The sequence below is a fragment of the Mesorhizobium sp. M0715 genome, assembly GCF_040320355.1.
Lineage (GTDB): Bacteria > Pseudomonadota > Alphaproteobacteria > Rhizobiales > Rhizobiaceae > Mesorhizobium.
This window is the reverse complement of the sequence record NZ_JAMYPL010000028.1, coordinates 1-57,064: the sequence shown is the minus strand read 5'-3', so window position 1 is coordinate 57,064 and position 57,064 is coordinate 1. Positions and strand designations below refer to the sequence as shown.

General features: G+C 63.3%; 50 protein-coding genes, 1 tRNA gene and 1 pseudogene (1 of these 52 cut by a window edge). 28 read left to right on the top strand and 24 right to left on the bottom strand.

From position 1 onward, the window contains the following. From NKI21_RS26975 to NKI21_RS26955, 5 genes are all read left to right on the top strand, one after another. Nucleotides 1–2,503 carry the 3' portion of a sarcosine oxidase subunit alpha gene (locus tag NKI21_RS26975; RefSeq protein ID WP_352774436.1) on the top strand. It extends 491 nt beyond the left edge of the window, so 2,503 of the gene's 2,994 nt are visible here — the last part of the coding sequence; its start codon lies beyond the left edge, outside the window; it ends in the stop codon at nucleotides 2,501–2,503. Continuing rightward, nucleotides 2,496–3,080 (top strand): sarcosine oxidase subunit gamma, encoded by a 585-nt coding sequence (locus NKI21_RS26970; RefSeq protein WP_352440905.1) that lies wholly within the window; start codon nucleotides 2,496–2,498, stop codon nucleotides 3,078–3,080. The genes NKI21_RS26975 and NKI21_RS26970 overlap by 8 nt, the downstream gene beginning before the upstream one ends. Nucleotides 3,081–3,139: 59 nt before the next feature. Beyond that, nucleotides 3,140–3,370 carry a hypothetical protein gene (locus tag NKI21_RS26965; protein WP_023810121.1) on the top strand — a complete coding sequence of 77 codons (231 nt, stop codon included), beginning with the start codon at nucleotides 3,140–3,142 and terminating at the stop codon, nucleotides 3,368–3,370. A gap of 76 nt (nucleotides 3,371–3,446) precedes the next feature. Beyond that, nucleotides 3,447–4,232 (top strand): ThuA domain-containing protein, encoded by a 786-nt coding sequence (locus NKI21_RS26960; RefSeq protein WP_352868287.1) that lies wholly within the window; start codon nucleotides 3,447–3,449, stop codon nucleotides 4,230–4,232. 64 nt (nucleotides 4,233–4,296) lie between these two features. Continuing rightward, entirely contained in the window at nucleotides 4,297–5,346 is a 1,050-nt protein-coding gene (locus NKI21_RS26955) for a Gfo/Idh/MocA family protein (RefSeq protein ID WP_352868284.1), read from the top strand. A 42-nt stretch (nucleotides 5,347–5,388) separates the two neighbouring features. Here NKI21_RS26955 and NKI21_RS26950 read toward each other — a convergent pair whose 3' ends face one another. The 5 genes from NKI21_RS26950 to NKI21_RS26930 form a co-directional block, all read right to left on the bottom strand. Continuing rightward, nucleotides 5,389–5,637: a DUF680 domain-containing protein gene (locus tag NKI21_RS26950; protein ID WP_127290616.1), complete on the bottom strand. Its 249-nt coding sequence runs from the start codon at nucleotides 5,635–5,637 to the stop codon at nucleotides 5,389–5,391. A 171-nt stretch (nucleotides 5,638–5,808) separates the two neighbouring features. After that, entirely contained in the window at nucleotides 5,809–6,447 is a 639-nt protein-coding gene (locus NKI21_RS26945) for a TetR/AcrR family transcriptional regulator (protein ID WP_352774439.1), read from the bottom strand. A gap of 163 nt (nucleotides 6,448–6,610) precedes the next feature. Beyond that, complete coding sequence (locus NKI21_RS26940; RefSeq protein ID WP_352868279.1) at nucleotides 6,611–7,642, bottom strand: phosphotransferase family protein; 1,032 nt, start codon at nucleotides 7,640–7,642, stop codon at nucleotides 6,611–6,613. Further along, entirely contained in the window at nucleotides 7,639–8,124 is a 486-nt protein-coding gene (locus tag NKI21_RS26935; RefSeq protein ID WP_023810115.1) for a MaoC family dehydratase, read from the bottom strand. Before NKI21_RS26935 ends, NKI21_RS26940 begins: the two co-directional genes overlap by 4 nt. 39 nt (nucleotides 8,125–8,163) lie before the next feature. Beyond that, entirely contained in the window at nucleotides 8,164–8,979 is an 816-nt protein-coding gene (locus tag NKI21_RS26930; protein ID WP_023810114.1) for an SDR family oxidoreductase, read from the bottom strand. 115 nt (nucleotides 8,980–9,094) lie between these two features. Here NKI21_RS26930 and NKI21_RS26925 point away from each other — a divergent pair, with 115 nt between their 5' ends. The 6 genes from NKI21_RS26925 (at nucleotide 9,095) to NKI21_RS26900 (ending at nucleotide 15,002) form a co-directional block, all read left to right on the top strand. Continuing rightward, nucleotides 9,095–10,336: an acyl-CoA dehydrogenase family protein gene (locus NKI21_RS26925; RefSeq protein WP_352629500.1), complete on the top strand. Its 1,242-nt coding sequence runs from the start codon at nucleotides 9,095–9,097 to the stop codon at nucleotides 10,334–10,336. 52 nt (nucleotides 10,337–10,388) lie between these two features. Beyond that, a complete protein-coding gene (locus NKI21_RS26920; RefSeq protein WP_352774443.1) occupies nucleotides 10,389–11,426 on the top strand; it encodes a zinc-binding dehydrogenase in 1,038 nt (345 codons plus the stop codon). Between the two features lie 217 nt (nucleotides 11,427–11,643). Then, entirely contained in the window at nucleotides 11,644–12,807 is a 1,164-nt protein-coding gene (locus NKI21_RS26915) for a glycosyltransferase 87 family protein (RefSeq protein WP_128303155.1), read from the top strand. Then, entirely contained in the window at nucleotides 12,800–13,789 is a 990-nt protein-coding gene (locus tag NKI21_RS26910) for a glycosyltransferase (protein WP_128303154.1), read from the top strand. Before NKI21_RS26915 ends, NKI21_RS26910 begins: the two co-directional genes overlap by 8 nt. Next, nucleotides 13,786–14,595 carry a ChbG/HpnK family deacetylase gene (locus tag NKI21_RS26905; RefSeq protein WP_128303153.1) on the top strand — a complete coding sequence of 270 codons (810 nt, stop codon included), beginning with the start codon at nucleotides 13,786–13,788 and terminating at the stop codon, nucleotides 14,593–14,595. The genes NKI21_RS26910 and NKI21_RS26905 overlap by 4 nt, the downstream gene beginning before the upstream one ends. Then, nucleotides 14,592–15,002, top strand: coding sequence for a GtrA family protein (locus NKI21_RS26900; protein WP_127269060.1), 411 nt, complete (start codon nucleotides 14,592–14,594; stop codon nucleotides 15,000–15,002). The genes NKI21_RS26905 and NKI21_RS26900 overlap by 4 nt, the downstream gene beginning before the upstream one ends. 59 nt (nucleotides 15,003–15,061) lie before the next feature. On the opposite strand, the gene NKI21_RS26895 is transcribed toward NKI21_RS26900, so the two are convergent. The 3 genes from NKI21_RS26895 to NKI21_RS26885 all read right to left on the bottom strand — a co-directional run bounded on the left by NKI21_RS26895 (nucleotide 15,062) and on the right by NKI21_RS26885 (nucleotide 20,371). After that, a complete protein-coding gene (locus tag NKI21_RS26895) occupies nucleotides 15,062–18,193 on the bottom strand; it encodes an efflux RND transporter permease subunit (protein WP_352868272.1) in 3,132 nt (1,043 codons plus the stop codon). Then, a complete protein-coding gene (locus tag NKI21_RS26890) occupies nucleotides 18,190–19,350 on the bottom strand; it encodes an efflux RND transporter periplasmic adaptor subunit (RefSeq protein WP_352868269.1) in 1,161 nt (386 codons plus the stop codon). The genes NKI21_RS26895 and NKI21_RS26890 overlap by 4 nt, the downstream gene beginning before the upstream one ends. Nucleotides 19,351–19,543: 193 nt before the next feature. Further along, nucleotides 19,544–20,371, bottom strand: coding sequence for a MurR/RpiR family transcriptional regulator (locus NKI21_RS26885; RefSeq protein WP_023810105.1), 828 nt, complete (start codon nucleotides 20,369–20,371; stop codon nucleotides 19,544–19,546). Between the two features lie 144 nt (nucleotides 20,372–20,515). On the opposite strand from NKI21_RS26885, the gene NKI21_RS26880 reads away from it, so the two are divergent. From NKI21_RS26880 to NKI21_RS26825, 12 genes are all read left to right on the top strand, one after another. Continuing rightward, complete coding sequence (locus NKI21_RS26880) at nucleotides 20,516–21,334, top strand: N-formylglutamate amidohydrolase (RefSeq protein ID WP_352868266.1); 819 nt, start codon at nucleotides 20,516–20,518, stop codon at nucleotides 21,332–21,334. Nucleotides 21,335–21,352: 18 nt separating this feature from the next. Next, nucleotides 21,353–22,915 (top strand): amino acid permease, encoded by a 1,563-nt coding sequence (locus tag NKI21_RS26875; RefSeq protein ID WP_023810103.1) that lies wholly within the window; start codon nucleotides 21,353–21,355, stop codon nucleotides 22,913–22,915. 87 nt (nucleotides 22,916–23,002) lie between these two features. Beyond that, complete coding sequence (locus NKI21_RS26870; RefSeq protein WP_352554228.1) at nucleotides 23,003–24,373, top strand: glutamine synthetase family protein; 1,371 nt, start codon at nucleotides 23,003–23,005, stop codon at nucleotides 24,371–24,373. Nucleotides 24,374–24,564: 191 nt separating this feature from the next. Then, nucleotides 24,565–25,953, top strand: coding sequence for an aldehyde dehydrogenase family protein (locus NKI21_RS26865; RefSeq protein WP_023810101.1), 1,389 nt, complete (start codon nucleotides 24,565–24,567; stop codon nucleotides 25,951–25,953). A gap of 17 nt (nucleotides 25,954–25,970) precedes the next feature. Continuing rightward, nucleotides 25,971–27,143 (top strand): iron-containing alcohol dehydrogenase, encoded by a 1,173-nt coding sequence (locus tag NKI21_RS26860; RefSeq protein ID WP_352440920.1) that lies wholly within the window; start codon nucleotides 25,971–25,973, stop codon nucleotides 27,141–27,143. A gap of 242 nt (nucleotides 27,144–27,385) precedes the next feature. Beyond that, a complete protein-coding gene (locus NKI21_RS26855) occupies nucleotides 27,386–28,492 on the top strand; it encodes an ABC transporter substrate-binding protein (protein ID WP_127290572.1) in 1,107 nt (368 codons plus the stop codon). A 63-nt stretch (nucleotides 28,493–28,555) separates the two neighbouring features. Further along, nucleotides 28,556–29,470, top strand: a complete 915-nt coding sequence (locus NKI21_RS26850) for an ABC transporter permease (RefSeq protein ID WP_023810098.1) — start codon at nucleotides 28,556–28,558, stop codon at nucleotides 29,468–29,470. Then, nucleotides 29,467–30,258 carry an ABC transporter permease gene (locus tag NKI21_RS26845; protein ID WP_023759707.1) on the top strand — a complete coding sequence of 264 codons (792 nt, stop codon included), beginning with the start codon at nucleotides 29,467–29,469 and terminating at the stop codon, nucleotides 30,256–30,258. Before NKI21_RS26850 ends, NKI21_RS26845 begins: the two co-directional genes overlap by 4 nt. 30 nt (nucleotides 30,259–30,288) lie before the next feature. After that, nucleotides 30,289–31,353 carry an ABC transporter ATP-binding protein gene (locus NKI21_RS26840; RefSeq protein WP_023810097.1) on the top strand — a complete coding sequence of 355 codons (1,065 nt, stop codon included), beginning with the start codon at nucleotides 30,289–30,291 and terminating at the stop codon, nucleotides 31,351–31,353. 273 nt (nucleotides 31,354–31,626) lie between these two features. Beyond that, a complete protein-coding gene (locus NKI21_RS26835) occupies nucleotides 31,627–33,177 on the top strand; it encodes a cation:proton antiporter (protein WP_352440921.1) in 1,551 nt (516 codons plus the stop codon). A gap of 166 nt (nucleotides 33,178–33,343) precedes the next feature. Beyond that, nucleotides 33,344–34,246 (top strand): endonuclease/exonuclease/phosphatase family protein, encoded by a 903-nt coding sequence (locus NKI21_RS26830; RefSeq protein WP_352796418.1) that lies wholly within the window; start codon nucleotides 33,344–33,346, stop codon nucleotides 34,244–34,246. Next, nucleotides 34,243–35,088: an EamA family transporter gene (locus tag NKI21_RS26825; protein ID WP_013529691.1), complete on the top strand. Its 846-nt coding sequence runs from the start codon at nucleotides 34,243–34,245 to the stop codon at nucleotides 35,086–35,088. Before NKI21_RS26830 ends, NKI21_RS26825 begins: the two co-directional genes overlap by 4 nt. 7 nt (nucleotides 35,089–35,095) lie before the next feature. Here NKI21_RS26825 and NKI21_RS26820 read toward each other — a convergent pair whose 3' ends face one another. From NKI21_RS26820 to NKI21_RS26760, 13 genes and pseudogenes are all read right to left on the bottom strand, one after another. Further along, nucleotides 35,096–36,331 (bottom strand): MFS transporter, encoded by a 1,236-nt coding sequence (locus NKI21_RS26820; RefSeq protein WP_081738768.1) that lies wholly within the window; start codon nucleotides 36,329–36,331, stop codon nucleotides 35,096–35,098. 152 nt (nucleotides 36,332–36,483) lie between these two features. Next, entirely contained in the window at nucleotides 36,484–36,792 is a 309-nt protein-coding gene (locus tag NKI21_RS26815) for a Dabb family protein (protein WP_352774445.1), read from the bottom strand. 17 nt (nucleotides 36,793–36,809) lie between these two features. Further along, entirely contained in the window at nucleotides 36,810–38,438 is a 1,629-nt protein-coding gene (locus tag NKI21_RS26810) for a GMC family oxidoreductase (RefSeq protein WP_352796422.1), read from the bottom strand. Nucleotides 38,439–38,450: 12 nt separating this feature from the next. Then, complete coding sequence (locus tag NKI21_RS26805) at nucleotides 38,451–39,212, bottom strand: 3-ketoacyl-ACP reductase (RefSeq protein ID WP_128303139.1); 762 nt, start codon at nucleotides 39,210–39,212, stop codon at nucleotides 38,451–38,453. Next, nucleotides 39,209–40,726: a GMC oxidoreductase gene (locus NKI21_RS26800; protein WP_352796425.1), complete on the bottom strand. Its 1,518-nt coding sequence runs from the start codon at nucleotides 40,724–40,726 to the stop codon at nucleotides 39,209–39,211. Before NKI21_RS26800 ends, NKI21_RS26805 begins: the two co-directional genes overlap by 4 nt. Before the next feature lie 88 nt (nucleotides 40,727–40,814). Then, complete coding sequence (locus NKI21_RS26795; RefSeq protein WP_023810089.1) at nucleotides 40,815–41,930, bottom strand: ABC transporter ATP-binding protein; 1,116 nt, start codon at nucleotides 41,928–41,930, stop codon at nucleotides 40,815–40,817. Between the two features lie 4 nt (nucleotides 41,931–41,934). After that, a complete protein-coding gene (locus NKI21_RS26790; RefSeq protein ID WP_023810088.1) occupies nucleotides 41,935–42,879 on the bottom strand; it encodes a carbohydrate ABC transporter permease in 945 nt (314 codons plus the stop codon). After that, a complete protein-coding gene (locus NKI21_RS26785; RefSeq protein WP_352440927.1) occupies nucleotides 42,876–43,832 on the bottom strand; it encodes a carbohydrate ABC transporter permease in 957 nt (318 codons plus the stop codon). Before NKI21_RS26785 ends, NKI21_RS26790 begins: the two co-directional genes overlap by 4 nt. A gap of 104 nt (nucleotides 43,833–43,936) precedes the next feature. Continuing rightward, nucleotides 43,937–45,190 carry an ABC transporter substrate-binding protein gene (locus NKI21_RS26780; protein WP_352440928.1) on the bottom strand — a complete coding sequence of 418 codons (1,254 nt, stop codon included), beginning with the start codon at nucleotides 45,188–45,190 and terminating at the stop codon, nucleotides 43,937–43,939. A 57-nt stretch (nucleotides 45,191–45,247) separates the two neighbouring features. Beyond that, a pseudogene (locus NKI21_RS26775) lies at nucleotides 45,248–46,758 on the bottom strand (aldehyde dehydrogenase family protein). A gap of 10 nt (nucleotides 46,759–46,768) precedes the next feature. Then, nucleotides 46,769–47,545 (bottom strand): enoyl-CoA hydratase/isomerase family protein, encoded by a 777-nt coding sequence (locus tag NKI21_RS26770; protein WP_128303133.1) that lies wholly within the window; start codon nucleotides 47,543–47,545, stop codon nucleotides 46,769–46,771. Then, entirely contained in the window at nucleotides 47,538–49,139 is a 1,602-nt protein-coding gene (locus tag NKI21_RS26765; RefSeq protein ID WP_128303132.1) for an acyl CoA:acetate/3-ketoacid CoA transferase, read from the bottom strand. The genes NKI21_RS26770 and NKI21_RS26765 overlap by 8 nt, the downstream gene beginning before the upstream one ends. Then, nucleotides 49,136–50,194, bottom strand: coding sequence for a LacI family DNA-binding transcriptional regulator (locus tag NKI21_RS26760; RefSeq protein ID WP_023810081.1), 1,059 nt, complete (start codon nucleotides 50,192–50,194; stop codon nucleotides 49,136–49,138). The genes NKI21_RS26765 and NKI21_RS26760 overlap by 4 nt, the downstream gene beginning before the upstream one ends. A gap of 237 nt (nucleotides 50,195–50,431) precedes the next feature. Between NKI21_RS26760 and NKI21_RS26755 the strand changes: the two genes are divergently transcribed. Continuing rightward, nucleotides 50,432–51,586, top strand: coding sequence for a dihydrodipicolinate synthase family protein (locus NKI21_RS26755; RefSeq protein WP_023810080.1), 1,155 nt, complete (start codon nucleotides 50,432–50,434; stop codon nucleotides 51,584–51,586). A 185-nt stretch (nucleotides 51,587–51,771) separates the two neighbouring features. Then, a complete protein-coding gene (locus tag NKI21_RS26750; RefSeq protein WP_023810079.1) occupies nucleotides 51,772–51,978 on the top strand; it encodes a hypothetical protein in 207 nt (68 codons plus the stop codon). 154 nt (nucleotides 51,979–52,132) lie between these two features. On the opposite strand, the gene NKI21_RS26745 is transcribed toward NKI21_RS26750, so the two are convergent. Beyond that, nucleotides 52,133–52,207, bottom strand: a tRNA-Val gene (locus NKI21_RS26745). Nucleotides 52,208–52,323: 116 nt separating this feature from the next. After that, entirely contained in the window at nucleotides 52,324–52,686 is a 363-nt protein-coding gene (gene cpdR / locus NKI21_RS26740; protein ID WP_006199474.1) for a cell cycle two-component system response regulator CpdR, read from the bottom strand. Between the two features lie 163 nt (nucleotides 52,687–52,849). Here cpdR and NKI21_RS26735 point away from each other — a divergent pair, with 163 nt between their 5' ends. Together NKI21_RS26735 and hisN are read left to right on the top strand one after the other, a co-directional pair. Next, nucleotides 52,850–53,791, top strand: a complete 942-nt coding sequence (locus NKI21_RS26735; protein WP_128303129.1) for an N-formylglutamate amidohydrolase — start codon at nucleotides 52,850–52,852, stop codon at nucleotides 53,789–53,791. 327 nt (nucleotides 53,792–54,118) lie between these two features. Continuing rightward, nucleotides 54,119–54,892 (top strand): histidinol-phosphatase, encoded by a 774-nt coding sequence (gene hisN / locus NKI21_RS26730; protein ID WP_023810077.1) that lies wholly within the window; start codon nucleotides 54,119–54,121, stop codon nucleotides 54,890–54,892. 98 nt (nucleotides 54,893–54,990) lie between these two features. Here the strand turns inward: hisN and NKI21_RS26725 are convergent, their stop codons facing one another. Continuing rightward, complete coding sequence (locus tag NKI21_RS26725) at nucleotides 54,991–55,968, bottom strand: alpha/beta fold hydrolase (protein WP_352440930.1); 978 nt, start codon at nucleotides 55,966–55,968, stop codon at nucleotides 54,991–54,993. 480 nt (nucleotides 55,969–56,448) lie between these two features. Here NKI21_RS26725 and NKI21_RS26720 point away from each other — a divergent pair, with 480 nt between their 5' ends. Continuing rightward, the gene (locus NKI21_RS26720; protein ID WP_013529716.1) at nucleotides 56,449–56,916 is read left to right on the top strand and encodes an Hsp20 family protein; all 468 of its coding nucleotides are present in this window, start codon (nucleotides 56,449–56,451) and stop codon (nucleotides 56,914–56,916) included. Nucleotides 56,917–57,064: the final 148 nt, after the last annotated feature.

Here is a 57,064-nt window from a genome sequence, read left to right as displayed (position 1 = left end):
TTCATCGCGCTATGCGCATTGCGACGTGCTGGTGCTGGGCGGCGGTGCGGCAGGCATCGCGGCAGCGCTTGCGGCGGCCGAGACCGGCGTGCGCGTCATCCTCGCCGACGAGCAGGCCGAGTTCGGCGGCAGCCTGCGTTTCGAGAGCGGCGCGAAGATCGACGGCCAGGACGGTTTTGCCTGGGCGCAAGCTGCCGTGGCGAAGCTCGCCGCGATGGACAATGTCCGCGTGCTGTCGCGCACGACGGCGTTCGGCTACTATGCGCAGAATTTTATCGGGCTGGTCGAGCGTGTCAGCGAACATCTGAGGACCCCCGGCCACGATCTGGCGCGCGAGCGGCTTTGGCAGGTCCGGGCCAAGCGCGTGGTGCTGGCCTCCGGTGCGATCGAGCGCCACATGGTGTTTGCCGACAATGACCGGCCCGGCATCATGCTGGCGGGTGCCGCGCGCACCTATCTCAACCACTATGGCGTCGCCGTCGGCAGGAATGTCGGCGTCTACACCGCCAATGATTCCGCCTATGCAGCGGCGATCGACCTGAAGAAAGCCGGCGTCAACGTGGCGGCGATCGTCGATCTGCGCGACAATCCGACCGGACCGGTGATCGACGAGGCGAGGGCGCTCGGCATCGAGGTCAATTTCGGCCGCGCGGTGATCCGCGCCGGCGGCAAGCTCAGGGTCTCGTCGATGACCGTGCAGCCGAAGAATGGCGGCGGCGAACGCACCATCGCGGTCGATGCGATACTGATGTCGGCCGGCTGGACGCCGTCGGTGCATCTGTTCTCGCAGTCGCGCGGAAAGGTCGCCTTCAACGACGAGACCAAGCGCTTCGTGCCGGGCATCTATGCGCAGGACTGCGTCTCGGTCGGCGCCTGCAACGGCACCGACGGGCTGTCTGCGACGGTCGATGAGGCCTATGCGGCAGGCGCCAAGGCGGCCAGGGATGCGGGTGCCAAAACCGCCAAGGGCAGCAAGCCGAAGGTAGACGCCTCGGAGAGCTGGTCGCGCGGCATGCTGGGTGCAGCGCCCGGCGCCGGGTCGGATACGACGGTGAAGGCCTTCGTCGATTTCCAGAACGACGTCACCGCCAAGGACATCCGCCAGGCGGTGCACGAAGGCATGCGCTCGATCGAGCACGTCAAGCGCTTCACCACCAACGGCATGGCGACCGACCAGGGCAAAACCTCCAACATGCACGGCTTGGCGATTGCCGCCGAGACGCTGGGCAAGCCGATCCCGGAAGTCGGCCTGACCACGTTCCGGGCGCCCTATACGCCGGTCACCTTCGGCGCGATCGTCAGCCATGCGCGAGGTCCGCTGTTCGACCCGACACGCAGAACCGCGATCCATCCCTGGGCCGAGGCGCAAGGTGCCATGTTCGAGGATGTCGGCCAGTGGAAGCGCGCCTGGTATTTCCCCAAGGCGGGCGAGGACATGCACGCGGCGGTCGACCGCGAATGCGTCGCCGTGCGCAAGACGGCTGGCCTGTTCGATGCCTCGACGCTGGGCAAGATCGAAGTGGTCGGGCCGGACGCGGCCAAATTCATGGAACTGCTCTACACCAACCCATGGGAGAAGCTGCAGCCCGGCCGCTGCCGCTACGGCATCATGCTGCGCGAGGACGGGTTCATCTATGATGACGGCGTCGTCGGCAGGCTGGCCCCCGACCGTTTCCACGTGACGACGACGACCGGCGGCGCGCCGCGCGTCATGAACCATATGGAGGACTATCTCCAGACCGAGTTCCCGCATCTCAATGTCTGGCTGACCTCGATCACCGAGCAATGGGCTGTTATCGCGGTGCAGGGACCCAAGTCGCGCGACATCATCGCGCCGCTGCTCGAAGGCATCGACATGTCGGACGAGGCGCTGCCGCACATGTCGGTGCGCGAAGGCAAGATCTGCGGCGTGCCGACGCGGCTGTTCCGCATGTCGTTCACCGGCGAGCGCGGCTTCGAGGTGAACGTGCCGGCCGACTATGGCCAGGCGGTCTGGGAAGCGCTGTGGGCCGAAGGCCAGAAGCATGGTGCGGCTGCTTATGGCACCGAGGCGATGCACGTGCTGCGCGCCGAAAAGGGCTACATCATCGTCGGCCAGGACACCGACGGCACGGTAACGCCGAACGACGCCGGCCTCGATTGGGCGGTCGGCAAGAAGAAGCCGGACTTCGTCGGCATCCGCGGCCTGACGCGGCCAGATCTGGTCGCCAAGGGCCGCAAGCAATTGGTCGGCCTGAAGACCAGGGATCCCAAGGTGGTGCTGGAAGAGGGCGCGCAGATCGTCGAGGACCCGAAGCAGGCGATCCCGATGAAGATGATCGGCCATGTCACCTCGAGCTACTGGTCGGAAAATTGCGGCCGCTCGATCGCTCTGGCGCTGGTCGCCGGCGGCCGCGACCGGATGGGCGAGACCCTCTATGTGCCGATGCCGAACGGGGTGATCGAAGTGGAGGTTACCGGCATGGTGTTCTTCGACGAGACGGGAGGGCGCCTCAATGGCTAAGGCCGCTGCAAGAAAGACGGCTCCGGCCGCATCGCCTTCGGTCGAACGCCGTCCGGCGCTGGCTGGGCGCAGCACCACTGCCGCCAGCGTCAAGGTCGAGGTGCTGCCGCCGGCCGAGCGCGTTTCATTACGGGCGCCGGAGGCTTCGGTCGCAGCGCTTTCAAAGGCGCTCGGCGTGACCTTGCCGAACAAGCCGAAAACCGCTGCCGCGAACGGCGGGCGCACCGCTCTGTGGCTCGGCCCCGACGAATGGCTGGTCATCGATGAGGCCGACAACGATCCGCTCGCCGATTGCGCCAAAGTATCCGCGCTGCATTCGGCGGTCGGCGTCTCGCATCGCAACATCGCGATATCAGTGATGGGTGCCGGAGCGGCGGCGGCGATCAATGCGGGCTGCCCGCAGGACCTGTCGCTCGACGCCTTCCCGGTGGGAGCAGCGTCGCGCACCATCCTGGGCAAGACCGAGATCGTGCTGCTGCGCACGGGTAACGACGCCTTCCGGGTCGAATGCTGGCGTTCCTTCTCGGACTATGTCTTTACTTTGCTGTCCGAGGGATCGCGCGACGCGGCGGTCTGAACTCGGAACGTTTTGCAGGGCACGCTCGTTCTGCATCCGCACGCCGAGGGAGAATGCCGATGCCGTCGAATTCCGCGCCGAAGTCGCCGGTCATAAAGACATCGGCTGTCCGCTCGCTCGAACACGAGCGGCACGAAGCGCCGAGCGCCGAAGACGAACTCGAGGAAGGCCTCGAAGACACGTTCCCGGCCAGCGATCCGATATCCATCACTGGAACGGCCATTCCTGGAGCTCCGGCAAAACCAGGCAAGGCCAAGACCGTGCCCGGGCGCAAGAGGCGCAAGCCGTAGTTTCCATCGGGCAAGATCTCATCGGGCCTTCTCAATCCCCTTGGACATGCTATTTAAAGCGCTTTGGGAGATGAAAATGCCGACAAAAGCGATCGTATGGGGCGAGAACGTCCACGAGCAGACCAATGAAGCCGTGCGCGACCTCTATCCCTTGGGCATGCACGGCACCATTGCCGCCGCCCTCAACCAGGACAAGGGCATCGAGGCGACCACCGCCACCTTGCAGGAACCCGAACATGGCCTGAGCGAGAAGCGCCTGGCGGCCACCGACGTGCTTTTGTGGTGGGGCCACGCGGCGCATGGCGAGGTCAAGGACGATATCGTCGAGCGGGTGCAGAAGCGGGTCTGGGAAGGGATGGGCCTGATCGTGCTCCATTCCGGCCACTACTCGAAGATATTCAAGCGGCTGATGGGCACGCCCTGTTCGCTGAAATGGCGCGAGGCGGGCGAGCGCGAGCGCGTCTGGGCGATCAACCGCGGCCACCCGATCGCGCAAGGCATCGGCGAGTGCCTGGAGATCGGCGAGACGGAAATGTATGGCGAGCCGTTCGCCGTGCCGGAGCCGCTCGAGACGGTGTTCGTCTCCTGGTACGAGGGTGGTGAGGTGTTCCGATCCGGGCTGACCTACCAGCGCGGCGCAGGACGGATCTTCTACTTCTCGCCCGGCCACGAGACCTATCCGATCTATCACAATGAGGGCGTGCAGCAGGTGCTGCGCAACGCCGTCCATTGGGCGCACAACCCGGCGCCGGCCTGGTCCGGCATCACCAATGCGCCGAACGTGCCGACGGATGTGGCCAAGGAGAAGATCGTGCAGAAGGGGCTGCGCCTGCATGCCGACGGCGACAAGGGCCTGAGTTGATTCGGGCCTGAGCTGATCGGGGCCTGAAATGCTTAAGGCGTGAGTCGATTGGGGCTTGGGGCTAATGCATCGAATTCTTCTGCTCGGCACCGGCGGTATCGCCGGGCATCATGTCGAGGAGTTTGCCGAGATTCCGGGCTGCAGCATCGTCGCCTGTGTCGACCAGGTGCCCGGCCGCGCGGCAGCGTTTGCCGCCGTCGGCAAGATCGGCGAATCTTTCGAGAGCCTGGAGGCGGCGATCGCCTGGGGTCAGTTCGATGCCGCCATCAACGCGACGCCGGATGGTGCGCATATGGCAACGACGCTGGCGCTGCTTGCCCAGGGAAAGCATGTGTTTTGCGAAAAGCCGCTGGCGCCGAACCACGCCGACGCGCTTGATATGACCGAAGCGGCCGAGGCTGCCGGGGTGATCAACATGGTCAACCTGACCTATCGCAACTCACCGGCGATCCAGGAGGCACGGCGCATGGTTCAGGCCGGCGAGATCGGCGCGTTGCGCCATGTCGAGGCGAGCTACCGGCAAAGCTGGCTGGTCAGCAAATCATGGGGCGACTGGCGGGTCGAGGACAAATGGCTGTGGCGCTTGTCCAGCCGGCACGGTTCAACCGGCGTGCTGGGCGACGTCGGCATCCATATCCTGGACTTCGCGACCTATGGCGCCGATCAGGACATCGTCAGCCTCCACGCCGATCTGGTGACGTTTCCGAAGGCCGAGGGCGAGCGCATCGGCGACTATGTGCTGGACGCCAATGACAGCGTGGCAATGACGGCCCGGCTCAGTTCCGGCGCGCTCGCCACGATCGCGGCGAGCCGCTACATGACCGGCCACGCCAACGATTTGTCGCTGGCCCTGCACGGCACCAAGGGCGCCATCAGGGTCAAGACCGACGGCAAGGCATCTAACCTGTCGGCCTGTCTCGGCGGCGATGTCGATCTTCAGCGCTGGCAGATCTTGGCGCTGCCCAGTGTCAAGCGCAATGCGCGACGCTTTGCCGATGCGCTGGTTACAGGCCGGAATGGCGATCCGTCGTTCCGGCGTGCCGCGGACATGCAAAAGCTTATCGACGCGGCCTTCGAGAGTTCAGCGGCGAAGCTGCCGGTTTCGGTCGGCTGAAGCTGGCCGGCTTGTGCCGGCCAGACGCGATCCTTGCTGATGTCAAAATGCGCTCGGTACAATCCACGGATTGATGCTGATGCCGAGGCGCGGGCCCTTGCCTTCAGCGGTGTTTTCCGTGGCACCCTTCTTTTCGACCGAACCGGTCGAAGCGCAATCGAGCTTCACGTTGGTCTTGGTGTCAACGCAGGCCGCCACCGGCGCATGCTTGACGGGGTGGGTGGTGTTGGCGGCGAAGGCCGAGCCCGAAAGTGCCAGCACGGCGGCGAGGGTGAGGAGTGTCTTTTTCATTGTCAGTCTCCGTTTTCGACGGGTAAATTTCTCTCGTACGCGTACGATTCGCTGTACATATACGCCCGTCGATCGCGAAGTTCAAGGAAAACCGTACGCGTACAATAAATTTTTGTTAACCAAGAAACCCCCAGGTCTGGAGGGGAATACACAAACCAAAGGAAACGGCGTTCAGCAGGTGACCGGTGTCTCGGTCAGTGGCGGCACGTTTTGCGTGCTGAGCGTCGCAAGCGTGAAATCGCACATCCGCTTCACGAAGGCCTGCGGATCGCCGAAGGGGTAAAAAGGAAAGGTGATGAGCAGCGAGATCGTGCCGTGTCCGACCGCCCACAGCATGGTGGCGATGGCGCGCGGATCGCCCTGCAATTTGCCGGCGGTGACGCAGGCCTCGACCCTGCTGATCAGCACCTTCATAGCAGGGTTGCTCTCTTCCATTTCGTTGTAGCCTTCCGGCAGCTTGGTCTTTTCGGTCATGAACACGGTGCGGTATTCGTTGGGATTGCCGAGTCCGAAAGCGGCATATTCGGTCATCACCGCCTGCAAGGCCTCGATCGGATCATCGGATGGATGCCCCTCGATGCGGCGGGCGAGTGTCTCGAATGCATCCTCGGCCAGAGCGAACAGGATGTCCTGCTTGTCGGCGAAGTAGGAGTAGACCGACATCGGGGCATAGCCGACCCGCTTGGCCAGCTTGCGGATGGTCAGGCCTTCATAGCCTTCTTCCTGGACGAGCTTGTGCGCGGCCTCGACCAGTTCGGAGCGCAGTTCGGCCTTTTGTTTCTCGCGGCGTGTCTGGACGCTCTGCGGCAAGATCTGGTGCCTTTGGTTGGTTGGTGGCTGGCTAAATTATATACGCTGTACGGAAACGGACAAGGGCATGGGAAGTTCCCAAGCGGTATGCTTCGGATCGTGCCCACGCTCGTCGAAGTTGGCGGCACCCATGATCAACACCGTTGCTCCGTCAAAGCGGCCATCACGCCTCCTTGTCGATCAGCTTCGCGGCAAGATGCGAAAGCAGCTTCACCGCCTCGCCATAGGTCCGGGCTTTTTCCGGATTGGAGGCATTGCCGTCCAGCGCCCGCTTGAAGACGCCTTGGCAGATCGCAGCCAGCCGGAAGAAGGAAAAGGCGAGGAAGAACGTCCAGTTGCCGATACTGGTGAGTCCGCGCCGCCGGCAGTAGCTGGCGACATAGTCTTCTTCGGAAGGCAGGCCGATCGCGGACCGGTCGACACCGCCCAGGCCGCGAAAGCCCGAGCTATGCGGCAGCCGCCATTGCATGCACTGATAGGCGATATCGGCGAAGGGGTGGCCCGATGTCGACAGTTCCCAGTCGAGCACCGCCAGAACCTTTGGCCGGTCCGGCGCGAAGATCAGATTGTCCAACCGGTAATCGCCATGCACCAGCGAGACGCGGCCGTCATCGGCGGGCATATGCGTCTCCAACCAGGCAATCAGCCGATCCATATCGGCGACGGTGCCGGTTTCCGAAGCGCGGTACTGGCTCGTCCAGCGCGCCAGCTGGCGCTCGAAATAACTGCCCGGCCGGCCGAAATCGCCGAGTCCCACTGTTTCGACATCGACCTCGTGCAGCGCGGCAAGAGTGGCGTTCATGGCATCGTATATGGCGGCGCGTTCTTCGTTGTCGCGAGCCTCCGGCAGGGCCGGATCCCAGAAGATGCGGCCGTCGAGGAAATCCATCACATAGAACATGCGGCCGATGGGCGAGTCTTCCGCCGACAGATGCAGCATGGCAGGCACAGGCACGGCGGTGCCGGCAAGCGCGCTCATCACCCTGAATTCTCGGTCGACCTGGTGCGCCGATTTCAGCAATTGTCCCGGCGGCTTGGCGCGCAGCACGTAACGGCCGCTTGCCGCCGTCAAAAGGTAGGTCGGGTTCGATTGGCCGGATTTGAACTTCTCGACTGCAGCAAGCCCGGAAAAGCCAGGTATGTTCGCCTCGAGGTAAGGCGCAAGCGCTGCCTGGTCGAGAACGGGATCACTCATGCCGTCTCGGGCTGGCGTTCGATCAAGGTCAGCGTCAACCAGCGCGCGGTCAGTGCCGGCTTCTTCGAACCCTCGATCTCGATCGTCACGTCATGCGCGGTCTGCACCCAGCCCGACGGCCTGACCTTGACGTCGGCCAGCACGAAACGCGTGCGGATGCGCGCGCCGGTTTTCACCGGCGCCAGGAAGCGCAGCGAATCGAAGCCGTGATTGACGCCCATCTTGCCGTTTTCCAGCGGCGGCATGGTCTCGAAGGTCATCGCCGACAACAGCGACAGCGACAGGAAGCCGTGCGCGATGGTGCCGCCGAACGGCGTTTCGCGCATGGCCCGCTCCGGATCGCAGTGGATGAACTGGTGATCGTCGGTGGCGTCGGCGAACTGATCGATCATGCGTTGCGTGACCGCCCGCCACGGCGACACGCCAACCTCCTTGCCGACACTGGCCAGAAGCACATCGAGACTGATCGGTTCCACGCTCATGTCCTCCAGTTCACCTCCGGCTTCTGTGGCCGGAAAATGTCATTCCTTGAACAAGGTCAGCCCATGCTGCACCGACTGTCCGCCGTCGATCGGCAGAATGGCGCCGGTGATGTAGCTGCCTGCACGGCTGCACAAATAGAGCGTTGCGCCGGCAATGTCATCCGGTGCGCCGATACGGCCGATCGGAACATGGCTGCCGACGTGCCTGGCCTGCTCATCCGTGCCCGTGGCGAATGCCGTCATCCGGCTCTGGAAGGGGCCGGGAGCGAAGGCATTGACGGTGATGCGGCGGCCGGCGAACTCGAGCGCAAGGGTGCGGGTCAGATGATGCACGGCTGCCTTGGACGCCGTGTAGGAATAGGCGTCGTCGGCCAGCGGCTGCGTGCCCATCACCGAACCGAGATTGATCACCCTGGCCGGATCGGCGTCGCTGGCGGCGGCGTCGAGCAGTGGCAGCAATTCGCGGGTCAGATGGAAGACCGCGGTGACATTGACGCCAAACACCTTGGCCCAAGCCGAATAGGGGAAGCTTTCCAGCGGCGCGCCCCAGGAGACGCCGGCATTGTTGACCAGAATATGCAGTTTCCCGGTCCGCGCCTTGACCGCGGCGACGAGTGCAGCGATGCCGGCTTCGCTAGAAACGTCCCCGGCGAAGCCCTCGGCCCGGCCCGGTGCACCAAGCTCGTTCAACTCTTCGGCGACCTGGATGCAATCCTCGCCCTTGCGCGACGCGATCATCACGCTGGCGCCGGCCCTGACCAGCCCGGTCGCCGCCATGCGGCCTATGCCGGTCGCGGCACCCGTCACCAGCGCGGTCTTGCCGGCCACCGAAAACAGCTCGTCCAGATAGCTCATCACAATCCTCCGCGCTCGGCATGCGGGCAAACAGTTCGCGTTGACAAGGCTATCCGAAGTACGGTCATCCTTGCCACTGACAAAATGCCTGGCATGCATGAAGGGTTAGCGACCGATGACGGAGATGAATCTCGGCATGACCGAGCGGCTGAAGCCGATCCACACGCGCGTCGCGGCCATGGTGCGCGACGAGATCATGCCGCTCGACAGGGAATTTCTGAGCGAGGTGGGCAAGGCAGGCAACCGCTGGGTCTACAGTGCGCGCCAGAGCGAGATCCTCGAAGGGCTGAAGAAAACCGCAAGGGAGCGCGGCCTGTGGAATTTCTGGCTGACCGGCTCGGAACGCGGCTACGGCCTTTCCACCGTCGAATATGCCTATCTGGCCGAGGAGATGGGCAAGGCGCATCTCGGCGCCGAGACCTTCAACTGTTCGGCGCCCGACACCGGCAATATGGAGGTGCTGGAACGGTACGGCTCGGCCGACCACAAGAAAGAATGGCTGGAACCGCTGATCGAGGGCAAGATCCGCTCGGCCTATCTGATGACCGAGCCGGATGTCGCGTCGTCCGATGCCACCAACATTGCCATGCGCTGCGAACGCCAGGGCGACGACTACGTGCTCAACGGCGAGAAATGGTGGGCTTCGGGCGCCGGCGATCCGCGCTGCGCCATCTACATCGTCATGGTCAGGACCGGCGGCGATGACGAGCCGCAGCACCGCCGTCATTCGATGATCCTGGTGCCATCAGGCACAAGGGGTGTGACCAAGGTCCGGGCCATGCAGGTTTATGGCGATGACGACGCGCCGCACGGCCACATGCACCTTCGCTTCGACAATGTGCGGGTACCGACATCGAACCTGATCCTCGGCGAGGGCAGGGGGTTCGAGATCGCGCAAGGGCGGCTCGGTCCCGGCCGCATCCACCATTGCATGCGCGCCATCGGCCAGGCCGAGATGGCGCTCGAGATGCTGTGCCAGCGTTCCTTGCGCCGCGAGGCCTTCGGCCAGAAGCTGGCAAAGCTCGGCGCCAATTTCGACATCATCGCCGAATGCCGCATGGAGATCGAGATGGCCCGGCTGCTCTGCCTCAAGGCGGCGTGGATGATCGACCAGGGCGACGCCCGCGCCGCAGCCCCCTGGATCAGCCAGATCAAGGTGGTGGCACCCCGCGTCGCGCTCAAGGTCACCGACGAGGCGGTGCAGATGTTCGGCGCGCAAGGCATCAGCCAGGACACGCCGCTGGCGCGGTCGTGGACGCATCTGCGGACCTTGCGCCTTGCCGACGGGCCGGACGCCGTGCATCGCCGGCAGGTGGCGCGCACCGAGCTGAAGAAATACACGCAGGAAAAGGTCTGAGCGTCGGCATCGTCATCCGGCGATGCCGACAACCCAAGCACGGAGTGTTCCAATGGCCGTCTCCTCCGAAATGAAGGCGCTGCTGCTGGTCGGCGACGGCTACACCAGGACGCCGAGCGGCAGTGTGCTGGAGGCGATGGAGCCGTATGTCGAGCTGGGCAACATCGCGGTGCCGACACCCGGACCGACGCAGGTGCTGATCAAGGTCAGCCTCGCCTCGATCAACCCCTCCGACATCGCCTTCGTCAAGGGCCAGTACGGCCAGCCGCGCGCCAAGGGACAGCCGGCCGGCTTCGAGGGCGTCGGCATCGTCGTCGCCAGCGGCGACGAGACCTATCCCCAAAGCCTGATCGGCAAGCGCGTCGCCTTTGCCACCGGCGCCACCAACTGGGGCTCGTGGGCCGACTATGCCGTCGCTGAAGCTGCTGCATGCATTCCGCTGCTCGACACGGTCCGCGACGAGGATGGGGCGGCGATGATCGTCAACCCGCTCACCGCGCTCGCCATGTTCGACGTCGTCAAGGAGGAAGGCGAGAAGGCCTTCGTCATGACCGCCGGCGCCAGCCAGCTCTGCAAGCTGATCATTGGCCTGGCCAGCGGAGAGGGCTTCCGGCCGATCGTCACCGTGCGCCGCGACGACCAGATCGCGGCGCTGAAAGCGCTCGGCGCGGCGCACGTCCTCAACGAAAAGGCGCCGGATTTCAAGGCAGCGCTGCGCGAGGTGATGAAGGCCGAACAGCCGCGCATCTTCCTTGACGCGGTGACCGGGCCGCTGGCTTCCGCCATCTTCGACGTCATGCCGAAGCGTTCGCGCTGGATCATCTATGGGCGGCTCGATCCCGAAGCCACTGTTATCCGCGAGCCCGGCCAACTGATCTTCCAGCACAAGCATATCGGAGGGTTTTGGCTGAGCGAGTGGATGCGCCAGTTCCGCGATCGCCGCGGCCCGGCGATCCTGGAAGCGCAGAAGCGTTTTTCCGATGGGCGCTGGTCGACCGACGTGACGGCGGTGGTGCCGCTTGCCGAGGCGATGGCGCGGGTGCCAGCGGAACTGGCCAAGCCGAACGGCAAGGTGTTCATCCGGCCTTAGGCCAATTCGAAAGATTCGAGCAGCTTGGACGCGAGGGGCCTCGGAGGGCTTTGCGGGCAGAGATTGCCGGTTATCCGCCGACGCGGGACCGTCAGGCCGATATCCGCGTCCATCAAGCCCCCTATGCCACGCCGCTGCGTCCGTGATATGCCGCCGCCATCGAATGCCGGGACAGGCTGGACTGAGCTTGTTCCGGGATTGTGTGGGGTGCGCCTTGATGACGATTTCCAAGCCGGTTTTCGACCGTTTAGGGTTTGGCCTGTGGATCGGAGCGTTCCTGGTCGTTCTTGCCATGGTCCTGTGGTCGCCGTACACGCGGACGGTATGGAAGGCCTATATAGATGGCAGCGAGGCGCTTCTGGCCGGTCTGCCACTCTACGATACCCAATCCGAGATGGGGTATCTCTACGCGCCGGCCTTCGCCGCGCTCTACACTCCAATAGTCAAGCTCGGTCCGCATCTGGGCGGCGTGATGTGGCACTCCCTCGGGTTTGCGGTGCTGACCTATGCCGCGATGCGGCAGGTGCGCAAGCTCGGTGGTGACGAGTTGATGTGGCTGCTTTCTTTCGGCCTCTTCCTCGCTGTGCCGATGGCGCTCGGCGCGATCCGCAACGGCCAGGCGACGATCCTTTTGACCGGCGCTTGCTGGCTTCTCACATTGTCGGCGCTGGAAGGACGACGGGCGGAGACGTTCTTCTGGGCTTCGCTCGCCATCATCGCCAAGCCGACCGCGATCATAATGCTGTTGTTGGTAGGAGCCCTTCGGCTCCGGTTGATACCGGTGCTGGTGCTGGCGGTGCTGTTCGTGCTCGCACTGCCTTACGCTTTTGCTCCCGCCGGCTATCTCAACGATCAGTATCGTGTCTTCGCCCAGATGTTGACCTCCATGGCCGTCGAGAACACCAGCCATTTCGTGTCCACCGATTTCACGGCACCGTTCACCACGATAGGGCTGCCGATACCGGAATTCGGCGCAACGATCGTGCGCATGGTCATGGCCCTGCTTACGCTTTCAGCCGTCATCTGGTTCGACCGCAGGTTCGAACAGGGAAAGGCGGCGCTGGCGATCTTCCTGACGGCCACCTTCTACATGTGCGTCTTCAACCCGCGCGTCGAACCTAACACCTTTGCCATGATCGCGGTACCAGCCGGTCTTGCCATCGCCCTGTTGTGGCGCGAAGAACGGGGCGGCGTCCTCGCCTCGGTGCTGTCGATGACGCTGTTCGTGACCGGGCTGAGCGGCGTCGAGCGCCATGTGCACGATTTCCTCTTCCCCTGGTTCCGGCCGGTCGCCGTCACTTTCATCGCCGGTTCGCTGATCTGGTGGTTCTGGGCCAAGGCACGGGAAAAGGTGGTGAATGCGGGAGTCGCGAATGGCTGAGTTGCGACAGAGCCTCGATATCGTTGCGCCATTCTTCAACGAGGCGGCATCGGCATCGGCCTTCGCGCGCCTGCTAGGCGAGCTCGAAGCGGCCGTGGCACAGCGCTTCGGCATGACCGTGCACAAGATCCTGGTCGATGACGGCAGCGGTGACGATGGCGCTGGACGATTTTCGCAAGCGCTGACGGGATCGTGGGAGATCGTGCGCCTCAGCCGCAATTTCGGCAAGGAAGTCGCTGTACTCGCCGGCCTCGACCAGTCGCGCGGCGACATGGTGCTGATCATGGACGCCGACCTCCAGCATTCCCTGGACATCAGCCTGAAGCTGATCGCCGAGCTGGTGGACCATCCCGACATCGACGTCGTCTATGCCCAGAACGACCGCCGCGAGGCGAGTTGGCGGCGCAGCCAGCTTGCACGGCTTTTCTACAGCCTGATCAACAGCAGCCAGCGTTTCGACATTCCCGAAAATGCCGGCGATTTTCGCGTCATGCGCGGCGCCGTGGCGCGCGCACTGACCAGCCTGCGTGACAAGCGTCGCTTCAACAAGGGCCTGTTTGCCTGGGCGGGCTTTCGTCAGAAAGCTTTGCCCTATTCGCCGGAAGGCCGCGCCAGCGGCACATCGAAATGGAGCCGGCTCAACCTCATCGCCTTCTCGCTGGAGGGGTTCACCTCGTTCTCCGTCATTCCGCTACGCCTGATCAGTCTTAGCGGGCTGCTCGCGGCGGTGGCCGGCGCGCTCTATGGCGCCAAGGTGTTCTTCGAGGTGATCTTCTACGGCATTGCCGTTCCGGGCTACCCCAGCCTGCTGGTTGCCGTCGTTCTGCTCGGCGGCCTCAACCTGACCCTGCTTGGCCTGATCGGCGAATATGTCTGGGTGACGCTCAGCGAGAGCAAGGATCGGCCGGTCTATCTCGTGCGCGATGTCGTGCGCAGCGAGGCCCCCGCCGACCGGCCGGAGTCGGGCACTTCGAACAGATGACGCGGCGCATTCGCCTGATCGCTGACGATTACGGCCTGGCGCCTGGCGTTTCCGCCGGGATTCTCGATCTTCTCGATCGGGGGCGCCTGACCGGCACCAGCTGCATGACCGGCTTTCCCGAGTGGGCAAAGCAGGCAGAGCGCATAAAACCGCTGTGCGGCCGGGCCGCTGTCGGGCTGCACCTCACCTTGACCGACCAGTTGGCCGTCACCGGCCGGTCGGCCCTGGCGCCGGAAGGCCGGCTGCCACCGCTCCGCGCACTGGCCTTACCTGTTCTGCGCGGCCGCATCGGCGATCGCCATGTCCATGCCGAGCTTGACGCCCAGTACAGCCGCTTCGTCGAGGCGCTTGGCCGCCGCCCCGATTTCGTCGATGGGCACCAGCATGTGCATTTCCTTCCCGTCGTGCGCACATGGCTGCGCACGCGTTTTCCAGAAGGCGCCGACAGGCCGGCCCTGCGCGGCGCCCCGGCGCTGGCCGCGGGAGCGAAAGTCGCCGCGATTGCCGCGCTGGCTGCCGGGTTCAACCGCTCGATGCAGCGCGCGGGCTTCATCGTTTTCCAGCCGCTCGCCGGCATCTATGACTGGCGACAGCCCGAAAAGTTCGCTGCGGTTCTGCAGGCGGCCGTCGAAGGGTTGCCGGAGCGAGGGCTGTTCATGTGCCATCCCGGCCATGTCGACGAGACGCTGCGCGCGCGCGACACCATGCAAGATGTGCGCGAGGTGGAATTCGCGGCCCTCGCATCGGACGAATTCGGCGCTGGTCTGGCCCGCGCCGGCGTCGAGATCTTGGACGGCAAGAGATGAGCGACGCCGATCGGCCCCAGCGTTCGGCCGGCAGCAAGATCGTCCGCTTCGCCATTGTCGGACTGGCGAACACGGCCATCGACCTTGCCAGCTTCTTCCTGCTGCTCAAGCTCGGGGTTCCGCCGGTGCCGGCCAACATCGCTGCCTGGTTCGTCGCCGTCACCTTTTCCTTCGCGGCGAACGGCTTGTGGTCGTTCGAGCGCAATCGAGCCATCCGGCTGCATGACGCGTTCCTTCGTTTCGCCACGCTTGGAGCGCTGATTTCGCTCGGTGTCTCCAGCCTCTCGATCGCGCTATTCGCCGGCATCATCGGGGTGTGGCCGGCGAAAATCGGCGGCGTCGTGGTGGCGGCGGTGCTGAATTTCCTCGCCGCGCGCTGGTCGATCGAAGGCCGGTTCTTGAGATAGGTGGAATTATTTTTCTTACGAAATTCCGTGAAAAACCGCTACACACTTTCCTGGAATTTCTATTCTGCCGGCTCCACATTGGTATAGGCGGCTTCCTCCAACTCGCGCTTCAGTCGGGCTTCCTCGTGGGTCTTCGGCGTGACGAAGCGGCCAAGCAGGAGATAGGCGACCGGCGTCAGGAACAGCGTCGAGACGGTGGCCAGCCCCAGGCCGCCGACGATGACCCAGCCGAGCGCGACGCGCGCCTCGGCACCGGCACCGCTCGCCAGCACCAGCGGCAGGCCGCCGAGCACGGTGCAGATCATCGTCATCATTACCGGCCGCACGCGGATGATCGAGGCCTGTTCGATCGCCTCGCGCACGCCAAGCCCGCGGTCGCGCAACTGGTTGGCGAATTCGACGATCAGGATGCCGTTCTTGGCCATGACGCCGACCAAAAGCACCAGGCCGATCTGGCTGTAGGCGTTGAGACTGGTGCCCGAGAGGAGAAGCGCGAAAATCGCACAGGCCAGCCCGAGCGGCACCGTCGCCATGATGATGACGGCGCTGACAAAACTTTCGAACTGGGCGGCCAGCACCAAAAGGATGATGACCAGCGCGAAGCCGAAAATGGTGACCATGGCGCTGTTGGTCTCGCCTAGCGTCGCCGCCTCGGCCAGGGGCAGGATGCGGCTGCCTGGCGGCAGCAGCGGTGTGGCGATTTGCTCGGCGCGGGTGAGCGCGTCGCCAAGCGCGAAGTCGCCGCTGAGGTTGGAGGTGATCGCCACAGAGGGCTGCTGCTGTTCGCGCGACAGCGACGGTGGCACGGCGCGTTCGGTCAGCGTGGCGATGGTCGACATCGGCACGAAACGTCCGTCGGCTGTTTTCAGGAAGATGTTTTCCAGATCCGTCGGATCGTTGATCGGATTGGTGGTCGAGACCAGCTTCACGCCGTAGCTGCGGTCGGCGATGTAGACGTCGACGACGTCGTTGCCGTCGAGCATGGCCTGCAAGGTGTTGGCCAGTCCTGATATGTCGATGCCGAGGTCGGAGGCGCGCTCGCGGTCGATGGCCACGGCTAGCTGCGGCTGCGTCGGGTCGATGGACAGGCGCGGTGTCTGGAAGCGCGGGTCCTTCTGCATCTCGGCGATGATCTTCACGGCGGCATCGCCGAGTGCCTTGCGGTCGTTGCCGACCAGCGCGAACTGCAGGCCGTTGCCGGCGCCACGGATACCGAGGCTGTTGGGCTGCACCGGGAAGATGCGCACGCTCGGCACCTGCCTGGTCAACTGGCTGATCTCGGCCATGATCTCCTGCTGGCTGCGGCTGCGCTCGTTCCACGGCGCCAGCGTCATCACCATGAAGCCGGAGTTGTAGGAGCCGTTCTGGCCGGCATTTTCGAAAGTGCTGCGGATCTCGCCGGAATCGCGCATCGGCTGGATCAGTCTCTCGATCTTCTGCATCTGCTGCGTTGTGTAGTCGAGGCTGACGCCTTGCGGGGCGCTGATGCGCAGAAGCACGGCGGCGCGGTCCTCGGTCGGCGTCAGCTCCTGGCGGATGGTGCCGAACAGCGTGAAGGCGGTGCCGGCGAACAGCACCGCGACCAGAAGCACGATCCATGGCGCGTCGAGGCAGGCGTGCAGGCTGCGCTTGTAGGCCGTATTGAGCGCGCCGCCGATGCGGGCGCCGATGCCATGGCCACCTTCGTGGTGGAGCGATGCGCTGGTCAGCATGCGCGAGGCGAGCATTGGGCACAGCGTCAGCGCCACCACGCAGGACAAGAGCACCGACATGGCAAGCACGAAGCCGAATTCGCGGAACAAGCCGCCGGTCTGGCCGGGCAGGAACGAGATCGGCACGAAGACGGCGACCAGCGTCAAGGTGGTGGCGATGACGGCGAAGAACACCTCCTGCGCGCCGAGCACGGCGGCGGCGCGCGGCCCCATGCCTTCGTTGCGTCGTCGCACGATGTTTTCGAGCACGACGATGGCGTCGTCGACGACCAGACCGGTCGCCAGCACCAGAGCGAGCAGGGTCAGGATGTTGACCGAGAAGCCGGCCAGATAGATGGCGGCGATGGTGCCGATCATGGCGACCGGCATCGACAGGCCGGGGATCAGCGTCGCGCGCCAGTCGAGGAGAAACACATAGATGACGATCAGCACCATGGTCACCGACAGGCCGAGCGCGATCTCGACCTCGTGCACCGCGCCCTTGACGAAGACGGCGTCGTCGCTGGTGATCTTGATCGACATGCCCTTGGGCAGGTTTTCCTGCAGCTTGGCGACGGCGGCCTGGACACCGGTCGAGATGTCCAACGTATTCGATTCCGCCTGGCGGATGATGCCGATGCCGATGCCGGTCTTGCCATCCGAACGCAATGTGGTCTGGCCGACGTCGGGGCCGAGCGTGACGGTGGCGACGTCGCGAATGCGCGTCGTGCCGCCGATGATGATGTTTTCGAACTCTTCCGGCGTGGTGACGTCGGCAGTCGTGCGGACGATCAGGTCCTGGTTGGTCGTGGTGATCGAACCGGCGGGGGAATCGAAGGCGACCGAGGCAAGGGCGGCCCTGAGGTCGGCGACCGTGAAGCCGAGGCTGGCCAGCTTGTTCTGGTCGACGTCGATGCGAAAGATCTTGTCGCGGTCGCCATAGGCCTGGACATCGGCAACGCCGGGCACGGCGGCCAGCTCGTCCTCGATCTGGTCCTGGACCACCACGGTCATGTCCTGGATCGACATGTCGTCCGAGGTCACCGCCAGTCGCATCACCGCGTCGGAATTGGCGTCGGCCTTGACGATGCGCGGCGGATCGGCGGTGTCCGGCATCTGGTTGGCGACGCGGCCGACGGCATCGCGCACGTCCGAGGCGGCGACATTCAGATCGACGCCGTCGTTGAACTCGATGGTGACGCGGCTCGAGCCGAACGAGGAAGACGACGAGATCGACTTGACGCCTGAGACGCGGGCGACGGCGCCCTCGATCGTGTCGGTCAGTTCGCGGTCGACGGTCTCGGCCGCCGCGCCCTCGAAGGTGGTGGAAACAGTGACGACCGCGCGATCGACGTCCGGCAGTTCGCGGATTTCGACGCCGTAGAAGGCGGCCAGGCCGGCGACCGCAATCAGTGTGTTCAGCACGAAGGCCATCACCGGCCTGCGGATGAACAGCGCGGTGAAGCCGGTATCGCTGGCGGCGTTGATGGTTCCGGTCATGAGCCTTGGGCCGCGTCCGCCGCGCGCTGCTCTTCGCCGGCGAGGCGGACCGCGCCGCCCTCGCTGACGCTCTGGGTGCCTTCTGTGACCACCATGTCGCCATTGTCGATCTCGGCGTCGATCAGCACGGTCTCGGTGTTGCGCTGTACGATGCGCACCGGGACCCGCCTGGCCTTGCCGTCCTCGATCTGCCAGACATAGGCGCCGTCCGCCCCCCACAGGATCGCCAGCGGGCTGACGGCCGGATAGGTTTGCCCCGGAAATTTCATGGTGATGCCGAACGACATGCCGGCGCGCAGTGAATCCGCCGGGTTGGCGATCTTGGCCTTGACCAGCAGGGTGCGGCTCTTTTCATCGATGTGGTTGTCGATGGCCGAAACGGTGCCGCTATAGGCGTTGCTGGGATTGGCGATCGGCGTCGCCGTCAATTGCGCACCGACCTTGACGGCGGCGGCGAAGCGCTCGGGCACCAGGAAGTCGACCAGGATAGAGGACCGGTCGTCGAGCGTGGCGATGGCCGACTGGTTGGTGACATAATTGCCGGCCGAGATCGGCAGGATGCCGACGGTGCCGGCGATCGGCGCCAGAATCGACCGGCGCTGCAGTGCAAGTTCCGCGTCCTGAAGCGCCAGCTTGGCGCCCGCCAGCACCACCTCGGCGTCAGCCACGGCCACCGGGGTCGCGGCATTGGAGGCACGAAGCGACTTGACGCGGTCGAGCTTGGATTGCGCGTCCTGCAAGGCCAGCTTGGCACGGTCCTGAGAGATCACTTCGGTCTCGGAATCGAGGGTGGCGAGGATCTGTCCCTTATCGACATGGCTGCCGGATTCGACCAGCAGTTCGGCGAGGCGGCCGGAGTTGTAGGGATTGACGGTCACCGAGGCGTTGGCACGGCCGGTGCCGATCGCCTGCAGGCGATCGTTGATAACAGCCGAAGTGGCCGCCAGGGCGCCCACGTTCACCGGCTGGTTGCCGTCGCGGCCGTCTGCCTGCCTCGCGTTCGCGGCGCCGCTTGCAGCCGGGGGCGTTGCCGCGTAGGCCCAGTCGATGCCCCAACGTGCCAGCACGTCCGGCGCGCTGGGATAAAAGCGCAGCCAGGCGGCTGCCGCCACCACCAGCACCACAAGTGCAAAAAGTATCTGTTTCCAGGCGGCCATCGGCACTCCGGTTGGTAAAACAATCCTTCCGTCTACCGGTTTCCCGAAATGAAGCAGACGCAGCGAGGCTATTGTAAGGCAAAGAAGCCGCCTCGATATCGCGTCTTTATGACAATTCTCCGGGGGCTGCGCACATTAAATATATGTAACGTTTGAGAAAATATGCATAACGCTTTGGATCATCACACAGGCACTAACGCAGACTTTCCATCTCGCGAATGCGTTTGGCGCCTTCTGCTTCCAGTTGCCTGGTGACGGCGCCGATCAGCGTTTCGGCGACGACGAAAAGGGCAGCCGAAGAGTCCCATGCCGACGGCACCGCGGTTCGTCCGGCGATAACATGACGAGCAAAGCGGGCGATCGGCGACAGCCACTGGTCGGTGAACAGCACGATCTGGACGCCACGCTGATGCGCCTTTTCGGCGAAGCGGACGAGGCTGTCCTGATAGCGCCTGATGTCGAAGATCACCAGCACGTCGCGCTTGCCCATGTCGATCAATCGGTCGCGCCACATGCTCTCCTGCCCGGCGAGGTGAAAGACATCCGGCTGGATGACGGCGAGGTGGGCGGCCATGTAGCGCGCCAGCGGATCGGTGAAGCGGCCGCCGATCAGGAAGGTCTTGCCGCGCCGGTCCGCTAGCCGGGCGGCGATGTCGGCAAGCTGCCTGTCGGACAGGTGTCTGAACGTCTCGCGCATGTTGTCGAGCGTCGCTTCCAGCATCGGCGACACCGTGCCGCCGCCAGGCGAGGGCGGGTTGAGTGTCCTTGTCGCCGGCGATTGCAGTTGCGCCGCCAGTTCGTCCTGCAGGCTCGACTGGAATTCCGGATAGTTCTGAAAGCCCAGCCGGGCGACGAAACGCAGGATCGTCGGCGAAGAGACGCCCGCCGCGGCCGAGAATTCAGCGACCGTTTTCAGGCCGATCATCGGATAGTTGGCGATCAGTGTCTGGGCCGCGCGCCGTTCGCCGGCCGGCATCGTGCCGAGGCGATCGGCGATCAGTTCGGCAATGCTGGAAATCATGTTTTCCCCACCCCTGGCCCGGCCGAAGGCCTTTTCCGAGATCGCATTTGACAAAGCCGGACAAACTGTATGAAATCATCCACAGGGACGCAATGAGGCAAAATACGTAACATACGATACAGCGCTCCCCGGGGACGGCACAGTATGGAGAAAGCACGGCCCGCCAGCCTTGCATCGTCTGATACCGTAAGGGTGACGAACCCCGGCGGATCGAGCCCTTTCGTGCTGACTTGCGATCACGCCTCGAACTTCCTGCCGGCCGAATTCGGTACGCTCGGCCTTGCCGCCGAGGACCTGTCCCGTCACATCGCCTGGGATCCCGGCGCGCTGCCGGTTGCCCGCCGCATGGCGCAGGCGCTCGACGCGACGCTGGTGGAAACTCGTATTTCTCGCCTTGTCATCGACTGCAACCGGCCACTCGACGCGCCCGACCTGGTGCCGCCGGTCAGTGAGACAACGGCCATACCGGGCAATGCCGGCCTGTCGGAGAGCGAGCGGGCGGCGCGTGTTGCCCTGTCATGGCAGCCGTTCCACGACACGATTGCCGGTATCATCGAAAACAGGCTGTCACATGGTCAGCAAACGCGGCTGGTTTCGGTCCACTCCTTCACGCCGGTCTATAAATCCAAAAACCGGCCCTGGCATATCGGCATCATCCACGACGAGGATCGCCGGCTGGCGGCGCCGCTGATATCGGCACTTAAGCGGCTTGCCGGCGTCACCGTCGGCGTCAACGAGCCTTATTCGCCTGATGACCGCGTCTATTTCACGCTGGAACGGCATGCGCGCTCGCGCGGCCTGCCCTGCGCGATGATCGAAATCCGCAACGACGAAATCGCCGGCGAGACCGGGCAGCGGAAATGGGCGGATCTGCTCACGGGCATTTTTTCGGATCTGGAGCCAGAGGAGGCCGGATATTCCAGATCGCATTCAGTCGGAAAGTCAGTTCAATCGGCCAATTAGAACCACAGGGGAATGAAAATGGCAGGACCGGATTATACGGACGTTGACAAGAAGGAGGACCTGAAGGTTCTCCATGGCATGGGCTATGCCCAGGAACTGTCGCGAAGCATGAGCCGCTTCTCGAATTTCGCGATATCGTTCTCGATCATCTGCATCCTTTCGGGCGGCATCAACTCCTTCGCGCAAGCCACATCGTCGATCGGCGGCGCAGGTGCGGGCATCGGCTGGATCGTCGGCTGCTGCGTGTCGGGCTTCTTCGCCCTTGCCATGGCGCAGATCGCCTCGGCATTTCCGACCGCCGGCGGCCTCTATCACTGGTCGTCGATCCTCGGCAACCGCTTCACCGGCTGGCTGACGGCCTGGCTAAACCTGTTCGGCCTGATCACCGTGCTCGGCGCCATCAACATCGGCACCGCTTTCTTCTTCGTTGGAACGTTCGGAAGCTGGTTTGGCATCACCGGCACGCCGGGCGAAATCGTCGGGTTCGTCGCCTTCATCACCGTGCTGCAGGCGCTGTTCAACCATTTCGGCATCAAACTGACGGCAATGCTCACCGATGCTTCGGGCTTTCTTATCCTGGGCGCAACAGCAGTGCTGATCGTGGCCTGCCTGGTGTTCGCACCGGCGATCGACATCAGCCGGCTGTGGACGTTCACCAACTATTCAGGCGATGCGGGCGGCGGTGTTTTTCCGCAAACCGACTCCATGAGCTACCTGTTCCTGCTCTGCCTGCTTCTGCCCGTCTATACCATCACCGGCTATGACGCCTCGGCCCACACCTCCGAGGAGACCGTCAAGGCAGCACACTCCGTCCCGCGGGCGATCGTTTCGTCGGTGCTGTGGTCGTCGCTGATCGGCTGGGTGATGCTGTGCGCAATCGTTCTCGCGATCCCGGACCTGGCTGCCGGCGCCAAGCAGGGATGGAGCGTATTCTTCTCGACAATGGATGCAATCCTGCCGGTGTGGCTGAAGGAACTGCTTTATTTTGCAATCCTGATCTCGCAATTCCTCTGCGGCCTCGCCACCGTGACCTCGGCTTCGCGCATGCTGTTCGCCTTCTCTCGCGACGGCGGCATGCCTGTTGGCTCCGCGGCTCTCGCCAAGGTCAACCCGACCTGGCGCACGCCGGTCAATGCGATCTGGACGGCCGCGATCCTCGAGATCCTTTATGTGTTCCTTGCCCAGTTTATTTCGATCGGCGGCACCAACATCTACACCATCGTCGTCAATTCGACGCTGGTGTTCCTGTTCCTGTCGTTCACCATCCCGATCGCACTCGGCATGGTCGCATTCGGCACGGCCAAGTGGCCCAATCCTGGCCCGTGGAACCTGGGCGCCGGACTGTTCAAGCTCTTCTGTGCGCTGTCGATTGTCGGCATGGTGATCATCTTCTACATCGCCATCCAGCCGCCGAACGACAAGGTGCTTTACATCACCATAGGCTTCATCTTGCTGACCGCCGTGCTTTGGTTCGGTTTCGAGAACCGCCGCTTCCAGGGTCCGCCGATCGGTGACCAGATTGCCAAACGCCAGGCCGCGATCAGGGCAGCCGAGGTGGCTATCGGCGAAGCTGGCGCCTGATATCGCCCTATATGGCCATGGCCGGCCTCGCGCCGGCCATGGCTACGTTTATCCCTTTCAATCGACAAGTGCTGGAGTGCCAAAGGAATGGCCGGAAATTTCTCGTTCGATCAGTTGAAGAAAGCGGTCTCCAGCGGTGAGATCGACACCGTGCTGGCCTGCATCGTCGACATGCAGGGACGGTTGGCGGGAAAACGCTTCCTGGCGCAGTACTTCATCGATTCCGCGCATGACGAAACGCATGGCTGCAACTATCTGCTGGCGGCCGACATCGATATGGAACCGGTGCCGGGCTACAAGGCCGCGAGCTGGTCGAAGGGCTATGGCGATTTCGTCATGAAGCCGGATCTCGCCACGCTGCGGCGCATTCCCTGGCTGGAAAAGACCGCACTCGTGATCTGCGACGTGCTCGACCACCACACCCATGATGACCTGCCGCACTCGCCGCGCGCCATCCTCAAGAAGCAGGTCAAGCGGCTGAGCGAGCGCGGCTATATCGGCTATTTCGCTTCCGAGCTCGAATTCTATCTGTTCAACGAGACATACGATTCTGCCCGAAAGAAGCACTGGCAGGGTCTCGACACCGCATCGCCCTATATCGGCGACTACCAGATCGGCATCACCACCAAGGAAGAAGGCGTCATGCGCCGGCTTCGCAATGAGATGGAAGCGGCCGGCATCCCGATCGAAAATTCCAAGGGCGAGTGGGGTCCGGGCCAGGAAGAGATCAATGTGCGCTATGCCGAGGCGCTCGACATGGCCGACCGCCACGTCATCCTGAAGAACGGCGCCAAGGAAATCGCCGAGTCCGAGGGCAAGGCGATTTCGTTCATGTCCAAGTATAATTACGGGCTCGCCGGCAATTCCAGCCACATCCACAATTCGCTGTGGAGCGCCGACGGCAAGACACCGCTGTTCTTCGACAAGACGGCCGACTGGACGCTGTCGACGCTTGGCCAGCAATGGGCCGCCGGCCAGCTCAAATACGCCAAGGAATTCACCTGGTTCCTGGCGCCCTATATCAACTCCTACAAGCGCTTCCAGGCCGGCACCTTCGCGCCGACTAAGATCATGTGGAGCGAGGACAACCGTACCGCCGGCTTCCGCCTGTGCGGCGAGGGCACCAAGGGCATCCGCATGGAATGCCGCATCGGCGGCGCCGACCTCAACCCGTATCTTGCGTTCGCCGCGCTGATCGCCGCAGGCCTCGCGGGCATCGACGAGAAGCTGGAATTGCAGAAGCCGTTCGTCGGCGATGCCTATCAGGCATCGCGCCTGCCGGAGATCCCGAAGACGCTCCGCGATGCGACCGACACGCTGGCGAAGTCGAAGATGCTCAAGCAGGCGCTCGGCGAGGATGTGCTCGAACACTATGTCCACACCGCAAAGTGGGAGCAGTTCGAATACGACCGCCGCATTACAGATTGGGAACTGCACAGAGGGTTCGAGCGGTACTAGTTATCGACTGTTCGTCGGCGCCGTCGGCGCCGTCCCTTACCCTTCCTCTCCGTGTGAAGAAAACGGAGAGGAGGCGAAGACGCTGGAGCTCCATCCTTCTCCCCGTCACTATGCGGGGAGGGGTGCCGGCAGGCGGATTAGGGGCAGCGTCAGCCCACAAGACTTTGTTGTAGAATGCGAGGACTTCCAAAATGACCGAAACGGTCAAACTCATATCCCCCATCGATGGCTCGATCTATGCCGAGCGGCCGATCGCGACCGACCAAGCGATCAACGCCGCGGTCGAGCGTGCCAAGGCGGCGCAGGAGAAGTGGGCTGAGACGCCGATCGTCGAGCGCGGCAAGTTTATGCTGGCCATGCTGGAAGCGCTGGTCGCGATGACCGACGAGATCGTGCCGGAGATCGCCTGGCAGATGGGGCGCCCGGTGCGTTATGGCGGCGAGTTCGGTGGTGTCAAGGAGCGCACCACCTACATGGTCGAGATCGCCGAGGCGGCGCTCAAGGCGGTGCCGGCCTCCAACCCGAAGGACGGCTTCCGTCGCTATGTGAAGAAGGATCCGCTTGGCGTGGTCATGGTGATCGCGCCGTGGAACTATCCCTACCTCACCGCCGTCAACACCATCGTGCCGGCGCTGATGGCCGGCAACACCGTGGTCCTCAAGCATGCGGCGCAGACGCTGCTGGTCGGCGAGCGCTTTCAGCAGGCTTTCGACAAAGCGGGCCTGCCCAAGGGCGTATTCCAGAATGTCGTGCTCAACCATGCCCAGACCGAGAAACTGCTCGGCTCGGGCAAGATCGACCATGTCAATTTCACCGGTTCGGTCGGCGGCGGCCGTGCCATCGAAAAGGCCGCGGCCGGGACCTTCATGACGCTCGGCCTCGAACTTGGCGGCAAGGATCCGGCCTATGTGCTGCCCGACGCCAAGATGGACCATGCGGTCGCCAATCTGGTCGACGGCGCCTTCTACAATTCCGGCCAGTGCTGCTGCGGCATCGAACGTGTCTACGTGCACGAGAAGGTCTATGACGAATTCGTCGAAGGCTTCATCGCCGAGACCAAGAACTATGTCGTCGGCAACCCGCTCGACCAGGCGACGACGATGGGACCGATGGCGCAGGCGCGCTTCGCCGACCTGATCCGCGAACAGAAAGCCGAAGCGCTGCGCAAGGGTGCCAAGGCGCACATCAATATGAAGGTGGCTAACGACAAGGCGGGTTCGCCCTATCTGGCGCCGGAAGTGCTGACAGAAGTCGACCATCAGATGAGCGTCATGCGTGAGGAAAGCTTTGGCCCGATCGTCGGCATCATGAAGGTGCGCAACGACGAAGAGGCGATCGCGCTGATGAACGACAGCCCCTACGGGCTGACCGCTTCGATCTGGACGCGCGATACCGAGCATGCGGTGGCGATCGGCAACCGCGTCGAAACCGGCACGGTGTTCATGAACCGCTGCGACTATCTTGACCCGGCCTTGGTCTGGACCGGCGTCAAGGACACCGGCAAGGGTGCGGGCTTGTCGGCCATCGGCTACGATAATCTGACCCGGCCGAAATCTTTCCATCTGCGCGAAGCCATCTGATTTATTGAAAGACAAAAATGTCCAAGCTGATCTCCAAATGGAACTATCCCACCACCGTCCGCTTCGGCGCCGGTCGCATCAAGGAATTGCCCGAGGTATTGACGGCCACCGGCATCAAGCGGCCGTTGTTCGTCACCGATCCGGGCCTGGCGAAACTGCCGGTCGTCGCCTCGACCTTGAAGATCCTCGACGATGCGAAGGTCCCTTACGGCGTTTTCTCCGAGGTCAGGCCGAACCCGGTCGAATCCAACCTGACCGCCGGCATCGCCGTGTTCAAGAAGGGCAAGCATGACGGCGTCATCGCCTTCGGCGGCGGCTCGGCGCTCGATCTTGGCAAGCTGATCGCCTTCCAGGCCGGGCAGACGCGGCCGGTGTGGGATTTCGAGGATGTCGACGACTGGTGGACGCGCGCCAACTCGGATGCCATCGCGCCGATCATCGCCGTGCCGACCACCGCCGGGACCGGATCGGAGGTTGGCCGCGCCGGCGTCATCACCAATGAGGCCACGCACACCAAGAAGGTCATCTTCCATCCCAAATTGTTGCCGGCTATCGTCATTGCCGATCCGGAGCTTTCGGTCGGCATGCCGGGCTTCATCACCGCCGGTACCGGCATGGATGCGCTGGCCCATTGCCTCGAAGCCTATTGCGCGCCCGGCTACCATCCGATGGCCGACGGCATTGCTGTCGAAGGTGTCCGGCTGGTCTTCGAGAACCTGCCCAAGGCCTATGCCAACGGCAGGGATCTCGTTGCGCGCGCCCATATGATGAGCGCCGCTGCCATGGGCGCCACCGCCTTCCAGAAAGGGCTCGGTGCCATCCATTCGCTTTCGCACCCTGTCGGCGCGCTCTACGACACCCATCACGGTATGACCAACGCGGTGTTCATGCCCTATGTTCTGGCCTTCAACCGGGACTCCATCGAGGAGCGTATTGGCCGGCTCGCCGCCTATTGCGGCATCAAGGGCGGCTTCGACGGCTTCGCCAAAGCCATCATCAAGCTTCGCAAGGAACTGAAGGTGCCGCATGCACTGCCCGGCCTTATCAAGGGGCTCGACATGGACAAGAAGCGTAAGACGCTGATCGCCGACATGGCGGTGGTCGATCCGACTGCCGGCGGCAACCCGGTCAAGCTGACCAAAAAGGCGGCGCTGACGTTGCTCGAAAACGCCATCGCCGGCACGGTCTGAGGCGTTTTCCGCACGCAAAGTGATCTGAAAAGGGGCTATGAAAACAAAGGGGGAGGATGACGGGCAAGGCAGAAATTAGTTAGCCGGAAAAAGAATCCCGAAGCGATTGCTACATCAGGTTAAAAAGAGTTTACTTTTTCGCACTGCGAGCAGCCGCTTTCACAAAGCTTTCATCTGGCTGTCACATGAAAACGATACCGCATCGCAGGCGTCCAACGGCGTCAGTTCAACGGAGAGAACACATGTTCAAATTCACGGGGAAAGTGCTTTCCCTTTCGGCCGCGGCGCTTTTCGCGTCGACGGTGATTTCGTCCGCGGATTCGCTGGACGATCTCGTCAAGGCCGCCAAGGCGGAAGGCCAGCTCACCACCATCGCGCTGCCGCATGACTGGTGCGGTTACGGCGACGTCATCGCCGGCTTCAAGGCGAAGTATCCGGAAATCACCGTCAACGAACTCAATCCCGATGCCGGTTCCGGCGACGAGATCGAGGCGATCAAGGCCAACAAAGACAACAAGGGCCCGCAGGCGCCTGACGTCATCGACGTCGGCCTGTCCTTCGGTCCGACCGCCAAGGCCGATGGCCTGATCCAGCCCTACAAGGTGTCGACCTGGGACTCGATCCCCGACAGCGCCAAGGATGCCGAAGGCTTCTGGACCGGCGACTATTACGGCGTGCTTTCCTTCCAGGTGAACAAGGACCTCGTCAAGGAAGCTCCGGCCGACTGGGCCGACCTGCTGAAGCCGGAATTCGCCAACTCGGTAGCCCTTGCCGGTGATCCGCGTGCCTCGAACCAGGCGATCCAGGCGGTTTATGCCGCCGGCCTGTCGTCAGGCGCCGCCGCCGGTGAGGCTGCCGGCACCGCGGGCCTCGACTTCTTCAAGAAGCTCAATGCCGCCGGCAATTTCGTGCCGGTCATCGGCAAGGCCGCGACGCTAGCCCAGGGCCAGACCCCGATCCTCGTCACCTGGGACTACAACGCGCTCGCCGGCCGCGACACGCTGAAGGGCAATCCGCCCGTCGACGTCGTCGTGCCGAAGACCGGTGTTGTCGCCGGTGTCTATGTGCAGGCGATCAGCGCCTACGCGCCGCATCCGAATGCAGCCAAGCTCTGGCTCGAATACCTCTACTCGGACGAAGGCCAGATCGGCTGGCTGAAAGGCTATTGCCACCCGATCCGCTTCAACGATCTCGCCAAGAACGGCAAGATCCCGGCTGACATCCTCGCCAAGCTGCCGCCGGCCGAAGCCTATGCTTCCGCCGTGTTCCCGACGCTTGACGAGCAGGGCAAGTCCAAGGAAGCCATCACCAAGAACTGGGATGCCGTCGTCGGCGCCAACGTCAAGTAACTCACACCATGCCGGGCGGCCTCGCGGCCGCCCGGTCCTTCTCTCGAAGACGGTAGCCGGCGCATGACCGATATCTCATTGTCCGACCACGCTGTTACCGGGAAGACCGCGCCTCCCGCCGAGGCACGCAGCATGCGGCTGCCGACCCAGTGGCTTGGCGTTGCACCGTTCTTCATCTTCGCCATCATGTTCCTCATCCTGCCCACGCTCTATCTGATGCTGGGTGCATTCCAGAACGATGCCGGCGAATTCACTCTCGAAAACATCGCAGCGCTGGCGCAACCGTCCATCGTTGCCGCCTACTGGATTTCTATCAAGATCAGTCTTGCTTCATCGCTGATTGGCGCATTCGCGGGCCTGGCGATTGCCATTGCCATCGTGCGCGGTGGCCTGCCGGACTGGATACGTTCGGCGACACTGACGTTTTCCGGTGTGGCCTCCAATTTTGCCGGCGTGCCGCTGGCCTTTGCCTTCCTCGCCACGCTCGGCCGCCTCGGCCTTGCGACGGTGATCCTGAACACCGTGTTCGGCCTTAACATCTACGCGCATGGCTTCAACATCCTGTCATTCTGGGGCCTGACACTGACCTATGTCTATTTCCAGATACCGCTGATGGTGGTGATCATCGTGCCAGCCATCGACGGGCTGAAGAAGGAATGGGGCGAGGCAGCCGCGACGCTGGGCGCGACCATGTCCCAGTACTGGCGCATGGTGGTCATTCCGGTGATCTGGCCGAGTTTCCTCGGCACCGTAATCCTGTTGTTCGCCAACGCCTTCGGCGCCATCGCCACCGCCTATGCGCTGACCGGCTCGTCGCTCAACATCGTGCCGATCCTGCTTTATGCACAGATCCGTGGAGATGTGCTGCACAATGCCCATCTCGGCTATGCCATCGCCTTCGGCATGATCGTCATCACCGGTCTTGCCAATGTGTTCTACATCTGGTTCCGGACCCGTTCCGAGAGGTGGCTGAAATGAAGTCGGGAAAGTTCTGGGCCTGGCTCGTCTTCGCTCTTGGCGCGGCCTACTTTTTCATCCCGCTGATCGCGACCGTGGAGTTCTCGATGCGCATGCGGCGCGGGGAGTACTCCTTCGACGCCTACAAGGTCGTGTTGGGCGACGCCCGTTTCCAGGCCACCTTCGGCTATTCGGTACTGGCCGCCGTTTTCACCATCATTCTCGGTGTGCTGATCGTGGTGCCCGCCGCTTATTGGATCCGGCTTCGGCTGCCGCAATTGCGGCCGATCGTCGAGTTCATTACCCTGCTGCCGCTGGTTATCCCAGCCATCGTCATCGTCTTCGGCTACATCAGAATGTACGGGTCGAATTCGCCGCTGCCGTTTCTGGCGACCGATACAGGCACCAATGCCTTGTTGGTCATCGGCTATGCGACACTGGCGCTGCCCTATATGTATCGCGCCGTCGACACCGGGCTTCGCACAATCGACGTGCGCACTTTGACGGAAGCGGCCCAGATCCTTGGGGCTGGCTGGGGCACCATCATCACCCGTGTCATCCTGCCCAACGTGCTGATCGCGGTGCTCTCGGGCGCCTTCCTCACCTTCGCCATCGTCATCGGCGAATTCACCATGGCCAGCCTGCTCAACCGGCCTGCCTTCGGCCCTTATCTGCAGAATATTGGTGCCAACCGCGCCTATGAGCCGGCGGCACTTGCCATCATCGCCTTCGCCATCACCTGGGGCTGCATGTCGCTGATCCAGATACTGTCCCGCTTCGCGCCGAGATCCGCGAACCGTCCCAACTGATCGAAAAGTACTGATCGAAAGAAGAACGCCATGGCCGACCCCTTCCTCTCCATCCAGCACGTTCGAAAATCCTTCGGCGCCACCACGGTCGTGGAGGATTTCAATCTTGACGTCGAGCGTGGTGAATTCGTCTCCTTCCTCGGTCCGTCCGGTTGCGGCAAGACCACCGTGTTGCGCATGGTCGCCGGTTTCGAGGAGCCGAGCGCGGGCACGATCGTCGTCGGCGGCAAGGACATTACGAGGCTGAAGCCCAACCAGCGCAATGTCGGCATGGTGTTCCAGGCCTATGCGCTGTTCCCGAACCTGACCGTGGCGCAGAATATCGGCTTCGGCCTGAAGGTCGCCGGCATGCCGAGGGCCGATATCGATGCCCGCGTCGCCGAGATGCTCGGCATCATCAAGCTGCCGCAGATGGCGGATCGCTATCCCTACCAGCTCTCGGGCGGCCAGCAGCAACGCATCGCGCTGGCCCGCGCCATCGCGCCGAAGCCGAAGCTCTTGCTGCTCGACGAGCCGCTGTCGGCGCTCGATGCCAAGGTGCGTGTGTCGCTGCGCGAGGAAATCCGCTCGATCCAGAAGAAGCTCGGCATCACAACCATTTTCGTCACGCACGACCAGGAAGAGGCGCTGTCGATCTCCGACCGCATCGCCGTCATGTATGGCGGGAAGGCCGAGCAGGTCGGCACGCCGTTCGAGATCTACAACCGCCCGGCGACCAAGTTTGTCGCCAATTTCGTCGGCACGCTGAACGTGCTGGAAGGCACCGTCACCGATGCGGCTGCAGGCACGGTGCGGGTCAATTCCGAACAGGTCTCGCTTAAGGGCAAGCTCAACGGTTCCAAGTCAGGCGACACGCTGTCGCTGGCGTTGCGGCCTGAGGCAATCTCGCTCGGACGACAGCCCGGCCGCGATTCCAGCCTTTCGGGAGAGATATCCGAGGTGCATTTCCTCGGCTCGGTCATCCGGGTTCGTGTCGGCATCGGCGGCAACACGGTCTCGCTCGACACCTTCAACAGCCCGGCGACACCGCCCCCCGCAGTCGGTGAAAAGGCCGAGATCTCGTTCTCGTCGAGCGATATGCTGGTGCTTCACTAGGCTGATGCGCTTGTTCAAAATGAATGGCTGCATCCCGGTCTGCGAAGACGGGAGGATGCTTCCGTCCGCGTGGTATGGGCTGCAATGCAGGGTTTAAGCGAGCCCTCTATCGGTGATTTCGATGTCAGTGCGGTCGGCGCATTTGTCGATTTGGCAGGGCATCGGCGGAAGGCAATTCGAGGCATATTCCCATCGGCTCGAGCTTGCTGGCCAATCAACAGTTTCCAGCCGCTTTGCCACTGCCAGCGTCTCGCTTCCCGGCTATAACAGGCCATGGCGCTTTTCGAACTGACACTCGTTCTGCTGTTGATCGCCGTTGCGCTGACGGCGCTGTCGCGGCGCGTGCAGGTTCCCTATCCCTCTTTGCTGGCGCTGGCAGGGGTGGCCATCGCCTTCGTGCCTGGCGTCCCGACCATAGAGATCGATCCGGAACTGGCGCTAGCCCTGTTCATCGCGCCGGTGCTGCTCGATGCCGCCTATGATACCTCGCTGCGCGATCTCAACCGCTACAGGGTGCCGCTTGTGCTGCTGGCGCTTGGCGCCGTCCTTTTCACGACAGCGACGGTTGCGCTGGCCGGCTGGGCGATGGCAGGCCTGCCGATCGCCGCAGCCATAGCGCTTGGCGCCATCGTGGCGCCGCCCGATGCGGTTGCGGCATCGGCCGTGCTTGGCCAGTTCAAGGTGCCGCACCGCATCACTGCCATTCTGCAGGGCGAGAGCCTGCTCAACGACGCCACCGCCTTGCTGATTTACCGGATGGCGATTTCGGCGGCAGCAGGTTCCATTCTGCTGAGCAGCGCCGTTCCGATGATCCTGCTGTCCACGCTCGGCAGTCTTGCGGCCGGCTACCTGCTTGGCCGGGTGTCTCTGATAACGCTGGGCCGGATCGAGGACCCGGCGAGCGGCACCGTGGTGCAATTTGCCGGCACATTCGGGGTCTGGATCCTGGCCGACAGGCTCGGCCTTTCGGCCATCATCACCATCGTCGTCTATGCCATGACGATCGCCCGCACCGCGCCGCGCCGCATGCCGGCCAGAAACCGCATCAGCTCTTATTCGGTCTGGGAAACGGCGGTCTTCGTGCTCAATGTGCTGGCCTTCGTGCTGATGGGCCTGCAGGCGCGTACGATCGTCGGCCGGCTTGCCGGGCAGGGGCAAACCGATGTGTTCGTCCTGGCCGGAACAGTGCTTGCCATCGTCATCGTCTCACGCCTCATCTGGGTGCTGGGGTGCGGCGCGATCATCAGGTGGTTTGGCCGCTTCGGCGTAGCTGATCGTCAGCGTGACGCTCCGTCGTTTCGTGGCGGCGTGCTGATCGGCTGGTGCGGGATGCGCGGTTTGGTGACGCTTGCGGCGGCATTCGCCCTGCCGGCTGAATTCCCGGCCCGCGACCCGATCGTGCTCGCTGCCTTCACGGTCGTGCTCGGCACGCTGGTGCTGCAAGGCATGAGCCTGAAGCCGCTGCTGCGCCTGCTAAATCTCGACCCTGACGAAACGGTCGACCGCGAGGTTGCGCAGGCACGCGTCGTGGTCATGCAGGCCGCGCTCGACATATTGAGCGGCAAGACATCGGACGCGGCGGCCGCGGTGCGCGAGCAATATGCCGCTCAACGCAAGATCGCCAAAAATCCCGACGATGCCCAGGCAGCGACCGAATATGACCGCTTGCGTCTTTATGCGATCAAGAGCCAGCGCGACGCGCTGGAGGAATTGCGCCGCAATGGGACGATCGGCGACGAAGCCTATCATCGCCTTGAGGAAGAGATCGACTGGACCGAACTGGCGGCGTCGCCACCCGGCCGGTTCCAGCCGCTGAATACTTAAGGCATCGCACGCCGTTTTCCGGCGCACGGAAGATACCGAAGTGCTTCGGAATCGGTGCATGATCCCGGTGAAGGGCAAGGCTGGTCCAAGCCACATCCATTCTCCTGCACATTGCAACCGTGGCATCGAACCGCTACTGCCAACACGAAATTGAGCCGGATACGCAATGAAGCTGGTCAGCTACAACATCCAGTACGGGTTCGGCGGCGATGGCCGCTACGATCTTTCGCGCGCCGCGCGCATCGTTGCCGGCGCCGACATCATTGCGCTGCAAGAGGTCGAGCGGCACTGGCAGCGCAGCAATTTCGACGACCAGCCGGAGCTGCTTTCCCGTCTGCTACCGGATTATCATTGGGTCTACGGCCCGGCCTTCGACATGGATGCCAGCGAAAGGCGCGACGGCCGTCTGATCAACCGGCGCCGCCAGTTCGGCACCATGGTGCTGTCGAAACTGCCGATCGTCTGGTCGCGGCTGCATGCGCTGCCGATGCGCCGTACGCAGCGGCCGCTCAACACCCGCAATGCAGCACTTGAATGCATGATCCGCACCCCGGCAGGGCCGGTGCGGGTGCTGTCGCTGCATCTCGCCCATATCGCGGCCGAGGAGCGGCTGGAGCAGATCGACTATCTCCTGGCCGAGCATCGCCGGGCACCGTCCGATGGCGGGCCGTGGAGCGGCGTCGACGACGAGCCCACGCGCAACTGGACCAGCGGCGAAGCGGAGCCGGAAAACCCGCTGGCGGCGATCTGGATGGGTGACTTCAACATGGAGCCGGGCAGCGCCGAATATCGCCGCATCGTCGGCAGCACGCCCTACCATCGGGGTGCCGCCTATCTTGACGGTTTCGTCGATGCCGCCGCCGTTGCCGGGGAGCCGGTTCCGGACTTCCACACCCATGTGAAGACCATCGACGGCAGGCTGGCAAAACGCCGGCTCGACCATTGTTTCGTCGGCGGCATGTTCGCCGGGCGGGTGCGTTCGATCAGTGCCGACATCGGCGAGGTTGCGTCGGATCATTTTCCGCTGCGGGTCGACATCGACCTGGAAACGCCCGGCATTGCCACATGACGCTTTTCGTCTTCTTCGCAGTGCTTGCCGCCGCCGCCATGCACGCGATCTGGAACGCGCTGGTCAAGGTGCATCTCGACCGCTTCCTGTCGATCACGCTGATGACGCTCGGCATGGGCGCGGCGGCACTCGTGGTGCTGCCTTTCGTCGAAGTGCCGAAGGCGGAAGTGTGGCCTTACATCATCGCCTCCGTCATTTTCCACATGGGCTACCGGACGTTCCTGATCGGCGCCTACAAGGCCGGCGATTTCGCCCAGACCTATCCGCTGGCGCGGGGCACCGCACCTCTGCTCTCGGCCTTTGGCGGCATGTTCGTCGTTGCCGAAATCCCCGGCCCGTTCGCCATGCTCGGTATCTTCCTGTTGTCGGCCGGCACGCTGGTGATGTCGTTTCGTGGCGGCGCGCATCTGGAAAAGCTCAATCTGCGCGCGGTCGGCTTCGCGCTGGGCACTTCCATCTTCATTGCCAGTTACACGCTGTCCGACGGCAGCGGCGCGCGGCTGGCGGCAACCGCGCAGAGCTATGCAGCCTGGCTGTTCATCTGCGATGCTTTTGGCGCCTTGGTGCTGTGCCTCATCTTCCGCGGGCCGAAGGCGCTGCCGGTGCTGGCGCGCGACTGGAAGGCAGGGCTGTTCACGGGCGTGCTCAGTGGGGCCGCCTACTGGATCGTCATGTGGGCGATGACCAAGGCGCCGATCGCCTCCGTGGCCTCGCTGCGTGAAACCTCGATCCTGTTTGCCATGATGATCTCGGTCTTCGCTCTCGGCGAAAAAATGACCGGCTGGCGCGGTGCTGCCGCGCTCAGCATCGTGGCCGGCGTCGTCGCACTGAGGCTTGGTTAGGCGCCGCTCAGGTCAGGACCGTCATCACCTGGCCACGTCGTTCCGGGCTGAAGCGGATGACGACGATGATGCAGACGGCGACCACGCCTGCGAACAGCGCCAGGGCATAGCCATAGCTGCCTCCGGCGCTTTCCGCGATTCCTGCCTGATAGGGTCCGCCATAGGATGCGGCGAGATTACCCGCCTGATAGATGAAACCGGGCAAGGTCGCCCGCACCGCGCCAGGCGAAAGCTCGTTGAGGTGCACCGGGATGACGCCCCAGGCGCCTTGGACCGCGACCTGCATGACGAAGGCGCCGATGGCGAGCATGAACGGCGTGGTGCTGTAGGCCCACAGCGGAATAGACGGCAGGGCGATCAGGCACGCCAGGGTGATGGCGTTGACGCGGCCGATCTTCTCGGACAACGCGCCGAACGCCAGGCCACCGACGATGGCGCCGATATTGGCAACGATGGTGATCCAGCTCACCGTATGCGGATCGAAGCCGTGCTGCTTCTTCAGGAAGGTAGGGTAGAGGTCCTGCGTGCCATGACTGAAGAAATTGAAGAACATCATCAGCACGACGGCATAGAGCGCGACGCCCCAGTGTTTCTGCAGGGTTTCCCACATGCCCGGTCTCGCGGTCTTCTGCGCTTCGACGAAGGCCGGCGATTCCGGCACATGCGAGCGGATGAAGAGCACGATCAGCGCCGGCACGAAGCTGAGCAGGAACATGGCACGCCAGCCGATCGTGTAGCCGCCGATCGTCTGCTGATAGAGCAGACCATAGACCACCGCCGCCAGCAGATAGCCGGCCGGATAGCCGCATTGCAGGATGCCGGAGACCATGCCGCGTGCGCTCGGCGGAATGGACTCCATGGCCAGCGAACTGCCAAGCCCCCATTCGCCGCCCATGGCGATGCCGAACAAAGCACGCAGGGCGAGGAATATGCCGAGATTGGGCGAGAAGGCGGCCAGCGCGCCAATCACCGAATAGCTGACGATGTTGAGCATGAGGATCGGCTTGCGCCCGTATTTGTCGGCAAGCATGCCGAAGAAGAACGCGCCGATGAAGCGTGTCGCCAAGGTCAGGAACAGCGCCTTGGAGACCGCGGGCACGTCGGCGTGGAATTCGGTCGCGATATCGGTGAGCAGGAATGTCAGAAGGAAGAAATCGAAAGCATCGAGCGTCCAGCCCAGGAATGAGGCAAGGACGGTCTTCTTCTGCTGCGAATTAAGGGGCAAATCTTCCTCCATCATCATCGATGGGGGGAATTATCGGCCAGTTCAGGGAAGACCGGTGGTCACGTTTTCGCGTGGCTCATTTGATCGAACGCCCGCAGGAATGGCGGAAGGTGCGATGAGACCGACCGGTGCCATCTGTCGATGAACTCGATCGTGGCTTGAGGGTAGGTTTAGATTTCGAGATCAAACACCAGCAGTCCGTCCGTGCCGCCTTCCAGGGCAGCGAACAGGCGCGCGCCGGCGCGCTGGTGCGCTTCATGCACAAGATAGGCATCGCGCGCGGCAGCATCGCGGAAATCGATGGTGAAGCCGTGGGTGAAGCCGCGTGCGAACGGCTCCGGGCTGACATTGGCGCTGAATTTTACTGCGTCCATGCCGTCGATCACCTGTCGCAGCGCCTCGAGATCGGCATGGATCGCCGTGCGCTCGGTGGCGTCGACATCGTTGCGCAGCTTGACGAAAACACAGTGCCTGATCATGTCTTACTCCTCAGTGGCTAAGCAGCCCGGTTTCCGGAAAACACCGCCGGCGGCAGCGGCTCGCGGCCAAGGACCAGGTCGGCGCCCTTTTCACCGACCATGATGGTCGGCGCATTGGTGTTGGATGAAGGCACGCGCGGCATCACCGAGGCGTCGCAGACGCGCAGGCCCTCGATGCCGCGCAGCCGCAGATCCGGCGTCACGACAGCCATATCATCATGGCCCATGCGGCAGGTGCCGACCGGATGGTGGTCGGTCTTGGAACTGCGGCAGGCATAGTCGAACAGCTCGTCGTCGCTGGCGAGTGACGGGCCGGGCAGCACCTCGCGCAGCACGTAAGGGGCAAGCGCCTTCTGCCGCATGATCTCGCGGGCCAGCCGCAGCCCCTTGATCGACATGGCGCGGTCATAGGGATCGGACCAATAGTTCGGATCGATCAGCGGGTGGTCGGCCGGGTCGGCACTCTTCAGCCGCACCGTGCCGCGCGAACGCGGACGCAGGAAAGCCGAGTTCAGGGTGACGCCAGGGTTTTTCAGCTTCTCGACGCCGGCTTCGATGCCGGAACCCAAGCCGAGATGAAACTGGATGTCGGGCGAGGCGGCGGTCGGGTCGGCGTACCAGAAGCCGCCGGTCTCGAACAGGCTGGAGGCCACCGGCCCTTTCTTCAGCAGCAGATACTGCAGGCCGGCCCAGGCCGTGCGGTGCAGCTTGGCGTAGTTGTCATAGGTGTGATCGCCCGTACATTCGGCGATGACGAACAGATCAAGATGGTCCTGCATGTTGGAGCCGACGCCGGGCAGGTCGTGCACCGGCGTGACGCCGACCGACTTCAGATGGTCGGCGGGGCCGATGCCCGACTGCATCAAGAGTTTCGGCGAGCCGATGGCGCCGGACGAGACGATCACCTCGCGCTCGGCGCGCAGGATTTTCTTCTCGCCGCCCGGTCTGTCGACAATTTCGACGCCGATGGCGCGGCCCTTCTGGACGACGATGCGCGTCACCAGCACATCGGTTCGGACGGTCAGGTTCTTGCGGGCGCGGATCGGCCTCAAATAGGCGACTGAAGCGGACGAGCGCCGGGCATCCTTCTGGGTCAGCTGGTAATAGCCGACGCCTTCTTGGGCAGCGCCGTTGAAGTCCGGGTTGAAGGGGATGCCCATCTGCTGCCCGGCACGGAAATAGGCCTCGCAGATCGGCAGCGGCGCAATCGGGTTCGAGACGCCGAGCGGGCCCTGGTCACCGTGAAAATCGTTGGCGTAGCGCTGGTTGTTCTCAGCGCGCTTGAAATAGGGCAATACATTGCGATAGCCCCAGCCGGCGAGGCCTTCTTCCTTCTCCCAGTCGTCGTAGTCGCGGGCGTTGCCGCGCGTGTAGATCTGGGCATTGATGGACGAGCCGCCGCCGACCACCTTAGCCTGCGTGTACCAGAAGACGCGGTCCTTCATATGACTCTGCGGCACGGTCGACCAGCCCCAGGAAGCAATACCCTTGGTCATCTTGGCAAAGCCGGCAGGCATGTGGATATAGGGATGCCAGTCCTTGCCGCCGGCTTCCAGCAGCAGGACCGAATTTGCCGGATCCTCGCTCAATCGGTTGGCCAGAACGCAGCCGGCCGGACCGGCGCCCACGATGATGTAGTCGGTCATGACACTGTCCACTTATAGTCGCGGCACGGAGAGGGCGCCATCGACATTGATGATCGAGCCGGTCGAAAAGCCGAGCCTGCCGCCGGCGAGCGTCGCCACCACCGCACCGATGTCCGATGCTTCGCCCCAGCGTTTGGCCGGCACCAGTCCACTGTCGATGAGGGCATCGTATTTGGCGGTCACGCCTGAAGTCATGTCGGTGCGGATGATGCCGGGGCGCACCTCGAACACGCCGATGTTTTCGGGCGCCAACCGCAGCGCCAGGTTCTTCACCCACATCGAAAGCCCGGCTTTCGAGATGCAGTAATCCGGTCGCTCCGACGATGCCATTTCGGCGCTGACCGAGGTGATGGTGATGATCGACCTCTGGTGATCGCCTGGCGCAGCCAGCATCGCCTTGGCGACGGCCTGGCTGAGGAAGACGGTGCCGCGCAGATTGATGCCCAGCGTGCGGTCGAAATTCTCCGGCTTGAGGTCCAAGAGGTCACCGCGCACCACGGCGCCGATGCCGGCATTGTTGACCAGGCAGTCGATACGGCCGAAGGCGCGCATCGCGGCATCGACAAGTGCGGTGTGGCTGGCGAGATCGGCGATGTCGCAACGGACATAGGCGAACTTCGCGCCACGCTTGGTGATGTCGGTGGCAAGTCCATCAGCGGCTGTTTCGGCAAGATCTGCGATCAGAATATCGAAGCCGACATCCGCCAACGCCTGGGCGCAGGCAAGGCCGATGCCGCGCGCGCCGCCGGTGACGATGGCGGAGGGGCGGGTCATGCGGCGAGGTCCGTCTTGCGGATGTGGTCCGCGACGCGGAGCGCCTGCGCGGCGATCGACAATGCCGGATTGACCGCCGCCGAGTTCGGAAGGAAACTACCATCGACAACGAACAGGTTCCGGTGATCGAAGGAGCGGCAGAACGGATCGAGCGCCGCCGTCGCCGGATCGTCCCCCATCTTTATCGTGCCGCATTGGTGCGACGGCGTGCGCTTGTCGAAGGGGCGTGAGAGAACGATGGGATAACCGCAGGCGCGGAAATTCTCGCGCATCACCTTGGTCAGCCCGTCGAGCGACTGCATGTTGGAGCGCCGCCATTGCATGACGATGTCCTTGCCATCAACCATGATGCGGCTTTCCGGATCGGGCAAATCCTCGCACATCAGGTACCAGTCGACGGCATGGCCGGCCATGAAATCGAGCGCGAATTTCGGTGTATACTTGACGTTGGCCTGCAGCATGTTGCCGTCGATCTTGCCGAGAAGCTGGACGTTGCCGAGCGGCTTGCCGCCCTTGCCGTCGGACAGGTAATAGTCGTTCAGCATCAAAGTCTTCTGGTAGACGGCATCGTTGCGGCGGCGCGGGTCGATCGCCAGCATGGCGCTTGAATTGTGGTTCATGAAATTGCGGCCGACCTGGTCGGAGCGGTTGGCTAGGCCTTTGCCACCTCCCTTGCTGTTGTTGGGCGAGGGCGAGCGCAGCAGGATGACGGCGGAATTGACCGCGCCGGCGGAGAGGATGACCAGCTTCGGCGACACCTTCTTCAGTTCGCCGTTCTGGCGATAGTGAATCGCGGCGATGGTTTTGCCATTCGCCGAGGCTTCGAGATATTCAACATAGGCGCCAGTCTCGAGCCGAATGTTCTGGTCGGTCAGCGCCGCCGTCAGCGGTCCGGTCTGCGCATCGACCTTGCCCTGACCGGTGTTGGGAAACGCGTCCCAGCCGGTCTTGCCCTCCTTCAGCCAGGTTTCGATGTCGACACCGAGCGGCAGCGAGGCGGGATGCAGGCCGAGCCCCTTAAGTTCGGCGCGGGCGCGGGCAATCGGTGCCTCGTCGGGCACCGGCTTATAGGCGTAGGGGACCGAATGGAACGGCTCGGTCGGATCTTCGCCCAGCGTGCCGCGCACGCGAAACAGCTGTTCGGCTTTCGAATACCAGGGCTCGAACTCGTCATAGGAAAACGGCCAGGCCGGCGAGACGCCGCCGAAATGCTCCATGGCGGCAAAATCCTCTTTGCGGTAGCGGATCAGCACCGCGCCGTAGAATTTCGAATTGCCGCCGACATAGTAGTAATTTCCCGGATTGAAGGCGGCACCGCCGGCTTCGCGCCACATCTCCTTCGGCCGATAATGGCCATCGACGAAGATCGAGCGCGTGTCACGTGTGTGCGGCGTCGCCGGCAAAGGCTCGCCGCGCTCCAGCATCAGGATCGAGGCGCCGCTGCCGGCAAGGCCGGAGGCGATCGTGGCGCCGCCAATGCCGGAGCCGATGATGACGATGTCCGGATTTGTCATGGCCTAAATCGCGTCCCGACGCGCTTTAGTTTCTTGTTTTGATGCATGTCGTTGCCCCAAAACCGGATCCACTTTTGGGCGACATACATTAGCGAATACGGGTCTCGGTCGCCGGATCGAAGAACACCGCCTTGGTCAGGTTGAAGGCGAGCGGCGTGTTGGTGCCCGGCTGGATGTTGGCATCGGCGCGCAGCCGCGCCACCACGCCCTTGCCGCCGAGATTGGTGACGGCGAAGGTATCCGAGCCGGCCGGTTCGACGACCTCGATGTGACAGTCGGCGGTTGCGATGTGCGAGGCGTTGCGCTCGGCACCTTCCGGATCGGTCAGGGCTTCGGGGCGGACACCGAAGATAATCGGCTTGCCCTGGAATGCCGACAGGCCCGCCGGCGCATTCGCCATCGGCAGCGAGATCGGCTCGCGCGCCTCGCGCTGCAGCACGACCGACAGCGCATTGCCTGACGTGCCGATGGTCGCCGGGATCAGGTTCATCGCCGGCGAGCCCATGAAATCGGCGACGAAGAGATTGCTCGGGTTGTTGTAGATCTCGGCCGGGGTGCCGAACTGCTGCACCTCGCCATCCCGCATGACCGCGATCTTGGTGGCCAGCGTCATCGCCTCGATCTGGTCGTGCGTGACGTAGACGATGGTGGTGCCGGTGGTGGCGTGCAGGCGCTTGATTTCGATGCGCATGTCGACGCGCAGCTTGGCGTCGAGGTTGGACAATGGCTCGTCGAAAAGGAACAGTTTTGGGTCGCGCACCAGCGCCCGGCCCATGGCGACGCGCTGGCGCTGGCCGCCCGAAAGCTGGCTCGGCTTGCGCTGCAAGAGGTGGCCGATCTGCAGCACCTTGGCCACCTTGTCGATGGCCTTCTGGCGCTCCGCCGCCGGCACGCCGCGCATCTCCATGCCGAACGAGATGTTTCCGGCCACCGTCATGTTCGGGTAGAGCGCATAGCTCTGGAACACCATGGCGATGTCGCGCTTGGAGGGGTGCAGATCGTTGATGGTGCGGCCGTCGACACGGATTTCGCCAGACGTGATCGTCTCCAGGCCGGCGATGGTGTTGAGCAAGGTCGACTTGCCGCAGCCGGAAGGGCCGACCAGCACCAGGAAGCCGCCTTTCTCGAGTTCGACATCGATCCCTTTGAGGATCTCGACCTGGCCGAAGCGCTTTCTCAGACCATCAATTTCCAGAAAAGCCATCAGATCATCCTTTGACGGCGCCAGCCATGAGACCACGCACGAAGTAGCGGCCGGCGAGCACATAGACGAGAAGGGTGGGCAGTGCCGCGATCATCGCGGCGGCCATGTTGACGTTGTATTCGACGACGCCGGTCGAGGTGTTGACGACGTTGTTGAGCGCCACCGTCATCGGCATCGCGTCGCCGGTGCCGGCGTAAGCCGAGGCGAACAGGAAGTCGTTCCAGATGTTGGTGAACTGGTAGATCACCGTGACGACGAAGATCGGCATTGAATTCGGCAGCATGATGCGCCGGAAGATCTGGAAGAAGGAGGCGCCGTCGACCTGTGCCGCCTTGACCAGTTCGGTCGGGAACGCCTCATAGTAGTTGCGGAAGAACAGCGTGGTGAAGCCGATGCCGTAGACGACGTGGACGAAGACGAGGTTGACCGTCGGGTTGCCGAGGCCAAAGCTGGTTCCCGTTGCATTCTGCAGCGTGACGCCGAAGCGGCCGAGGCTGCCGAGGATGGTCGCCATCGGCAGCAGCACCGACTGGAACGGGATGAAGCAGGCGAACAGCATCAGCCCGAACACCAGCGTTGCCCCGCGAAAACGCCATTTGGTCAGCACGTAGCCGTTGAGCGCGCCGAGCATCGTCGAGATCAGGACGGCCGGGACGACCATCTTGATGGAGTTCCAGAAATAGCCCTTGATGCCGGCGCAGGTGAGGCCGACGCAGGTCTCGCCCCAGGCCTTCAGCCACGGATCGAAGGTCGGCGCCCTGGGCAGCGCCAGCATGTTGCCGTTCTGGATCTCGTCCATGGTCTTGAACGAGGTCACCAGCATGACGAACAGCGGCATCAGATAAAATAGCGCAAACAGCGCCAGCAGCCCGTAGATGACGATGCGGTTGATAACCTTGACGTTGACGCCGCCGGAGGCCTGGCGGGCGGGAGTGGTGACGGCGCTCATCGCGGCTTCTCCCGCAGTTCCGAATAGAGATACGGCACGATGATGGCGACGATGGTCATCAGCATGATCACGGCGCTGGCCGAGCCGACGGCCATTTCGTTGCGCTTGAACGTGTACTCATACATGAAGTTGGATGGCAGCCAGGCCGAGCCGCCGGGGCCGCCGCTGGTCAGCGCCACGACCAGATCGTAGGACTTGATGGCGAGGTGCGCGAGCACGATGAAGGCCGACAGGAAGATCGGCCGCAGCAGCGGGATGACGATGCGGCGGTAGAGCTGGAAGGTGGTGGCGCCGTCGATCTGCGCCGCCTTCATGATCTCGCCGTCGATGCCGCGCAGGCCGGCCAGGAACATCGCCATGATGAAGCCGGAGGCCTGCCAGACGCCGGCAATGACCACGGTGTAGATGACGAAATCCTTGTTCTTGATCCAGTCGAAATGGAAGCTCGTCCAGCCCCATTGATGCAAGGTCTGCTCGAGGCCGAGGCCGGGATCGAGGAACCATTTCCAGGCGACGCCGGTGACGATGAAGGACAGCGCCATCGGGTAGAGATAGATCGGCCTCAGCACGCCTTCGCCGCGGATCTTCTGGTCGAGCAGGATGGCCAGGAACAGGCCGAGCGCCAGGCAGATGAAGATGTAGAGAAAGCCGAAGATGCCCATATTGGTGATCGACGTGTACCAGCTCGAGGGCGGGTCGGTGTCGAAGGTCCAGCCCCACAGTCGCTGATAGGCGCGCGAGCCGGTGATGACATAGGATGGGAAGGTCTTGGAATTGGTGAAGGACAAATAGATCGTCCACAGGATGAAGCCGTAGACGAAGACGATGGTGATGGCAAAGCTGGGCGCCAGCACGATCTTCGGCAATGCGTCCTGCAGGCGTGAGCGCACCGAGGCGCGTGGCCACGCATGCTCCGGCGTCAGCTTGATCTGGCTTGTCGCTACCGTGCTCATGGGGCTCCTCCCGTCGACTCGCGGCCAACCAGCTTCGCGGATATAAGTTCGCGGATCTGGGCCTTCCCCGCCGGAGCGGGGAAGGCGTTTTTGGCGCGTGGCGCTTACTTGGCGTCGTCGATCGCCTTGACCAGCTCGGTCACGGCTTCGTCCGAGGTCTTGATCTGACCATGGACGAATTTGGAGACGACATCCTTATAGGCATTGGCGACCGCCGGGGGCGCGCCATAGCCCTGGGCGAGCGAGCCGAACAGCGTGCCGCCTTTGTTAGCTGCCTTCAGGTCGGCGATGCCCTTCTTGCCGCACGCGTCGAAGTCGGTGTCCGGAACGTCGGTACGGGCCGGAACCGAACCCTTGACGACGTTGAAGGCCGACTGGAAGCTCTTCGACAGGGTGGCGGTGGCCAGCGCGACCTGGGCGGCCTTGCGGTCGTCCGGAACATTGAACATGCCGAACATGTCGGAGTTGTAGATCACCGAGCCGTCGGTGCCCGGGAAGCGATAGCACAGGAAGTCGGTGCCCGGCGTTTTCTTGGCGGCGTTGAACTCGCCCTTGGCCCAGTCGCCCATGACCTGCACAAGAGCATCGCCCTTGATGACCATGGCGGTGGCAAGGTTCCAGTCGCGGCCCGAGAAGTTCGGGTCGACATACGTGACGAGCTTGGCGAGGTTATCGAACGACTTCTTCATCGTGTCGGACTTCAGGGACTCGTCATCGAGGTCATTGAAGGCCTTCTTGTAGAACTCGGGTCCGCCGGTCGACAGCACGACGGAGTCAAACATGGTGGCTTCCTGCCAGTTCTGGCCGCCGAGAGCGAGCGGGATCACCCCTGCCGCCTTGGCCTTGTCGAGCAGGGCAACGAAGTCGTCGAAGGTCTTCGGCTCGGTGCCGCCGATCTTGTCCAGGACGGCCTTGTTGATCCACAGCCAGTTGACCGAGTGAACGTTGACCGGAGCCGCGACCCACTTGCCGTCATAGACCGAAAACTTCTGCAGGGCTGCCGGAACGGACTTGTCCCAGCCTTCCTTCTTCGCCGTTTCGGTCAGGTCGCCCATGACGCCGGCAGCGGCGTAGTCGAGCACGGTGTAGCCGAGCATCTGCGAGGCGGTCGGATAATTGCCGGCCGCGACCATCGCCTTAAGCGCGGTCATGGCGGCATCGCCGCCACCGCCGGCCACCGGCACGTCCTTCCAGGCATAGCCTTCCTTGGCCAGGTCGCCCTTGAGGACGTTGAGAGCAGCCGCTTCGCCGCCCGAGGTCCACCAATGCAGCATCTGGACTTCCTTGACGTCCTCGGCGTGGGCTGTGAAAGCCAGGCCCGACGCGAGAGCCGTTCCGATAAGCAGTTTGCGCAACATGTACTTCCTCCCTTGTTGCATTACACGACCGGCGGATGCCGCCGGGTTCTTCTCAACTCAGCCGACCCACCACCCGGTGCGCTGGCCGCGATGAAACTGGATTGTCTTTTCCTGGTATAATCCTCGACGGCGCGTTTGCCGAGTTCGCGTCCGAGACCGGACTGCTTGTAGCCTCCGAAAGGCAGCTCGGGATAACCTTCCATGAACGTGTTCACCCAAACGGTTCCCGAACGCACCCCACGCGCCACCGACATGCAGGTGTCGATGCTGGCGCTCCACACGCCCGCCGCCAAACCATAAGGCGTGTCGTTGGCGATGTGCAACGCCTTTTCAATCGATTCAAATGTCAGCACCGAGAGCACCGGGCCGAACACTTCCTCGCGGGCGATGGCCATCTCCTCGGTGACGTCGCGAATGATGGTGGGATCGAGATATTGGCCGACATTGGAGGCCAATTGCTTGCCTCCGCTGTAAACCTGGCTGCCGTCGCCTTCAGCGGCAGAAACATAGCCGGCCACCTTCTTCAGATGGTCGGACGAGATCATCGCGCCGACTTTGGTTTGGTCATCGAGCGGATCGCCGACCGTAACCCTGGCGGTAAGCGCCTTGACAGCGCTGAGAAAATCGTCGGCGATCGCCTCGTGCACGATCAGCCGGCTGCCGGCATTGCAGCACTCGCCGGCATTGAAGAAGCCGCCGAACACCGCCGCATCGGCGGCCGCTTCGAGGTCGGCGTCCGGGAAGACGACCTGACCGTTCTTGCCGCCGAGCTCCATCGAGACTTTCTTCAGCGATTGCGCGGCCGAGGCCATCGTCATCTTGCCGACGCGGGTCGAGCCGGTGAACGAGACCATCTCGACCAGGGGATGGCTGACCATCGGCGCGCCGACGTCGGCACCAAAGCCGGCCAGGATGTTGACGACGCCGGGGGGTAGGCCGGCCTGCATTAGGATATCGCCGAGCACAAAGGTCGACGCCGAGGTCATTTCGCTCGGCTTGACCACCGCCGTGCAGCCGGCGGCGAGCGCGAAGGGCAGTTTCTGGCTGACGATCAGGAACGGGAAATTCCACGGCGTGATGATCGAGACGACGCCGATCGGCTCGCGCAGCACGACGCCCAGCATGGCATCGCCGAGATTGGCATAGCTTTCGCCGTGCAGCGTGCGGGCGAGCGAGGCGGCGTAGCGCCAGATGTCGACGGCGCCGCCAATCTCACCGCGCGCCTGGGCGATCGGCTTGCCGGATTCCAGTGTATCGAGCCGGGCGATCTCTTCCAGCCGGCCCTCGATCAGGTCAGCCGCCTTGAGCAGGATCGCGGCACGCTCAGCTGCCTTCATGCGCGGCCATCGACCGGTCTCGAACGCCTTGTGGGCGGCCTGCACAGCGGCTTCCACTTCGGCCGCGCCGGCCTGCGCGTAGTGCGAGACGGTGAAGCCGTGGCCGGGGCTATTTCGAGCAATCGTGCGGCCGTCGCGGGCATCGACATGCTTGCCGTCGATCAGCAGTCTGTACGCTTTCGGTGCCGCAGCCGCCTCGGCCGGCATGGCGATCTTGAGGGGGGCGTTCATCTGTTTTCCTCTAGGATCTCGAAAAGGCTGGCTTCTGCTTGGCCTTGAAGGCATCGACGCCGGCCTTGAGATCTCCGGTCAGGGCGATGAAGCCGCTGGCCAGCGCTTCGGTGGCGGCGGCACTTTCCTCGCCTTCGGCGACCGCGATCATCAGCTTGGCGGCTTCGGTCGCCAGCGGGCCGCGCTCGGCGATCTTTTCCGCCCACGCCCTTGCTTCGTCGTATGCCTTGCCAGTCGCGACCACCCGGTCGACGATGCCCAGAGCGAGTGCCTCGGGGGCGAGAAAGATCTCGCCGCCGAGCGCCATGCGGCGCACCGTCTGCGCGCCGAAGCGGCGCACGGCGCGCTGCGTGCCTGACCAGCCGGGCACGACACCGATCGAAGTTTCAGGGAAGCCCAGTTTCACTTGTGTTTCCGCCACGCGGAAGTCGCAAGCCACAGCCAACTCCAGGCCGCCGCCCAGCGCATGGCCGGACAGGACGGCGATGGTCGGCTGCCGCAGCCGCGCCAAGCGGTCGAAGACGCGGTGGCCATAGCGCACCCATTGCACCTGGAAATCGGCGGCACTCATCCGCGCCCACGCCTCGACATCGCCGCCGGCGCAGAAGCCCTTGCCTTCGCCACGGATGAGCACGACGCGCACGCCGTCGGCCGCTTCCGCTTCGTCGAGCGCTGTTTCGAGCGCGCGAAGCATGGGGATATCCAGTGCGTTGAATTTCTCCGGCCGGCGCAGCGTGACGATGCCGAGGGCGCCATCCTGTTTGAAGGTGACGAGAGGCTCAGCCATGCGCGCCTCCGAGCGAGGCGCCGCCATTCAGTGACAGGCCTATCGGTTGCTCCTGATAGAGGGCTGCCGGTGTCGTCTTGAGGTCCTTGGCAACGCCCAACGGGATTTCCGACTGCGCCAGCACATCGCGCTGTAGATCGATGCCGGGTGCGAGTTCTGTGACGACCAGGCCCTCCGGCGTGAGCCTCATCACGCAGCGCTCGGTGACATAGGTGATGTCCTGCCCCTGCGCGACCGCGCGCTTCCCCGAAAACGAGATGTGCTCGACCTCGTTGACCACCTTCTTGACCTTGCCCTCCTGCTCGATGCGGATACCGCCATCGGCCAGAGACAGCTTGGCGCCGGCGTTGAAGAAGCCGGAGAAGACGATCTTCCTCGCCCGTGCGGTGATGTCGACAAAGCCGCCGGCGCCGGCGGTGACATGCGGGCGCGCCGAAAGCTTCGAGACATTGACCGAGCCATGGCGATCGATCTGCAGGAAGGACAGCAGCGAAGCGTCGAAGCCGCCGGCCTGGAAATAGATGAACTGGTGCGGCGAGGGCATGAAGGCGTCGGCGTTCGACGAACAGCCGAATTTGAAGTCGAGCAGCGGCACGCCGCCGACCGCGCCCTGTTCGATCACCCAGGTAATCTTGCCGTGCTGTCCTTCCTCGAGAAGGATGCGAGGGACATTGGCGGAAATACCGAAGCCGATGTTGACGGCCATGCCGTCGCGCAACTCCATGGCGACGCGGCGCGCGATCACTTTCTGGACGTTCATCTCCGGCGTGCGGAAGCTCGACAGCGGCCGGAAAATTTCTCCGGAGATGGCCGGGTCATAGGGTGTCAGCGTCGTCTGCAACTGGTCGGGCGCGACGACGATGTGGTCGACCAGGACGCCCGGCACGCGCACGTCATGCGGTTTCAGCGTGCCGTTTTCGACGACGCGCTTGACCTGCGCGATAACGATGCCGCCATTGTTGCGGGCGGCGAGTGCCTGTTCGAGGCCGCCGAGATAGGCACCCTCATGCTCATAGGTGAGGTTGCCGCGCTCGTCGGCTGACGTGGCGCGGATGATCGAGACCTGCGGCACGATGGAGCGGAAATAGAGCCATTCCTCGCCGTCGAACTGCTGCACCGAAACGATCGGCTCGCTGGCGGCGGCGTTCATGGCGCAGCCCTGGTGGCGCGGGTCGGCGAAGGTGTCGAGACCGACCTTGGTCAGCACGCCCGGCCGCTTGGCGGCCGCTTCGCGGTGCATGTCGAACAGGATGCCGGACGGCACGTTGTAGGCGGCGACCGAATTGTCGCCGATCATCTTCCAGATCTGCGGCGGTTCGGAAGAGGAGGGGCCGGACGGGTAGGAGCCGCACAAAGTACGCTTCAGCAGGCCGGGCTTGGCCAGATGGTCGATGCCTTTGATGCCGTACATGTCGCCGGCGGCGATCGGGTGAAGTGTGGTGATATTTTTTGGGTGGCCTTCCCCATCGAAGCGTTCGCCGATCGCGGCAAGCACCGCGTCCGGACAGCCGAGACCGCTCGACGACGACACGGATACGACCATGCCGTCCTTGATCAGGCCCGCTGCCTGCGCTGCCGAAACGACCTTGCTCAATTCATGCTCCCCGAACCGGCCGTCCTGTTTCGGGTGCGGCGATCCGGGCCACAGCTTTCCCTGACGACCAGATTGACCGCGCCGATATGGTCCTCGGCCCGCGTGGTGCGCGACTGGATCATTTTCAGCATGACATGGGCGGCGCGTTCGCCGAGGCCGGCCGAGTCCACCGCGACGCTGGTCAGCGCCGGCATGTAATGCTCGGCCTCGGCCACGTCGTCGAAACCGACGATGGCGAAATCAGTTCCCGGCTCAAGCCTACGCTTGCGCAGCGCCAGCATGGCGCCAAAGGCGACAGCGTCGTTGAAGCAGAGCGCCGCGGTCGGCGGCTCAGCCATAGCGAGAGCGGTTTCCAGGCACGCTATACCACCTCTGCGGCTGGTCTCGCCCTCGACGACAAGTGCGTCGCGGGCGGCGATGCCCTGCGTCTCGCAGGCTTCGCGAAATCCGCCAAGCCGCTCGTGATAGACCACCAGGTCGGACGAGCCGCCGAAGAAGACCAGCCGGCGATGTCCCTTGCCGATCAGATGCGCGGTGGCGAGATAGGCGCCGCGATGATTGTCGGGCGCGATCACCGGGATGCGGCTCTCGGGAAGCCGGCGCATGGCGAAGACAACCGGCAGACCCGCCGTCTCGATCCGCCTGAAGGCGCCCGGCGTCGTGCCGCGAGCCGGCGAGACGATGAGACCGGCGACGCCTTGCTCCATCAGCGACTTCAGCACTTCTTCCTGGCGCACCGGATTTTCCGCCGTGTTGGCGATGAACGGCACGATGCCGGCCGACTGAAAGACGCGTTCCATGCCGACCGCCAGTTCGGCGAAGAAAGGATTGGTCAGATCGTTGATGACCATGCCGATGACGTTGGAGTGCGCCTTGCGCAGATTGGCGGCGCCGCGGTTGTAGACGTAACCGACATCCTCGATCGCCTTGCGCACCTTGCTCGCTGTTTCGGGCCGGATCAGTCCGCTGCCCTGGAGCACGAGCGATACCGTCGATTTGGACACGCCTGCTTCGCGGGCGATGTCGAATATCGTCGCCTTGGCCCGGTTGGCCATCCAGATGCATCCTCCTCGATTGCAGGCCCAAACTATTGGAACGTTCTAATCTCCGCTCCGCTCGTAAGTCAATCGGGATTTTCCCGCGCCTCGAACGCCGATTGTGCGTACTCAAATGGCTTGCTCCACGAGGATTTGTGTTGCAATGCAGCATTCTTCCTGCCGTGGAGCCCGAATCTTAAAGGTTCTTGATTTATTGGAACGTTCCATTTAGTAGCGTTGCGAAGGGAGAGATCGATGGACATTTCCTTGCCTGGTGAGGGTGGCGGCAGCACCCGGTACACGCTGGTCGGCGAACCGGTGCAGTCTGACATCGGCGCGCGATTTTCGCGTATTGCCTATGCCGCTGCGCACGTCGTTGCCGATCCGCTCGCCATGACCGATCCGTGGTCCAGGCCGGTGGTCGACTGGGACAGGACGATGGCGTTCCGTCACCATCTGTGGCGGCTGGGATTCCGCATCGCCGAAGCGATGGACACGTCGCAGCGCGGCATGGGCTTCGACTGGGCAAGCGCGCAGGAATTGATCCGCCGTTCGATCGCCGAGGCGCGTACCGTCGATGGCGCCGATCTCGCCTCGGGTGCCGGCACCGACCATCTGGCGCCCGCCGCCGCCAGGACGCTGGACGATGTGATCGCCGCCTATGAGCAGCAATTCGCTTTCATCGAAGGCTTGGGCGGCAAGGCGATCATGATGGCCAGCCGGGCACTGGCGGCAGTGGCCAAGGGGCCGGACGACTATGTCGGCGTCTACGACCGCATCCTGTCCCAAGCATCCGGCAAGGTCATCCTGCACTGGCTGGGCGACATGTTCGATCCGGCGCTCAGGGGCTATTGGGGCAGCGAGAATTTCGAGACTGCTCTCGATACAGTTGTTGCCATCATCGAACGCCACGTTGGCAAGGTGGAGGGGATAAAAATCTCACTGCTCGATGCCGGCAAGGAGGTCGCGCTGAGGAACCGTCTGCCGGACGGCGTCGTCATGTTCACTGGCGACGATTTCAATTATCCCGAACTGATCGCCGGCGACGAGAAAAGACACTCGCACGCACTGCTCGGTATTTTCGATGCGATTGCGCCGGTCGCCAATGCAGCGCTGGCGAAACTGGCGGAGGGTGACCGCGCCGGCTATGACACATTGATGGCGCCGACCGTGCCGCTATCGCGAAAAATCTTCGAGGCGCCGACCGAGTACTACAAGGCCGGCATCGTCTTCATGGCCTGGCTGAATGGCCATCAGGACCATTTTGCGATGGTCGGCGGCATGCAGTCGGCGCGCGGCATCCGTCACTATGCCGACGTGTTCCGCCTTGCCGACCAGGCAGGATTGCTCGCTGATCCCGATCTGGCGGTAGCCAGAATGAAGAGCCTTTGCACCGTCGCGGGCATCTGAAGCGCGGAAAGGCTGACCGGTCGAAGAGGACGCGTCGCCACGCGATTGCTGCGCCTGCCCAGGTGTTTCCGCTGTCGAACGACCGCGAGGGTGGTTTTCGCGTCACCAATTTTCTTGTGAACCAATTTCTCTCGAGGCGCGACCAAGCGATGTGTCCAAACATGGTCCATCAAGGAGAACGTCTGATGTTTACTGTTTCAAGAAACGTCCTTTTGGCCGCTATCGCCGTTTCGGTGCTGGCCGGCTGCAAGACAACCGCTCCCAGGGAATGCGACAAGCTGAAGCCTGGCGTCACCTACAACGGCAAATGCTGCGGTCTCGGAGAGCCTTGTCGCGAAGGCAAGGGCGGCGGCGACAGGCCGGGAAATACGCCAGATCCAGCGCCGCAATGATCTGATCGAGTGCGGCCCGTTCCGGTCAAACGCCGGGACGGGCGCGTTGCGCTCGAAAAACTCGCCAGTGTCCAGCTTCCCTTGGGCGAACGAAAATTGTCCAGCTCGGGCGAGCGGGCCAGGATGCCGATTCAAGTCTGATCGTCTGGTTGGATGGTGGGCGTGACAGGGATTGAACCTGTGACCCCTGCAATGTCAATGCAGTGCTCTCCCGCTGAGCTACACGCCCATCCGAAGCCGCGCATACACCATTTTTGATCCAGCGCGTCAATAGCAGGAAAAAGGAAAGAAGGCGTCGTCTCGCCGCAGTGGCGAAGAGGTGCGGCGCCTCGCTTGAAAAACGGCTCAGGCCGCCTGCAGCATCTTCTCGACCTCGTTGACGAGGTCACGCAGATGGAACGGTTTCGACAGCACCTTGGCGTCTTTCGGCGCCTTGGAATCAGGGTTCAGCGCAACGGCGGCGAAACCGGTGATGAACATGACTTTCAAATCAGGATCGATCTCTGTGGCGCGGCGCGCCAGTTCGATGCCGTCCATCTCCGGCATGACGATGTCGGTCAACAGCAGCGAGAACGGTTCCTCGCGCAGCCGCTCATAGGCGCTGGCGCCATTGTCGAAATCGCTGACCTGGTAACCGGCGCGCTCCAGCGCCTTGACGAGGAACCGACGCATATCGTCGTCGTCTTCCGCCAGAAGAATGCGTGCCATGATATCCCGTCCGAATCACCCGCCCGAGATTGCCGTTGGGCAAACCCGTTAACCATCCTGTATATGAGGAGGTGAGGGTAAACATCAAGTGAACGCTGACGGGGATGATCCATATTTGCCGGGCGTGTGCTGCGGCCGAAATGCTGGACACGAGGCTTGCAAGGTGGCACTTTCACATCATGATGCACTGGTGTTTTCGGGTTCGTTCAAATTGAAGACGGCAGCCGAGGATTTTTCGGTCTTTCCACCCTTCGAAATCCGGTCGGGCGTCGAGCAGCGCGTCCCCTTCCTCTTCAACTCACCGCATAGCGGCCGCTACTATCCGGAGCGCTTCCTTGCCATGGCAAGGCTGGACCGCAACGCCATCCGCCGGTCGGAAGACTGTTACGTCGATGAGCTGTTCGGCGGCGCCGTGGCGCTAGGCGCGCCGTTGCTGGCAGCGAATTTTCCGCGCGCCTATCTCGACGTCAATCGCGAGCCGTGGGAACTCGATCCGCGCATGTTCGCCGAGCCAGTGCCGTCTTTCTGCAACATCCGCTCGGCGCGGGTGGCCGGCGGGCTTGGCACGGTGCCGAAGCTGGTGGGCGAGGGGCTCGACATCTATTCCGGCCGCCTGCCGCTGGCCGAAGCGATCGCCCGCATCGAGGCCGTCTACAAGCCCTATCACGAGACGCTGAAGCGGCTGTTGACCAGAACCCATGCGCGGTTCGGCTTTGCCGTGCTGATCGACTGTCATTCGATGCCGGCGAGCATCCGTGTCGGCGACAGCGGTCTGCGGCCCGACTTCATCATCGGCGACCGCTTCGGCATCTCGGCAACCGCCGCCCTGACCGAGACCGCGATCGGCCTGCTCAGCGCCATGGGCTATTCGGTTGCCCACAACAAGCCCTATGCCGGCGGCTTCATCACCGAGCATTACGGCCGCCCGGCGCGCCATCTGCATGCGCTGCAGATCGAGGTTAATCGCGGGCTCTATATGAACGAGCGGACATTCGAGAAGGCCGCCGGCTTCGATGCGCTGGCCGATGATCTGACGCGGTTCTCAGCCGACCTGATGTCGATGCCCGACCATCATTTCATCGACCTGCCGCTAGCCGCCGAGTGAGCGACCGGCCGTTGGCCGCAGAGTGAAATCGCGGCGTAAAAAAAGACCGCATCGTTTGCACGATACGGTCGAAGTCTAGGGAGGAAACGCCCAAGGAGGGCATGGACAGGAAACCCTGTCCGAGATCAAGGGTATTGTGCGCTGCACAAATGTCAAGCGACCTTGAGGCTTTTTTAATTCACTCTGATGTGGAAATTGCGTTTCGACGACGCTCGTGTGACATCCGGGCAACAGATGCCGTCACGGAAAAGTCGTCGAACACTCTTGTTTTGGTACGAAATTGGCGGCAGAGCACGGCTCGGACATGCTGCAGTGCGGGAGAATCAGTTGGACATCAGTGTCGGTTTCATGCGCCGCATCGCGCAGGTGGCAGCGGCGGAGACCTTGCCGCGCTTTCGCAGCCAAGGTGCGGTCGCCAACAAGGAACAGGGCAGTTTCGATCCGGTCACCGAGGCCGATCGCGAGGCCGAGCGCGCCATCCGGGCGCTGATCTCTGCTGAGTATCCCGACCATGGCATTCTTGGTGAAGAGCATGGCAGCGAGAACATTTCGAGCCGGCATGTCTGGGTGATCGACCCGATCGACGGCACGCGCGCGTTCATTTCCGGCCTGCCGGTGTGGGGCACACTGGTCGGGCTGACGATCGACGGCGACGCCGTTGCCGGCATGATGGCGCAACCCTTCACCGGCGAGCTGTTCTACGCCAACGGCTCGGGCTCCCATTATGAGGGGCCAGGCGGGCCGCGAAAACTGACGACCCGCAAGACGACGAAGTTGGACCAGGCGACGCTGTTCACCACCACGCCGGCCCTGTTCAAGGGCGAGGCGCGCAACCGTTACGATGCATTCGAAAGACAGATCCAGCTCGCCCGCTACGGCGCCGATTGCTATGCCTTCGCCATGATCGCCTCGGGAAGCGTCGACATCGTCGCCGATCCCGGATTGAAGCCCTACGACATCGTGGCGCTGATCCCGATCATCGAAAAGGCAGGCGGCGTCGTCACCACATTCGATGGCGGGCCGGCGGAACAGGGCGGCGATGTGCTCGCGGCGGCGACGCCGGAGCTTCATGCCGCCGCCATGGCCGCCTTGCGCGGCTAAACGAGCGTCCGCTGCCATTCAGGTGATGCCGACCGCTTGAAGCAGTCGTTTTACTGCCGGCGGCACCCCTTGGGGAGCGGGCCAGCGACCGGCGCCTGTCAGGCTGTGGGGTCGTCGCTCCCGGGAATGAAGGCGTCGAAAGCGGCGAGCAATTGCTCGCGGTAGATGTCGGCTTCCTGCAGGATTTCGTGACGGGAGCCATCGATCATCAGCAGCGAACCGAGCCGCAGACGCCTGGCGTAGGTTTCCACGGCCCTGGTCGAGACGACCTGGTCGGCGCCGGCGGCGATTATCAGCAGGGGGACCTGAATTCCTGCCATGAAGTCGGGGTCGCTGACAGCTTCGGAGGCTTTCGCGGCTGCCCGCAGCCAGCGGATCGTCGGACCCCCAAGCGCCAGTTGCGGATGTTCTTCATAGAGCCGCGTGTTGCGTCGATAGCGTACCGGGTCAGACGTCAGCTTGTTGGTCTCGAAAGGGGCCGTCACCTTCGGCCGCGGACCCCAGGCGGCATAGAGCCGGCCGAGGCCGAGAGCGCAGAACAGAGAACAGACGCGGCGAACCGTCGAGATCGAGACCGGCAGGTCGGGCAGCGTCAGGAAGGGCGCGATCAGCACCATGCGCCGGATGCGGTTCACCATCGACGGGGCGGCAAGCAGGGTGATCAAGGCACCTGCCGAATGGGCGAGGATGTAGTACGGTCCGCGGCAATCGGGCAGCACGATCTCCTCGAAGAATTGTTCGAGGTCGGCGGTGTAGTCGCGGAAGCTGCTGACGTAGCCGCGCTGGTGATCGCGGATCAGCCGGTCGGAATCGCCCTGGCCGCGCCAATCGAGGGTGGCGACGCCAAAGCCGCGATCGGCAAGGTTGCGGATGGTTTCGAAATATTTCTCGATGCACTCGTTGCGGCCGGTGAGCAGGACCACGGTGCCCTTCATCGGGCGAGCGACTGCGCCGAACAGGCCGTAGCGGATATTCTTGCGGTCACGCGTGGTGAAGAAGCCGCCGGTGGCATTTTCCGGCCGCGGATTGCCCTCGATTTCGTGAAAAAGGGAGTTTTCGGTGAAAAGATCCGTCATTCGGCGCTTCGTGCTCGGCGTCTCGCATGCCCGCCTGCGCTGGCCGGCTCCGCTAAGGTGATAGACGCCCATGCGCCAAAAGCCAAGGAATTCCCGGTGAAGGGGAGGCTGCACCAGGGAAGGCCGGAAGCCGCTCGAAAGCGTGCTTCCGGCCTCTGTCGATCCGGGAGGAAGGGACGTTACACCCGGTCGGCCTCGTTGCGGTGCCTGTTGTGCAATCGGCGCCGCCAGTCCTTGATCCTGAAATGCACCCTAGCGCCGGCTGCCTGAACGCGCGCCGAAGTGCCGGTTCATCTGCCGTTCATCAAGGGACCGGCCGCCGTGGCTTTTGCCGCCAGGTGAAATCTTGAAATGCTTTCCAGCGCTCCCCAAATGTCTCGTGCGGTCGCCAATGTCGGGGCCGCTGGCCCATCCGAAACGCCGCTCAAGGGTTTCGCACCGGCCATACGCAAACCATGTTGCTCAACAGGAGAACACCTCATGCGTCACGTTGATTTTTCCCCGCTTTATCGCTCTACCGTCGGCTTCGATCGTCTGTTCACGATGCTCGATTCGCTTGCGCAGCCGGATGGCGCGCAGACCTATCCGCCCTACAACATCGAGCGCACCGGTGAGGATTCCTACCGCATCTCGATGGCCGTTGCCGGTTTCTCGGACGAGGAAATCTCGATCGAAGCCCATCGCAACGTGCTGACCGTGAAGGGTGAGCGCAAGGACGAGGGTACCGGCGAAGGCTCTGAGCTGCTCTATCGCGGCATTGCCTCGAGGGCTTTCGAACGCCGCTTCCAGCTTGCCGACCACGTCGAAGTTGTCGGTGCTTCGCTGAAGAACGGCCTTCTGTTCGTCGACCTCAAGCGCAACATCCCCGAGGAGCTGAAGCCGCGCAAGATCGCCATTACGGCGTCTTCGGCCAAGGCCAAGCAGATCGAGGCCAAGACCGCTGCCTAAATACAAGTCTCCTCCCGAGACGGAAGCGGGGGGGGGGGGGGGGGGGGGGTTTTTTTTTAAAAAGAATAGATATTATTTAGCAGCCACCGGGGCGCGGAGCCGCCCCGCGAAGTGGTTTTGACACGGAAAGGTGGTATAATAGCAGTAT

Excerpts from the sequence above, each read along its gene's own strand:
- NKI21_RS26970 (WP_352440905.1), top strand. The coding sequence starts at position 2,496 with ATGGCTAAGGCCGCTGCAAGAAAGACGGCTCCGGCCGCATCGCCTTCG.
- NKI21_RS26965 (WP_023810121.1), top strand. The coding sequence starts at position 3,140 with ATGCCGTCGAATTCCGCGCCGAAGTCGCCGGTCATAAAGACATCGGCT.
- NKI21_RS26960 (WP_352868287.1), top strand. The coding sequence starts at position 3,447 with ATGCCGACAAAAGCGATCGTATGGGGCGAGAACGTCCACGAGCAGACC.
- NKI21_RS26955 (WP_352868284.1), top strand. The coding sequence starts at position 4,297 with ATGCATCGAATTCTTCTGCTCGGCACCGGCGGTATCGCCGGGCATCAT.
- NKI21_RS26950 (WP_127290616.1), bottom strand. The coding sequence starts at position 5,637 with ATGAAAAAGACACTCCTCACCCTCGCCGCCGTGCTGGCACTTTCGGGC.
- NKI21_RS26940 (WP_352868279.1), bottom strand. The coding sequence starts at position 7,642 with ATGAGTGATCCCGTTCTCGACCAGGCAGCGCTTGCGCCTTACCTCGAG.
- NKI21_RS26935 (WP_023810115.1), bottom strand. The coding sequence starts at position 8,124 with ATGAGCGTGGAACCGATCAGTCTCGATGTGCTTCTGGCCAGTGTCGGC.
- NKI21_RS26930 (WP_023810114.1), bottom strand. The coding sequence starts at position 8,979 with ATGAGCTATCTGGACGAGCTGTTTTCGGTGGCCGGCAAGACCGCGCTG.
- NKI21_RS26925 (WP_352629500.1), top strand. The coding sequence starts at position 9,095 with ATGACGGAGATGAATCTCGGCATGACCGAGCGGCTGAAGCCGATCCAC.
- NKI21_RS26920 (WP_352774443.1), top strand. The coding sequence starts at position 10,389 with ATGGCCGTCTCCTCCGAAATGAAGGCGCTGCTGCTGGTCGGCGACGGC.
- NKI21_RS26915 (WP_128303155.1), top strand. The coding sequence starts at position 11,644 with ATGACGATTTCCAAGCCGGTTTTCGACCGTTTAGGGTTTGGCCTGTGG.
- NKI21_RS26910 (WP_128303154.1), top strand. The coding sequence starts at position 12,800 with ATGGCTGAGTTGCGACAGAGCCTCGATATCGTTGCGCCATTCTTCAAC.
- NKI21_RS26905 (WP_128303153.1), top strand. The coding sequence starts at position 13,786 with ATGACGCGGCGCATTCGCCTGATCGCTGACGATTACGGCCTGGCGCCT.
- NKI21_RS26900 (WP_127269060.1), top strand. The coding sequence starts at position 14,592 with ATGAGCGACGCCGATCGGCCCCAGCGTTCGGCCGGCAGCAAGATCGTC.
- NKI21_RS26895 (WP_352868272.1), bottom strand. The coding sequence starts at position 18,193 with ATGACCGGAACCATCAACGCCGCCAGCGATACCGGCTTCACCGCGCTG.
- NKI21_RS26890 (WP_352868269.1), bottom strand. The coding sequence starts at position 19,350 with ATGGCCGCCTGGAAACAGATACTTTTTGCACTTGTGGTGCTGGTGGTG.
- NKI21_RS26885 (WP_023810105.1), bottom strand. The coding sequence starts at position 20,371 with ATGATTTCCAGCATTGCCGAACTGATCGCCGATCGCCTCGGCACGATG.
- NKI21_RS26880 (WP_352868266.1), top strand. The coding sequence starts at position 20,516 with ATGGAGAAAGCACGGCCCGCCAGCCTTGCATCGTCTGATACCGTAAGG.
- NKI21_RS26875 (WP_023810103.1), top strand. The coding sequence starts at position 21,353 with ATGGCAGGACCGGATTATACGGACGTTGACAAGAAGGAGGACCTGAAG.
- NKI21_RS26870 (WP_352554228.1), top strand. The coding sequence starts at position 23,003 with ATGGCCGGAAATTTCTCGTTCGATCAGTTGAAGAAAGCGGTCTCCAGC.
- NKI21_RS26865 (WP_023810101.1), top strand. The coding sequence starts at position 24,565 with ATGACCGAAACGGTCAAACTCATATCCCCCATCGATGGCTCGATCTAT.
- NKI21_RS26860 (WP_352440920.1), top strand. The coding sequence starts at position 25,971 with ATGTCCAAGCTGATCTCCAAATGGAACTATCCCACCACCGTCCGCTTC.
- NKI21_RS26855 (WP_127290572.1), top strand. The coding sequence starts at position 27,386 with ATGTTCAAATTCACGGGGAAAGTGCTTTCCCTTTCGGCCGCGGCGCTT.
- NKI21_RS26850 (WP_023810098.1), top strand. The coding sequence starts at position 28,556 with ATGACCGATATCTCATTGTCCGACCACGCTGTTACCGGGAAGACCGCG.
- NKI21_RS26845 (WP_023759707.1), top strand. The coding sequence starts at position 29,467 with ATGAAGTCGGGAAAGTTCTGGGCCTGGCTCGTCTTCGCTCTTGGCGCG.
- NKI21_RS26840 (WP_023810097.1), top strand. The coding sequence starts at position 30,289 with ATGGCCGACCCCTTCCTCTCCATCCAGCACGTTCGAAAATCCTTCGGC.
- NKI21_RS26835 (WP_352440921.1), top strand. The coding sequence starts at position 31,627 with ATGGCGCTTTTCGAACTGACACTCGTTCTGCTGTTGATCGCCGTTGCG.
- NKI21_RS26830 (WP_352796418.1), top strand. The coding sequence starts at position 33,344 with ATGAAGCTGGTCAGCTACAACATCCAGTACGGGTTCGGCGGCGATGGC.
- NKI21_RS26825 (WP_013529691.1), top strand. The coding sequence starts at position 34,243 with ATGACGCTTTTCGTCTTCTTCGCAGTGCTTGCCGCCGCCGCCATGCAC.
- NKI21_RS26820 (WP_081738768.1), bottom strand. The coding sequence starts at position 36,331 with ATGATGATGGAGGAAGATTTGCCCCTTAATTCGCAGCAGAAGAAGACC.
- NKI21_RS26815 (WP_352774445.1), bottom strand. The coding sequence starts at position 36,792 with ATGATCAGGCACTGTGTTTTCGTCAAGCTGCGCAACGATGTCGACGCC.
- NKI21_RS26810 (WP_352796422.1), bottom strand. The coding sequence starts at position 38,438 with ATGACCGACTACATCATCGTGGGCGCCGGTCCGGCCGGCTGCGTTCTG.
- NKI21_RS26805 (WP_128303139.1), bottom strand. The coding sequence starts at position 39,212 with ATGACCCGCCCCTCCGCCATCGTCACCGGCGGCGCGCGCGGCATCGGC.
- NKI21_RS26800 (WP_352796425.1), bottom strand. The coding sequence starts at position 40,726 with ATGACAAATCCGGACATCGTCATCATCGGCTCCGGCATTGGCGGCGCC.
- NKI21_RS26795 (WP_023810089.1), bottom strand. The coding sequence starts at position 41,930 with ATGGCTTTTCTGGAAATTGATGGTCTGAGAAAGCGCTTCGGCCAGGTC.
- NKI21_RS26790 (WP_023810088.1), bottom strand. The coding sequence starts at position 42,879 with ATGAGCGCCGTCACCACTCCCGCCCGCCAGGCCTCCGGCGGCGTCAAC.
- NKI21_RS26785 (WP_352440927.1), bottom strand. The coding sequence starts at position 43,832 with ATGAGCACGGTAGCGACAAGCCAGATCAAGCTGACGCCGGAGCATGCG.
- NKI21_RS26780 (WP_352440928.1), bottom strand. The coding sequence starts at position 45,190 with ATGTTGCGCAAACTGCTTATCGGAACGGCTCTCGCGTCGGGCCTGGCT.
- NKI21_RS26770 (WP_128303133.1), bottom strand. The coding sequence starts at position 47,545 with ATGGCTGAGCCTCTCGTCACCTTCAAACAGGATGGCGCCCTCGGCATC.
- NKI21_RS26760 (WP_023810081.1), bottom strand. The coding sequence starts at position 50,194 with ATGGCCAACCGGGCCAAGGCGACGATATTCGACATCGCCCGCGAAGCA.
- NKI21_RS26755 (WP_023810080.1), top strand. The coding sequence starts at position 50,432 with ATGGACATTTCCTTGCCTGGTGAGGGTGGCGGCAGCACCCGGTACACG.
- NKI21_RS26750 (WP_023810079.1), top strand. The coding sequence starts at position 51,772 with ATGTTTACTGTTTCAAGAAACGTCCTTTTGGCCGCTATCGCCGTTTCG.
- cpdR (WP_006199474.1), bottom strand. The coding sequence starts at position 52,686 with ATGGCACGCATTCTTCTGGCGGAAGACGACGACGATATGCGTCGGTTC.
- NKI21_RS26725 (WP_352440930.1), bottom strand. The coding sequence starts at position 55,968 with ATGACGGATCTTTTCACCGAAAACTCCCTTTTTCACGAAATCGAGGGC.
- NKI21_RS26720 (WP_013529716.1), top strand. The coding sequence starts at position 56,449 with ATGCGTCACGTTGATTTTTCCCCGCTTTATCGCTCTACCGTCGGCTTC.